The sequence below is a fragment of the Vogesella urethralis genome (assembly GCF_007644045.2).
GTDB lineage: Bacteria > Pseudomonadota > Gammaproteobacteria > Burkholderiales > Chromobacteriaceae > Vogesella > Vogesella urethralis.
Genome location: NZ_VMDW02000004.1, coordinates 1 through 57,039, shown reverse-complemented (window position 1 = coordinate 57,039; position 57,039 = coordinate 1). Strand labels below are relative to the sequence as shown.

49 protein-coding genes (1 of these 49 only partly in view) are annotated in these 57,039 nt (G+C 61.9%); 24 read left to right on the top strand and 25 right to left on the bottom strand.

Translation table 11 applies throughout. The annotated features are described in order from the left end of the window. From FLQ03_RS00255 to FLQ03_RS00240, 4 genes are all read left to right on the top strand, one after another. Window positions 1-26, top strand: part of the annotated coding region (locus tag FLQ03_RS00255) for a type I restriction endonuclease subunit R, EcoR124 family (protein WP_420855642.1) (this coding region is incomplete at its 5' end). Its footprint begins 473 nt before the window's first position; 26 of its 499 annotated nt are in view. A 501-nt stretch (window positions 27-527) separates the two neighbouring features. Next, window positions 528-935 carry a plasmid mobilization protein gene (locus FLQ03_RS00250; RefSeq protein WP_144373630.1) on the top strand — a complete coding sequence of 136 codons (408 nt, stop codon included), beginning with the start codon at window positions 528-530 and terminating at the stop codon, window positions 933-935. After that, window positions 932-2,323 (top strand): relaxase/mobilization nuclease domain-containing protein, encoded by a 1,392-nt coding sequence (locus FLQ03_RS00245; protein WP_144373629.1) that lies wholly within the window; start codon window positions 932-934, stop codon window positions 2,321-2,323. Before FLQ03_RS00250 ends, FLQ03_RS00245 begins: the two co-directional genes overlap by 4 nt. A 118-nt stretch (window positions 2,324-2,441) precedes the next feature. Next, entirely contained in the window at window positions 2,442-3,557 is a 1,116-nt protein-coding gene (locus FLQ03_RS00240) for a hypothetical protein (RefSeq protein WP_206210805.1), read from the top strand. A 477-nt stretch (window positions 3,558-4,034) separates the two neighbouring features. Here FLQ03_RS00240 and FLQ03_RS00235 read toward each other — a convergent pair whose 3' ends face one another. Next, complete coding sequence (locus tag FLQ03_RS00235) at window positions 4,035-4,898, bottom strand: MBL fold metallo-hydrolase (protein WP_144373628.1); 864 nt, start codon at window positions 4,896-4,898, stop codon at window positions 4,035-4,037. A gap of 196 nt (window positions 4,899-5,094) precedes the next feature. Between FLQ03_RS00235 and FLQ03_RS00230 the strand changes: the two genes are divergently transcribed. The 5 genes from FLQ03_RS00230 (at window position 5,095) to FLQ03_RS00210 (ending at window position 11,531) form a co-directional block, all read left to right on the top strand. Then, window positions 5,095-5,883: a sulfite exporter TauE/SafE family protein gene (locus tag FLQ03_RS00230; protein ID WP_144373627.1), complete on the top strand. Its 789-nt coding sequence runs from the start codon at window positions 5,095-5,097 to the stop codon at window positions 5,881-5,883. A gap of 110 nt (window positions 5,884-5,993) precedes the next feature. Continuing rightward, complete coding sequence (locus FLQ03_RS19220) at window positions 5,994-6,665, top strand: OmpA family protein (protein ID WP_206210804.1); 672 nt, start codon at window positions 5,994-5,996, stop codon at window positions 6,663-6,665. A 17-nt stretch (window positions 6,666-6,682) separates the two neighbouring features. Beyond that, a complete protein-coding gene (locus FLQ03_RS00220; RefSeq protein ID WP_144373626.1) occupies window positions 6,683-8,173 on the top strand; it encodes a caspase family protein in 1,491 nt (496 codons plus the stop codon). 11 nt (window positions 8,174-8,184) lie between these two features. Next, window positions 8,185-8,643 carry a hypothetical protein gene (locus tag FLQ03_RS00215; RefSeq protein ID WP_144373625.1) on the top strand — a complete coding sequence of 153 codons (459 nt, stop codon included), beginning with the start codon at window positions 8,185-8,187 and terminating at the stop codon, window positions 8,641-8,643. After that, window positions 8,643-11,531 carry a CHAT domain-containing protein gene (locus FLQ03_RS00210; protein WP_144373624.1) on the top strand — a complete coding sequence of 963 codons (2,889 nt, stop codon included), beginning with the start codon at window positions 8,643-8,645 and terminating at the stop codon, window positions 11,529-11,531. The genes FLQ03_RS00215 and FLQ03_RS00210 overlap by 1 nt, the downstream gene beginning before the upstream one ends. A 63-nt stretch (window positions 11,532-11,594) precedes the next feature. On the opposite strand, the gene FLQ03_RS19040 is transcribed toward FLQ03_RS00210, so the two are convergent. Together FLQ03_RS19040 and FLQ03_RS00200 are read right to left on the bottom strand one after the other, a co-directional pair. Further along, window positions 11,595-14,222 (bottom strand): response regulator, encoded by a 2,628-nt coding sequence (locus FLQ03_RS19040; RefSeq protein WP_170252265.1) that lies wholly within the window; start codon window positions 14,220-14,222, stop codon window positions 11,595-11,597. A gap of 17 nt (window positions 14,223-14,239) precedes the next feature. After that, window positions 14,240-14,743 carry a putative pterin-binding protein gene (locus tag FLQ03_RS00200; RefSeq protein ID WP_144373623.1) on the bottom strand — a complete coding sequence of 168 codons (504 nt, stop codon included), beginning with the start codon at window positions 14,741-14,743 and terminating at the stop codon, window positions 14,240-14,242. A gap of 274 nt (window positions 14,744-15,017) precedes the next feature. Here FLQ03_RS00200 and FLQ03_RS00195 point away from each other — a divergent pair, with 274 nt between their 5' ends. Next, window positions 15,018-15,998 carry an HD domain-containing phosphohydrolase gene (locus FLQ03_RS00195; RefSeq protein WP_144373622.1) on the top strand — a complete coding sequence of 327 codons (981 nt, stop codon included), beginning with the start codon at window positions 15,018-15,020 and terminating at the stop codon, window positions 15,996-15,998. A 21-nt stretch (window positions 15,999-16,019) separates the two neighbouring features. Here the strand turns inward: FLQ03_RS00195 and FLQ03_RS00190 are convergent, their stop codons facing one another. Beyond that, window positions 16,020-16,391: a hypothetical protein gene (locus FLQ03_RS00190; protein WP_144373621.1), complete on the bottom strand. Its 372-nt coding sequence runs from the start codon at window positions 16,389-16,391 to the stop codon at window positions 16,020-16,022. 179 nt (window positions 16,392-16,570) lie between these two features. On the opposite strand from FLQ03_RS00190, the gene FLQ03_RS00185 reads away from it, so the two are divergent. Beyond that, window positions 16,571-17,413 (top strand): flagellin N-terminal helical domain-containing protein, encoded by an 843-nt coding sequence (locus tag FLQ03_RS00185; RefSeq protein ID WP_144373620.1) that lies wholly within the window; start codon window positions 16,571-16,573, stop codon window positions 17,411-17,413. Between the two features lie 46 nt (window positions 17,414-17,459). Here FLQ03_RS00185 and FLQ03_RS00180 read toward each other — a convergent pair whose 3' ends face one another. Both FLQ03_RS00180 and FLQ03_RS00175 read right to left on the bottom strand, forming a co-directional pair. Further along, window positions 17,460-18,632, bottom strand: coding sequence for a GGDEF domain-containing protein (locus FLQ03_RS00180; RefSeq protein ID WP_144373619.1), 1,173 nt, complete (start codon window positions 18,630-18,632; stop codon window positions 17,460-17,462). Between the two features lie 79 nt (window positions 18,633-18,711). After that, entirely contained in the window at window positions 18,712-19,365 is a 654-nt protein-coding gene (locus FLQ03_RS00175; protein WP_144373618.1) for a GntR family transcriptional regulator, read from the bottom strand. 259 nt (window positions 19,366-19,624) lie between these two features. On the opposite strand from FLQ03_RS00175, the gene FLQ03_RS00170 reads away from it, so the two are divergent. The 3 genes from FLQ03_RS00170 to FLQ03_RS00160 all read left to right on the top strand — a co-directional run bounded on the left by FLQ03_RS00170 (window position 19,625) and on the right by FLQ03_RS00160 (window position 24,384). After that, on the top strand, window positions 19,625-20,962 hold the full coding sequence (locus tag FLQ03_RS00170) for a glutamine synthetase family protein (RefSeq protein WP_144373617.1): 1,338 nt from the start codon (window positions 19,625-19,627) through the stop codon (window positions 20,960-20,962). 77 nt (window positions 20,963-21,039) lie between these two features. Then, a complete protein-coding gene (locus FLQ03_RS00165) occupies window positions 21,040-22,407 on the top strand; it encodes an aspartate aminotransferase family protein (protein ID WP_144373616.1) in 1,368 nt (455 codons plus the stop codon). 72 nt (window positions 22,408-22,479) lie between these two features. Then, window positions 22,480-24,384 carry a TFIIB-type zinc ribbon-containing protein gene (locus tag FLQ03_RS00160; protein WP_144373615.1) on the top strand — a complete coding sequence of 635 codons (1,905 nt, stop codon included), beginning with the start codon at window positions 22,480-22,482 and terminating at the stop codon, window positions 24,382-24,384. Between the two features lie 69 nt (window positions 24,385-24,453). Here the strand turns inward: FLQ03_RS00160 and recN are convergent, their stop codons facing one another. The 8 genes from recN to FLQ03_RS00120 are packed head-to-tail and all read right to left on the bottom strand — an operon-like array spanning window position 24,454 to window position 32,233. After that, on the bottom strand, window positions 24,454-26,115 hold the full coding sequence (gene recN, locus FLQ03_RS00155; RefSeq protein WP_144373614.1) for a DNA repair protein RecN: 1,662 nt from the start codon (window positions 26,113-26,115) through the stop codon (window positions 24,454-24,456). 11 nt (window positions 26,116-26,126) lie between these two features. Beyond that, the gene (locus FLQ03_RS00150; RefSeq protein WP_144373613.1) at window positions 26,127-27,002 is read right to left on the bottom strand and encodes an NAD kinase; all 876 of its coding nucleotides are present in this window, start codon (window positions 27,000-27,002) and stop codon (window positions 26,127-26,129) included. Window positions 27,003-27,010: 8 nt separating this feature from the next. Then, complete coding sequence (locus FLQ03_RS00145; RefSeq protein WP_144373612.1) at window positions 27,011-27,646, bottom strand: response regulator transcription factor; 636 nt, start codon at window positions 27,644-27,646, stop codon at window positions 27,011-27,013. Continuing rightward, complete coding sequence (locus FLQ03_RS00140; RefSeq protein WP_144373611.1) at window positions 27,647-29,986, bottom strand: CHASE domain-containing protein; 2,340 nt, start codon at window positions 29,984-29,986, stop codon at window positions 27,647-27,649. A gap of 42 nt (window positions 29,987-30,028) precedes the next feature. After that, window positions 30,029-30,571: a peptide-methionine (S)-S-oxide reductase MsrA gene (gene msrA, locus FLQ03_RS00135; RefSeq protein ID WP_144373610.1), complete on the bottom strand. Its 543-nt coding sequence runs from the start codon at window positions 30,569-30,571 to the stop codon at window positions 30,029-30,031. After that, complete coding sequence (locus FLQ03_RS00130) at window positions 30,571-31,476, bottom strand: histone deacetylase family protein (protein ID WP_144373609.1); 906 nt, start codon at window positions 31,474-31,476, stop codon at window positions 30,571-30,573. The genes msrA and FLQ03_RS00130 overlap by 1 nt, the downstream gene beginning before the upstream one ends. Then, window positions 31,470-31,697, bottom strand: a complete 228-nt coding sequence (locus tag FLQ03_RS00125; RefSeq protein ID WP_144373608.1) for a DUF1653 domain-containing protein — start codon at window positions 31,695-31,697, stop codon at window positions 31,470-31,472. Before FLQ03_RS00125 ends, FLQ03_RS00130 begins: the two co-directional genes overlap by 7 nt. 50 nt (window positions 31,698-31,747) lie before the next feature. Then, window positions 31,748-32,233, bottom strand: coding sequence for a GNAT family N-acetyltransferase (locus tag FLQ03_RS00120; protein ID WP_170252264.1), 486 nt, complete (start codon window positions 32,231-32,233; stop codon window positions 31,748-31,750). Between the two features lie 28 nt (window positions 32,234-32,261). On the opposite strand from FLQ03_RS00120, the gene FLQ03_RS00115 reads away from it, so the two are divergent. Further along, window positions 32,262-33,224 carry a tRNA dihydrouridine synthase gene (locus FLQ03_RS00115; RefSeq protein ID WP_144373606.1) on the top strand — a complete coding sequence of 321 codons (963 nt, stop codon included), beginning with the start codon at window positions 32,262-32,264 and terminating at the stop codon, window positions 33,222-33,224. A gap of 227 nt (window positions 33,225-33,451) precedes the next feature. Next, window positions 33,452-34,375: a DUF4394 domain-containing protein gene (locus FLQ03_RS00110; protein ID WP_144373605.1), complete on the top strand. Its 924-nt coding sequence runs from the start codon at window positions 33,452-33,454 to the stop codon at window positions 34,373-34,375. Window positions 34,376-34,427: 52 nt separating this feature from the next. On the opposite strand, the gene FLQ03_RS00105 is transcribed toward FLQ03_RS00110, so the two are convergent. Together FLQ03_RS00105 and FLQ03_RS00100 are read right to left on the bottom strand one after the other, a co-directional pair. Further along, a complete protein-coding gene (locus FLQ03_RS00105) occupies window positions 34,428-35,006 on the bottom strand; it encodes an HD domain-containing protein (protein WP_144373604.1) in 579 nt (192 codons plus the stop codon). Window positions 35,007-35,059: 53 nt separating this feature from the next. Beyond that, complete coding sequence (locus tag FLQ03_RS00100) at window positions 35,060-35,698, bottom strand: hypothetical protein (RefSeq protein ID WP_144373603.1); 639 nt, start codon at window positions 35,696-35,698, stop codon at window positions 35,060-35,062. 294 nt (window positions 35,699-35,992) lie between these two features. Between FLQ03_RS00100 and FLQ03_RS00095 the strand changes: the two genes are divergently transcribed. Next, entirely contained in the window at window positions 35,993-37,066 is a 1,074-nt protein-coding gene (locus FLQ03_RS00095) for an ABC transporter substrate-binding protein (protein WP_144373602.1), read from the top strand. A 5-nt stretch (window positions 37,067-37,071) separates the two neighbouring features. Here FLQ03_RS00095 and FLQ03_RS00090 read toward each other — a convergent pair whose 3' ends face one another. Continuing rightward, window positions 37,072-37,347: a metal/formaldehyde-sensitive transcriptional repressor gene (locus FLQ03_RS00090; RefSeq protein ID WP_144373601.1), complete on the bottom strand. Its 276-nt coding sequence runs from the start codon at window positions 37,345-37,347 to the stop codon at window positions 37,072-37,074. An 84-nt stretch (window positions 37,348-37,431) separates the two neighbouring features. Here FLQ03_RS00090 and dmeF point away from each other — a divergent pair, with 84 nt between their 5' ends. Then, on the top strand, window positions 37,432-38,418 hold the full coding sequence (gene dmeF / locus FLQ03_RS00085; protein WP_144373600.1) for a CDF family Co(II)/Ni(II) efflux transporter DmeF: 987 nt from the start codon (window positions 37,432-37,434) through the stop codon (window positions 38,416-38,418). Here the strand turns inward: dmeF and FLQ03_RS00080 are convergent. After that, complete coding sequence (locus tag FLQ03_RS00080) at window positions 38,381-39,268, bottom strand: LysR family transcriptional regulator (RefSeq protein WP_144373599.1); 888 nt, start codon at window positions 39,266-39,268, stop codon at window positions 38,381-38,383. The two genes, dmeF and FLQ03_RS00080, sit on opposite strands and share 38 nt — an antisense overlap. Window positions 39,269-39,374: 106 nt before the next feature. On the opposite strand from FLQ03_RS00080, the gene FLQ03_RS00075 reads away from it, so the two are divergent. From FLQ03_RS00075 to asd, 4 genes are all read left to right on the top strand, one after another. Continuing rightward, window positions 39,375-39,659 carry a putative quinol monooxygenase gene (locus FLQ03_RS00075; RefSeq protein WP_144373598.1) on the top strand — a complete coding sequence of 95 codons (285 nt, stop codon included), beginning with the start codon at window positions 39,375-39,377 and terminating at the stop codon, window positions 39,657-39,659. 18 nt (window positions 39,660-39,677) lie between these two features. Continuing rightward, window positions 39,678-40,697, top strand: a complete 1,020-nt coding sequence (locus tag FLQ03_RS00070) for a zinc-binding alcohol dehydrogenase family protein (RefSeq protein WP_144373597.1) — start codon at window positions 39,678-39,680, stop codon at window positions 40,695-40,697. Between the two features lie 91 nt (window positions 40,698-40,788). Continuing rightward, the gene (locus FLQ03_RS00065) at window positions 40,789-42,699 is read left to right on the top strand and encodes a flavin monoamine oxidase family protein (RefSeq protein ID WP_170252263.1); all 1,911 of its coding nucleotides are present in this window, start codon (window positions 40,789-40,791) and stop codon (window positions 42,697-42,699) included. Window positions 42,700-42,751: 52 nt separating this feature from the next. Continuing rightward, window positions 42,752-43,618, top strand: coding sequence for an archaetidylserine decarboxylase (asd, locus tag FLQ03_RS00060; protein WP_240802167.1), 867 nt, complete (start codon window positions 42,752-42,754; stop codon window positions 43,616-43,618). A 65-nt stretch (window positions 43,619-43,683) separates the two neighbouring features. On the opposite strand, the gene FLQ03_RS00055 is transcribed toward asd, so the two are convergent. The 7 genes from FLQ03_RS00055 to FLQ03_RS00025 all read right to left on the bottom strand — a co-directional run bounded on the left by FLQ03_RS00055 (window position 43,684) and on the right by FLQ03_RS00025 (window position 53,890). After that, window positions 43,684-44,676: a BMP family lipoprotein gene (locus FLQ03_RS00055; RefSeq protein WP_240802166.1), complete on the bottom strand. Its 993-nt coding sequence runs from the start codon at window positions 44,674-44,676 to the stop codon at window positions 43,684-43,686. Window positions 44,677-44,855: 179 nt separating this feature from the next. Next, window positions 44,856-46,061 (bottom strand): branched-chain amino acid ABC transporter substrate-binding protein, encoded by a 1,206-nt coding sequence (locus FLQ03_RS00050; RefSeq protein ID WP_144373595.1) that lies wholly within the window; start codon window positions 46,059-46,061, stop codon window positions 44,856-44,858. Between the two features lie 271 nt (window positions 46,062-46,332). Beyond that, entirely contained in the window at window positions 46,333-47,559 is a 1,227-nt protein-coding gene (locus FLQ03_RS00045) for a branched-chain amino acid ABC transporter substrate-binding protein (RefSeq protein ID WP_144373594.1), read from the bottom strand. 262 nt (window positions 47,560-47,821) lie between these two features. Next, window positions 47,822-48,907 carry a ferrochelatase gene (gene hemH, locus FLQ03_RS00040; RefSeq protein WP_144373593.1) on the bottom strand — a complete coding sequence of 362 codons (1,086 nt, stop codon included), beginning with the start codon at window positions 48,905-48,907 and terminating at the stop codon, window positions 47,822-47,824. A 116-nt stretch (window positions 48,908-49,023) separates the two neighbouring features. Further along, on the bottom strand, window positions 49,024-51,324 hold the full coding sequence (locus FLQ03_RS00035) for a DNA translocase FtsK (RefSeq protein ID WP_144373592.1): 2,301 nt from the start codon (window positions 51,322-51,324) through the stop codon (window positions 49,024-49,026). A gap of 73 nt (window positions 51,325-51,397) precedes the next feature. Further along, window positions 51,398-52,507, bottom strand: coding sequence for an anhydro-N-acetylmuramic acid kinase (locus tag FLQ03_RS00030; protein ID WP_144373591.1), 1,110 nt, complete (start codon window positions 52,505-52,507; stop codon window positions 51,398-51,400). Between the two features lie 48 nt (window positions 52,508-52,555). Next, entirely contained in the window at window positions 52,556-53,890 is a 1,335-nt protein-coding gene (locus FLQ03_RS00025) for a M23 family metallopeptidase (protein ID WP_144373590.1), read from the bottom strand. 264 nt (window positions 53,891-54,154) lie between these two features. On the opposite strand from FLQ03_RS00025, the gene FLQ03_RS00020 reads away from it, so the two are divergent. Then, complete coding sequence (locus FLQ03_RS00020) at window positions 54,155-55,162, top strand: hypothetical protein (protein WP_144373589.1); 1,008 nt, start codon at window positions 54,155-54,157, stop codon at window positions 55,160-55,162. After that, the gene (gene recJ / locus FLQ03_RS00015) at window positions 55,159-56,847 is read left to right on the top strand and encodes a single-stranded-DNA-specific exonuclease RecJ (protein ID WP_144373588.1); all 1,689 of its coding nucleotides are present in this window, start codon (window positions 55,159-55,161) and stop codon (window positions 56,845-56,847) included. The genes FLQ03_RS00020 and recJ overlap by 4 nt, the downstream gene beginning before the upstream one ends. The last annotated feature ends 192 nt before the right edge of the window (window positions 56,848-57,039 follow it).

The window sequence follows — 57,039 nt, the reverse complement described above, 5'->3', positions numbered from 1 at the left end:
TCAAGGGTGTAGGCGGACAGATTTGACACACAGATGGGACGTTCGTGCGTATGTGTTTTTTCGGACCTCAGCATTTTTCTGGGGTTTTTTATTTTTAGAATTTGGGAAGTGCAGCCTCCCGCTCCAGCGGACTCCTGTAATGACCCAGCCCATTTTGCTCGCCAAACATTTTTAATAAAACCACCCGGACGGCTTGGACAGCCCGGACGCCTTCCGCCGTCTGAAGAGGGGTTCGGGTCTTCAGCCGAGTTCCTTGGTTAGTCCCGTCTGATTTTCTAGCGGTTAGATTTTTGGGCTGGGGTTCACCCGTCTTTTCCTTCCACCGTATCAAACCCCTTTATTTTTTGAACATGTGGCTTTCGACTTGATTTTCATTTTTGTTTTTGTAAAACAGTCACATAGACGAAAGGCAAGCAAGGTTAACCCATTGCCCGTATGAAGCTCGGCAATGGTTACTTTGGGGCGTTGCCCCAATCCCCTCTGTGTTTGACCCGTCTCCCATAACAACAATAACCATGGAGATGAAGATGGAAACCCGTATCAAATTCAAAGCCGGTCAGTCTGGTGAAGATGGCAACAGCTATCTGCGTAGCAAGCGCATTGAGATCAGAACCAGCCCGCAAGAGTATGCTCAGCTGGAGCAACGTGCCCAGCAGATGGGCTATCACAATCTGGCGCAGTATCTGAGAGAGGCCGGTTTAAGCCGTGAGTATCTGGTTTCACACACCACCCGTCAGAAGCAAAAATCCGAATGGTTGTTTGCCATCAACCGCATTGGCAACAACCTTAACCAGATTGCCCGTCAGGTGAATGCAGGTCATGAACCCGATGATGAAATCTTGCTGGTGCTTGCCCAGATTCAGGAAATGGTGAATCAGGTGTTGAAGCAGGCAATCAAGCCTGACGAACCGAATGATGAATGGGAGGGCGTATGATCGTCCGCCTGTTCCACTCCGGCATTTCCAATGGCGAATCCCCCGTGAGATATCTGTTGGGCGACAAGGATCATCAGGGGCAGCCTCGTGCGGTAAAACCAGAAGTGCTTGCCGGTGATCCGCAGACCACCATCGACATCATCAACAGCATTAACCGTAAATATAAATACACCTCGGGTTGTTTAAGTTTCCGCAACAGTGAACACCCCACCCGCGAGCAGATGCTGGCAGTGATTGCTGATTTCAAAGCCACGTTCTGTCCTGGGCTGGATGGCGATCATTTCAACAGCTTGTTCGTTTTGCATCAGGACAAGGGCAACACCGAGATCCACTTTGTGATCCCCGCTCAGGAACTCCGCAGTGGTCGCCGTCTGAATATTCACCCACCCGGTCAACGCAATCTGGCGTTCTTTGAAGCCTATACCCGTGTCACCAACCACAAGCTTGGGTATGCCCAGGTGGTAGCCGACCCGCTCAAAATGGCCTTCACCGATTTTGAAAGAAAAACCCCGTTCGGCAGGAAGGAACAATCGGATAAACGCTGGGTGCACAGGCATCTGGTGAATGCCGTTGCCAACGGGGAGGTTCAGACCCGTGATGACTTGTGTCGTTATCTGGATGAGGAACTTGGCATCACGATTACCCGACAGGGTGAGGATTACTTATCGGTGAAATTCCCCGGTGGCAATAAAGCCAAACGCTTGCGCGGGGCGTTATATGGTAAGGATGCCGATTATCGCTATCTGCTGGAACAATCCAAGCAAGCCAAACAGCCGAAATTTCTCACTCAGCAGGAGTTTGAAACTGAACAGGCTCGCCTGAACCAGTTCATTCAGGAGCGAGAGCAGCTTAATGTACAAACCTACCTTGCACCCCGAACCTTACGCAGACTGGCAAAGCCAAGTCGACCCGTTAGCACCCGCAACCCCGTGGCCAACACAACACCAACAACAAGGAGCCCAAGCATGAAAACCACGATCCGTTTACCAGTTATCAGAAGCATGATTCTGGAGGCATTGAAAATCGCCCGAGAGAAAATCAGGGAAGAACATCACCAACAGCCTGCCCACCCAGTCCAGGTCATCCAGGCAAAAGACAGAAAAAAATCCATACAGGCCATCAGCCAACTTCGTGATAAAGCCTTCGGGGGAGTTGCTCCCGAGATCACCACCGGCTTTGCCGAACTCACCATTGCCATCACTGAAGTGGAAACCAGCTTGAGCGAAGCTATCGGTCAACTCAGTCATGCCAAACCCGAGCAGGCGGAAAAGCTCAGACAGCGCATCTTCCAGCTTCAGCAGCAATTGGTGAAGCTCAAAGCCCAGAAAATGAAACTACCTGTGCAGGGTGAAGAACAGGTGGCGAAGGGAATCAAGTTCAAGAAGTAGCGAGTGGATACCGCTGGGGAGGGAGGCTGGGATTGAAACGAATTCCCTTGGCGGCTCTCCCAACCACCCAAGGATCAAGTGCCCAGAACAAGACCTTCTTGAGTTGGACGGCTATGCCGTGGAGCGCGTAAGATTTGAGCAAAATATTAGCACATCATGGGTAGGAGGCATTGTGAAGTTAAAGAGAGAAGCCAAGACACTAAAAGCTAAAGCTATCGCATCGCTGAAACGCGGACTAGAAGCGTTTAATAACCACGACGATGATGGAAGGCCGGAGACTGTCTTGCTCATGCTCCAGCATGCCTGTGAAATGCTGACCAAAGCATTACTGTTACAGAAAGGGCAGAACATCTTCGATAAAGAAAAAGGCACCTCCATCGGTCTCGAGAAGGCATTGAAAGTTGCCTGCTCAAAAGGTTGGATGAACGCCGCGCAAGCAGGTTCAATTCGCGTAATTGATGCCATGCGCGACCAAGCCCAGCATTGGATGATTGTGGTTCCCGAGGACACGCTCTACATAAATGCAAGGGCATTGATCACCACCTTGGACGAGATCTTGACTGAACATTTCGATGACGCACTTGCCGACAATCTTCCGGTGAGGGTTCTACCTCTATCTACCCAGCCTCTCCCTGATTTTTTAATGCTAGTGAATCGAGAATACGCTCAGATTCGGGACTTGCTTGCACCAGGGCGCAGAGCGAGAGACGAGGCCAGAGGGCGCATCACGGCACTACTAGCAATGGAAGCCCATGTCAGTGAAGAAGTGGCTGTTTCCAATAGAGATTTGGACAGAATTGAAGAGGCTATCAAGTCGGACACGCCGGTGGAGCAAGTGTTTCCTCGGTTGTTAACTCTGGCGACAAATATTGAAGGAGAAGGGCCGACGATTCGTGTCCGAATCACTAGAGATGCCGATGCTCCTGCGATTCGCTATGTGTCAGGGGACGATCCTGCGGGAGCGGCTGCCATCCGTGAAGTGGATCTTCAGAAAAAATATCATTGGAGTCCAAGAGCCTTGGCTGAAAAGCTGGAGCTGAACGTTAACAAAGCCAAGGCCGTACGCGACCTCCTGCGAATAGATGAAGACCCAGCCAACGTCATGGTGTTTGAGTTTGGGTCGCAGAAGCATCCCAGATACTCTGATAACGCGTACCGCGTTCTTCGGGACGCCATTACCCCTGAGCTGGTTGAACAAGCATGGCGTGAGCATAAGGAACGTCGACGAAGATAGTGTGTTAATTGGATGGGTGTCGTGGTAGCAAGAATGGGTTTGGCACTATGTTGAGGCAGTTGCTGGGGGGCAAGAAAACCTGATCACCAGGTACAGCTCCGGCTAGATGTCTTATGTGTACAGGGTATAATGATCCTACCGATAAACTACATCAGGTGGTTCACTTTGGGGTGTCACGACCTCTTCCATTTATGAAGAAATCGGCAAATAAATCAAATGGTTACAGCAGGTTGGTGCTGAGTCGGGCAGATCTCACCGCTTCCGCCAGAATTCAACCCCCGCAAACATCAAGCCAGTATTGGGAAATCAAGCACTGGCAAGGGTTTGCGGGGGTTTTTCAATGGTGGCTCAGAAACAGCCAATCTGTTTTGCACGCTTTGTTTTGCCCCAAATATGCCCCAAGCCGGCCCGCGTAGTTGCCGCCGTTTATCGGTCGACACACTGTGCCGTCGCGGTTGCCGGCGTTTCCGCACGGGTTTATAGCGTGTTCAGCGGAATCTTCAGGTAGCGCACGCCATTGTCTTCGGCGGCGGGCAGTTGGCCGCCGCGCATGTTCACCTGTACCGATGGCAACATCAGCGCCGGCATGGCCAGGGTGGCGTCGCGGGCGCGCCGCAGGCTGACGAAGGCCTGTTCGCTGATGCCGTCACGCACGTGCACATTGTGCTGCCGTTGCTCGCCCACGGTGGTCTGCCACGCGTAGTGATCCCGGCCGGGGGCCTTGTAGTCGTGGCACAGGAACAGCCGGGTGTCGTCTGGCAGGGCGAACAGTTTCTGGATCGAGCGGTACAGCGTGGCGGCGTCGCCGCCGGGGAAGTCGCAACGCGCCGTGCCATAGTCGGGCATGAACAAGGTATCGCCGACGAACACGGCGTCGCCGATGCGGTAGCTGATGCAGGCCGGGGTGTGGCCGGGGGTATGCAGGGCTTCTGCGCTCAGGGTACCTAACTGGAAGCGTTCGCCATCGTGGAACAGGTGGTCGAACTGGCTGCCGTCGGTGGCAAAGCCGCTGCCTGCGTTGAACAGCTGGCCGAAGGTTTCCTGCACCCGGGTGATGCCGGCGCCGATAGCGAGCCGCCCGCCCAGTTGCTGCTGCAAGTAGGGCGCGGCCGACAGGTGATCGGCATGGACATGGGTTTCCAGCAGCCACTCGGTCTGCAGCTGCTGTTGGCGCACGTAGGCCAGCATCTTGTCGGCATGCTGGTGCTGCGTACGGCCGGAGGCCGGGTCGTAGTCCAGTACCGGGTCGATGATGGCGCATTGCCGGCTGAGCGGGTCGCTGACGACATAGCTGCAGGTGAAGGTGGTCGGGTCAAAGAAGGGCTCGACATGCACGGTCATGCTGGCTCCAATCGTTGTGTCGCAATCGAATATGTATATAATAAACTTAAATATTAGAATTTTATATATTGTTCGGAGGCGCGATGCACATCCGTGTGATTTTACCGGCCGGTCTGTTGCAGGCATGGAAGAGCATGCCCGTACCAGGTCGGGGCGCAGGCCCGCAGGCGTCGGGTCTGCCGGCAAGGGGCTGCTGATGCTGGCCGCCTTGCTGGGTGCCGTCATCGGTACGGTACTGGCCCTGACCGGCGCGGGTGGCGGCATTCTTGCGGTGCCGATGCTGGTAATGGCGTTGCATTTGCCGATGCAGCAGGCGGCGCCGACGGCGCTGCTGGTGGTGGGGCTGGTTTCGGCAGTGGGTGCTTTGCTGGGCTTGCGTCAGGGCATCGTACGCTATCGCGCGGCGTTACTGATTGGCTGTGCCGGCACGCTAATGGCGCCGCTGGGTAGCCATGTTGCCGGGCTGCTGTCGCAAGCCTGGCTATTGGGCGGCTTTGCGGTACTGATGCTGATGCTGGCGTGGCGGCAATGGCGAAGCGATCCGCAGGCCGTTACCCGGGCCGATTTGCCCTGTGTCACCCAGCCGTGGTGCGGACGCCTGCAGTGGACGTCGGCCTGTGCGCGGGCGCTGGCGCTGACCGGCGCCGTTTCCGGCTTTTTCAGCGGTCTGGTCGGGGTAGGCGGCGGTTTTGTCATCGTGCCGTCGCTGGCGCGCTACAGCAACCTGCCTTGGGACAATATCCAGGCCACTTCACTGGCGGTGATTGCGCTAGTCTCGGCCAGCGCCACCGCCCACGCGGTGTGGAACGGGCAGATTGCGTGGGCGGTGGCGCTGCCGTTTGCCGGCGGGGCGCTGGCCAGCTATCTGCTGCTGCGCCGTCCGGCGCAGCGTCTGCCGCGTGCGTTGCTGCGCCGCCTGTTTGCCGTGCTGGTACTGCTGGTGGCGGTAATCATGCTGCTGAAACTGGGGCATGTGCTGGCCTGAGTGCGCGCTGTGGCACGCCGGGCAGTGAAAACGAGCCGCCTGCAAGGCGACACGGCAATGTCGGTGCTGTCTCTGCTACCATGCGGGTATTCGATAAGGTTCCCGCAAACATGAAAAAAACCGTCTGTCTGTTGCTGGCCATGCTGCTGCCCTCGCTGGCGTACGCCCAGGCCGAACCCGACGCCGAGGCGCTGATCCGGTTGCTGAAACCCGGCACGACCCGCGGCCTGCGTAACCTCACGGTGCAAGCCGTGCCGCCGGCCGCCCCCGCTGTGCCGGTGGCACCGCCTGCTGCTGTGCCTGAACCCACGCCACCTGCGACAGTTACGCCGCCAGCGGTGCAGGTAGCGCCGGTGTCGCCACCTGTTATCGCGCAGCCGGCACCGTCTGCGCCAGCCGTCTCGCCTTCGCCAGCCCCCGCTACCGAAGTTGCCGCCGACGCGCCGAGCGTCTCGCTGGCCATCCAGTTCGAATACAACTCCGCCCGCGTCAGCGCCGCCAGCCGCCAAACACTGCAGCAGCTGGCACAGGCGCTGCTGTCGCCGGAGTTGGCCGCGTACCGTTTCCGTATCGAAGGCCACACCGACGCCAAGGGGCAGGCTGGTTACAACCGCAAGCTGTCGCAAGCCCGCGCCGACGAAGTGCGTCAGCTGCTGGTTGCCCAGGGCGTGGCCGCCGCGCGGCTGAGCAGTATCGGCATGGGGGCCAGCCAGCTGGCGCTGCCGTCGCAGCCGTTTGCGGCAGAAAACCGCCGGGTACGCATTGTTAATCTGGCACCGTGACAGACAGGAGTAGGCGCATGAAGCATCGTATCATCACGCTGGCAGGCTCGCTGTTGGTAGCGGCGCTGCCGCTGTCGGCGCTGGGGCAGGATGCTGCGGCCAGCCGGCACGCATTGATCATCGGCATCGGGCAGTACAGCAATGCCGCCATCACTTCGCTGGCCGGCGTACAGCACGACATGGACAGCGCACGGCGCATGGCGCAAAGCATGGGCATTCCGCCGCAGAACATGCACTTTGTGCGCGATGCGGCGGCCACAGTGGACGAAATGACCGCCCAGATCAAGGCGCTAGACCAGCGGCTGCAGCCGGGTGATCGCGTCTTCGTGTACTACTCCGGTCATGGCACCCGCTGGCACGAGCCGGACGCGCCGGACGGCGTGTGCACCGAAGGCCTGGTGGCCACCGATGGCCAGGTGCTGAGCAACAAGATGATCAGCCAGCTGCTGGCGCCGGTCGCTGCCAAAGCCGACAAGATGATGGTGTTTTACGACGCCTGCTTTTCTGGCGGCGTGGCGGGCAAACCGTTCCTCACCCGTTCGCTGAAGCTGGGTGCGGCCAACCTCACGCCCAAGGTGGTGAGCAAAGGCAGCGCCGACGCCTGCTTCCAGCCCAGTAACTTCCGCACCCGCTCGCTGAGCACCGCCCTGCAACAGCAGGGCAGCGTGCCGCAAAACGTGGTGCATATTGCGGCCAGCCGGCCGGATGAAGTGTCGTTCGACAATAGCAAGGAAGGCGGGCTGGCCACCACCGCCTGGCGCGACTGTCTGCTGGGTGAAGCACAGGACCTGGATGGCAGCGGTGCCATCACCGTCGACGAGATCACCCGCTGCGCCCAAACCCGGCTGGACAGTAACCTGGCCAACGTGTCGGGTGTGCTGGGCCAGCACATGACGCTGGGGGGTAACCAGCAGTTTGTGCCCGCCTGGATCAAGGCGGCGTTTACCGCCCCGGCCACGCCGACGCCGGAGGCGGCCAAGCCCCTTGCGCCGGCAGCCCTGCTGGGCGAGGTCCACGCCCAGCGCGATGGCCGGCGCCAATTGACGGTGGTGCCGGACAAGAACGCGCTCAGCATCGGCAAGGATGCCTTACAGCTGCACATCACACCGGACCGCGATGGCTATCTTTACCTGGCGATGGCCGGGTCGGACGGCGAAAGCTTGTACCTGCTATACCCGAACCAGCTGGATGGCGACAACCGCGTGCAAGCGGGCAAGACGATCGATTTGCCCCGTGCCAGCTGGCGCATTACCGCCGGCGGCCCGGCCGGCGACAACACTTTGCTGGTGCTGCTTAGCGATACCCCGCGCGATACGGCCGCGCTGAAAGGCGATAGCGCCGGCCCGTTCATGCATACCTTGCTGGATGGCGAAGGGCGTTCGCTGCTGCAGCAAACGCTTGGCCGTGGCAAGTGCGTGCCAGACCAGACGCGGCGCAATCTGCAAGTTGGCCGCGGTTGCAGCGATAGTTTTGCTGCGGCCTTGCTGACTATCCGCGAACAACCCTGAGGCCCGATACCATGAAAACCCGCCTGTTTGTGGCCGGCTTGCTGCTGATGGCCGGCCTTGCTACTGCCCAGGAGTTGGCCGCGCCGGCACCGGAGGCGCGCCAGCTCACTTTTTTCGACTCGCGCCTGTTTGACGGCCAGCTGTACAACGAGCTGTCACGCAAGCCCGAGCGGCTGGAAATCGTGGTGCCGGGCACCATGACCCTGACCCAGTTCTCGCCACGGCTTGACCGCTGGATGAGCATCATCGGCGAAAGCGGCACCCTGGCCCTGCAGGAAACGCCCGAACCGCCGCGCCTGAGCCAGCGCAGCCTGTTTGCCTTGCTGCCGATGGTTTACAACATGGTCAGCGAGGCGCGCGAAGCGCTGATGAATGCCCAGGCGCGCCAGTACGATGCCACCGTCTACTACCACAAAGATAACCAGGGCAATGCGGTGATCGACCGCATCCTGCTCAAGCGCAAATCCTGATGTCCCACCCCATCCCTCGCTATCGCCGGCGGCCGTGGTTGCTGGCGCTGCTGTTGGCCGCGCTTGCCCATGGTGCTGTGGCCCAGACCAAACCGCCCAACCAGGGCGGCACGCTGACGGCGATTGGTGCGGCATTCAACCGCGCTTTGCTGGAAGAAGATTTCGACCGGGCAGAAAGCCTGGCCCGCGAGCGCTTGCGCCTCAGTCTGGAGACCGGCCGCAACCGCGCCATCGGCAACGCCTACCGTAATCTGGGCTCCGTTCTGACCAAGCAGGGCAAGCTGGTAGAGGCAGAGCTGGCCACCCGCCAGGCCTTGCCGATGGTGGAAAAAGCCCATGGCCGCATTTCGCGCCCGGTGGTGCACGCGCAGCAGAACCTGATCAGCCTGCTGGTAAGGCAAAACCGGTACGGCGAAGCCATGCGCCTGATCGACGACGCTTTGGTGCGCATGCAGCAATTGGGCCCCGACCGCGTGGGCATGCTGGATCTGTGGAACGTGCAGGCCAAGGTGCTGCGCCAGCTGGGGCAGCCGGCGCAGGCGCTGGCCATTCTGGACAAAGCGGCGGCTTATCCGGTGGTTGCCGCGCCGATCGACCCGGATGACAACCGCTCCGGCGAAGCCTGGGTAGCGCGAGCGCGGCGGGAAACCCAGTACCAGCGTGGTTTGTGCCTGCGCGGCCTGGGCCGGCTGGACGAGTCGCGCCAGGCCCTGTCGGCCACGCTGGCGGCCAACCTTGCTGCCCAGCCGCTGCGCCCCGGCGATATCATCAGTACCCAGACCGCGCTGGCCGACGTATGGCAGCGCCAGGGCAAGCCGGAACAGGCCTTGCCGCTGCTGCAAGCGGCCTACCAGCTGGGCAATCGCCACTTTGGTGCGGCCAACCCGATCACCGCCGATGCCGCCACCAATCTGGCGCGCGGCCTGTTGCTGGCCGGGCAGGCCCGCGCCGCCGAGCCGCTGTTGCAGCAGGCCTTGCCGCAGCACGAACGGCTGGGCAGCCTGGCGTCCTATATCGATACCGCCGATCTGCTACTGCAGCTGCAGCAACAGGGCGGCCGTCAGCAGCAAGCCTTGACGCAGGCCTACAAGGGGCTGGACGCCATCGACAAACTGTTCGTGCAAACGCGCGGGCTGGACGATGGACTGCGGGAAGGCTTCATCCAGCGTTACGGGCCGTTCTATATCCGTACGCTGAACCTGTTGGCCGCGCTGCACGCCAGCCAGCCGCAGCAGGGGTACGATCGCCAGATGCTAGCCGTGGTGTCGCGCACGCAAAGCCGTCTGTTCAGCGAGCTGATGCGCCAGGCCGATGCCGGCCGGCTGTCGGCCGAACCCGGCTACCAGGCCTTGTTGCAGCGCCAGGCCCAGGCACAGGGGCGCTTGCAGGCCTTGCGCCTGCAGCTGGCCAATACTGGCGGGCTGGACGAAGTGGACGCCGACGATGACGAAGCGGCGACAGCCCCGCCCGACACCACCGCGGCGCCGCCCAGCCGGGTGCAGGCCTTGCAGGCACTGTTGGCGGTACAGACCGAGCTCGACAGCGTGCAGCAGCAGCTGTGGGCCAGTTACCCCCGCATCATGGACCTGGCGCAGCCGCGGGCGGTGACTGTCGACGAATTGCAGCAGCGGGTACTGCGTGACAACGAGGCCTTGCTCAGCTACGCCTTGCTGCCGGATCGCACGCTAGCCTTTGTGGTTGGCCGCGACCGCTTCCAGCTGTTCAATCTGCCGCTGGGGCGTGACGCTGTCGGCAAGCTGGTCGGCGCCATCCGGCAGCCGGAAGAGGCGGGCGGTGATAGCCTGGCGGCGCTACGGCAACTGGACCCGGCGCTGTTGCACCAGGCCTACCGCCAACTGATACAGCCGCTGGAAAGCGCGCTGCCTGCCGGCGGTCGCGTTCTGGTGGTGGGCGATGGTGCCTTGCATACCTTGCCGCTGGAGATGCTGGTTACCCGCTGGGACGACGCCGACCGTCAGGCATTTGCCGTTGCCCGGACGCAAGGGCCGTTACTGGGCGAGTTTGGCACCTTGCCGTACCTGCAGGCCCGCTACCATTTTGCCTATCTGCCCAGCCTGTCGACGCTGGTATCCAAGCGGCTTTACCAGCCGGCACCGCCGGCGTACACCACCAGCCTGGTGACGTTTGCCGACCCGCAGTTCGAGCTGACGCAACCGGCGGGTGGCAGCTGGCTGGACACGGTGTTGTCACGCAGCTATCGCAAGGCCAAGCAAAACATCGAGATTCCGCGCCTGCCGGAAACCGCACAAGAGGCCCGCAGCATTGCCGCCTTGCTGGGCGGCCGCAGCCGGGTTTATCTGGCGCAGGACGCGCAGGAGTACACGCTGAAGCAGCTGGACCTGTCGCACACCCGCTATCTGCACTTTGCTACCCATGGTTTGTTGGGTGGGGAATTTGCAGCAGTGAAAACCGCGCTCGACGGCGCCGAAGCGGCGGCCGTGCAGCGGCCCCAGCCGGCATTGCTGTTGTCGCTTAGTGGCGAGTTGCGCGGCGAGGACGGCCTGCTGACCATGGGCGAGGTGGCCGAACACCTGCGGCTGTCTGCCCAGCTGGTGGTGCTGTCCGCCTGCAATACCGCCGGCGAGCAGCAGGCGGCCGGCAGTGGCGAGGGCTTTGCCGGCCTGGCGCGCGCGTTCATGTACGCCGGCGCCCACGGCTTGCTGGTGAGCCACTGGGCGGTAGAAAGCCAGGCCACGCAGGAACTGATGGTGTCAACCTTTGCCCAGTTGCAGCAGGGGCAGGAGAGTGCGCGCGCCATCGAAGCGGCGCGTGATGCATTGCGAGCCAGCCAGTGGCAGCAGCAAGGCGTGGCGATGAGCCGGGCGCACCCGTTTTTCTGGGCACCGTTCGTGTACGTCGGGGACTAAATCGGCGCGGAGGCCGGATGCTGCCCACGGGGCGCTTTGCCGTGATGGCGTGGCCGGCCCGGTTTACGCTTGGTCGAGTTGGGCCTGCAGCGTGGCCAGCAGGGTCGTACAACTGGCCGCCAGCGCCGGCAGGGCTTGCCGTGCATCCTCCAGGCGGCCTTCGCGGGCCGCCGTTTCCAGCATGCGGCAGTGCGAGGCCAGTTGCGGCGCGGCAATCGACAGGCTGGTGCCTTTCAGCGTATGCGCCGCCATGATGATGCCGTCTTGGTCAAGCTGGCTGATGGCGTCCTGCAGTGCGGCCAACTGTCGCGGGGCGTCATCGCAGAATGCCGCCAGCAGAATGGGCAGGAAGGCCTCGTCGCCGTCGCAGTTGTCCAGTGCTTTCTGACGGTTGAACACCGGGCTGTCGTCTTCTTCCACCGCAGGTAATACGCTCGCGACGTGCTGGTGCGACATGTCGCTGATGCCCAGCACCCGCGAGATTTCGGCAAAGGTGCGGCTGGCATCGATTGGTTTGCTGATGTAGCCATCCAGGCCTGCCGCCAGATAACGCTCACGGTCACCGCTCATGGCGTTGGCGGTCATGGCGATGATGGGAACGTGTGGCCACTTGCCTTCCTGTTGCATGGCACGGATGCGGCCGCTGGCTTCCAGCCCGTCCATGACCGGCATTTGCATGTCCATCAGGATCAGGTCGAAGCTGGAAGAGGCCAGCGCGTCCAGTGCTTCCTGGCCGTTGCCGACCACCGTTACGTGGTAGCCACGCCGCTCCAGCACGGTGACGGCCAGCTTCTGGTTCACCGGATTGTCTTCCGCCAGCAGCACCGACAGGCTTTGCCCCAGCTCGCGCACGGTGTGACGGGTCACCAGCGAGGGTTGTTCGGCCAGCTGGCCATCCTGGCCCAGCAGCAGGCGAAGCGTGGTCAGCAATTCGTCCTGGCTCACCGGCTTGGTCAGGTAGCCGCGTATGCCCAGCGCCTGGCAACGCTTGGCGTCGCCGCGTTCACCGGAGGACGTCAGCATGATGACGGTGGCGCTGCGCTGTTCCTGCTGGATTTGCTGTGCGACGTCAAAGCCGGACATGCCCGGCATGTGACCGTCCAGCAGGATCAGCGGATAACTATGTTGTTGCAGGCGGGACAAGGCCTCGAAGCCGTCTGCGGCCAACGTGGGTTTCATCTGCCAGTTGCGCAGCAGCGAGGCCAGCCAGCTGCGATTGGTGGGGTTGTCGTCCACCACCAGCACCGGCATGCCGGCCAGCTCGGTGGGCTGCGGGCGCGCCGGCTGGTCGTCGGACAGGGTGACCGGCACGGTAAAACAGAACTCGGCGCCTTTGTCCGGTTCGCTATTGACGGTGATCTCGCCACCCAGCAAGCGCACCAACCGCTGGGTGATGGACAGGCCAAGGCCGGTGCCACCGTAACGGCGGGTGGTGCTGTTGTCGGCCTGGGCGAACGCATCGAAGATCAGCTGCTGCTTTTCTGCCGGAATGCCGATGCCGGTGTCGCGTACCGAACAGGACAGCTCGAAGCGGCCATCCGGCCGCTGGTTACCCTGTACGTTGAGCACGATTTCGCCGCGATGGGTGAATTTCACCGCGTTGCCCAACAGGTTGTTCAGAATCTGGCGCAGGCGTGACGGGTCGGAGACGATGCGGTCGGGCAGGGACGGAGCGATCTGGCACACCAGCTCCACGTGCTGCTTGCCGGCACGCAAGGCAAACGGGTACACGGTTTGCGCCACCAGGCTGCGTAGCGAAAACGGCACCGCCTCGAGCGCCATCTTGCCGGCTTCGATCTTGGAGAAATCCAGGATGTCGTTGATGATGATCAGCAGCGAATCGGCAGACGATTTGACCAGCTCCAGGTACTCGCGCTGCTCGTGGTTCAACTCGGTGTCCAGCGTCAGCTCGGTCATGCCGATGATGCCGTTCATCGGGGTGCGGATTTCGTGGCTCATATTGGCCAGGAAGGCGCTCTTGGCCTCGTTGGCCGCCTCGGCCTGGGCCAGCGCCTGGTCTAGCTCGCGGCTGAGCGTTTCGGCCTCTTCGCGCCGGCGCTCGCTATTGGACAGGTTGCGGTAAGCGACCGCGGCAATAAAACTGGTCAGCAGCATCAGGATGGCGGCAGTGGCCGCCACCGTGGTGTTGATGGTTTGCAGGCTGCGGTTGCTTTCGTTTGCCTGCTCGGTCAGCCGGCTGTTGGCGCCAATGGTGAGCTCGCGAACGTTCTCCACCACGCCTTCCAGGTCACTGGCCAGCTGCGCAGCACTGCGCTGATCGAAATAGCCGCCTTCAGCTTCCAGCTTCTTGTCGGTACGGCTAATCAGTTGCCGTAATGGGGTCATCTGCCGGCTGTACCAGCGGCTGTCCTTGAACAGCAGCGTAAACCGGTATTCGGCCAGCAGGTTGATACGCGACACCAGAATGTCGTAACGCAGCTGCAGCTCATCCAGGTCGCGGATTTTGCCGGTGGTGACGGCCACTTTGGCCGCCCCCAGTGCCCGGTAATAGTCGATACCCAGCTGCGAATACACCCAAACCACGTTGTCTTCGCCTTGCTCGGCAAAGTGCTGCATCTCGGTTTGCTGCTTCTGGTACAGCAAACCCACCACCAGCAGGGCGGCGGCCATCAGTAAGGCCAGCAGCGTCAGCTGGTTGCGGATGCGGTGGTTGGCGGGGTGTCGGCTCACGTGGGTTCCGGTCTGTGTTATTCAACGCGGATGCGGTTTACCTGCCATACGCAGCGGGAGTAAATCTCCTTGGTGCGCAGTTCGGGCTTCTTGTCGAACGGGTAGATGATGAACAGCGGGCCCTTGTCGCGCACGTTAAGTACCTTGCCGTTGATCTTGCGTGCCAGCACCACATCGTATTTTTCCAGGTCGGACAGCGGAATTTCGGCCGCATAGTCATTCAGCGCCACGACGTACAGTTTTTTGCCCTTGATGCCGACTTGCTTGATCACATCGCGGAACAGCGGGCCTTCGAATGTCTGGGCTTCCTTGTACCAGGGCGTTTCCACTGTCAGTTTCTGCTGCGGCAGCTTGTCCAGCATGGCGGCGTCAAACTGGGCGTCATTGCCGGCATTCTTGTTGGCGATTTGTCCGGAAACGGTCAGGATCGGGCGCCCGGTGGCGGCGTCCAGTGCCAGTGCAGGGCTGGCCGCGCCCAGTATCAGGGTTGCAGCGACGATATGGCGGACAAGTTTCAGCATGCTCATACTCCTTTGGTTTCAAATCATCACTTCATTATGAACTGAAATATTCGGTAGCAAGGTGTGCTGACGGTGATAAAGACGGAATCTGCTGCCGGCAGGGTGCTACTGTTGACAGAATGGCATATAAGCTTCTTTTGTCATCATTTTCTTGCACAGTATAGTCAGACGGAAAACGCCGGATGAGCAGTGGCTGGATTGACATGCGAGCGCATCGGTATATCTTGGCAAGTATGGTGATTTCGATAATTTTGGCTGCGGTGAAGCTATGAAAATGAGTGTTTTGATTGTCGATGACAATCCGACCAACCTGATGGTGCTGCGGCATCTGGTTGGCCGCATGGATAACTGCGAGCCGTTGACAATGAATAGCGCTGAGGATGCGCTGCTCTGGTGCCAGCACAACACGCCGGACCTGATCCTGACCGATTACATGATGCCGGGCATGGACGGCCTGAGTATGGTCAAAGCGCTGCGCGAGCTGCCGCACATCCAGGATATTCCGGTGATCATGGTCACGACCAGCGACATGAAAGAAGTGCGGCAGAATGCGCTGGAAGGCGGCGCCACCGACTTTCTGGCCAAGCCGGTAGACCCGGCAGAAACCCGTGCCCGCATCCAGAACCTGTTGAAACTGCGCCGCGCGCAGCGTCAGCTGCGCGAGGTGGCAGCCCAGGACTTGGTAATCCGGCTGTCTCACATCGCCGAATCGCGCGACCCGGAAACCGGCAAGCACATCGAACGCATGGCGTTCTATGCGCAGATCATTGCCACCAAGCTCGGCCTGGGCCCGGAAATCGAGGAGCGCATTTTCCTGGCGGCGCCGATGCACGACATTGGCAAGGTTGCCATCCCCGACCACATCCTGCTCAAACCGGGCAAGCTGACGCCGGAAGAGTTCGACATCATGAAAACCCACGCTGCCCGTGGCGCCGATTTTCTGCAAGGCAGCGAGCTACCCTTGCTGCAAATGGCGCACGATATTGCGCTGGGGCACCACGAAAAGTACGACGGCAGTGGTTATCCGGCGGGCCTGGCGGGCGATGCCATTCCGATGGCGGCGCGCATTGTAGCGGTGGCCGACGTGTTTGATGCGCTGACGTCGTCGCGGCCGTACAAGCCGGCGTGGGAAATCGATCGGGCGCTGGATTTCATGCGCGCCCAGCGCGGCATGCACTTTGACCCGCAGGTGCTGGACGCCTTCCTGGACAGTCTGGAGCAGGTGCTGGACATCCAGCGCCGGTTGCGCGACTAGCCTGCGTGACCCGGCGCCGGGTCAGCGGCTGGCTAGCCGCAGCTGACATTGCTGCAAAGCGCTGCGAGTCAGTAGCAGCAGCAAACGCTGCTGGCGCTGGTGCTGACTGCGCTGCCAGTACCACCATTCCGGATGCCGATTGCCACTCAGGTCTTGCCACGCCGTTTCGTAACATTGCAACAGGTCGAGGGCGTCATAACCCAGTGCGGCATGATCGGCCATCATTCTCAGCAGCAAGCGCCGGTAGAGACCGCTCTGGCTGGCATCTTCGCGCAAATACAGGCCGACAAGTCGCAGCGGCTGCTGCACCATGGCGCTCAGCCAGATGCGGTGGGTGTGCCAGGCATGTTCCAGCGCCGGGCGGGTGCCGTGGTTCAGCGGAGGCGAATCCATAACCAGCTCCTTATTGTGCACTGCACAATGCCTTTATAGCGCCGATTGGCTGTCGCAAGCAAGCAGGCACTGTGGCTATCTGCATGATGTACAAAGAAAAATGCCGGCTTTCTCTGTTGTTCTATTGAATGGGATGGCGATTGGGCTAAACTGAATTGTCAGTTTCGGGAGTAGGCATCATGGCCCTGACCATCAACAGCAACCTGAATGCGCTGAACAACCAAGCGCAGCTTAGACAGACCGACCAAGCCAAACGCCAGGTGTTGGCGCAGCTGGCCTCCGGCAAAGCCGTCAACAGCGCCGCAGACAATGCTGCGGGGCTGGCAGTGGCGGAATCGTTACGCAGCCAGGTCAGCGGTGACAACCAGGCAATCCGCAACGCGGTGGATGGGGTGTCGCTGACCCAGACCGCAGACGGGGCGCTGTCGCAGCTTACCCAGAACAGCCAGCGTATCGAGGAGCTGGCGGTGCAGGCAGGCAACGGCACGTTGAGTGCCAGCGACCGCGAGGCGCTGCAGAAAGAAGTGGATCAGCTGACGCAGGCCAATTCGCAGATCATCCAGAGTACCAACTACAACGGCACTGCCTTGTTCAACGGCGGCAGCAATACCACCTTCCAGGTGGGGGCCAATGGCAGTAGCGAGGCCCAGGTCAGCGTTACCGCGCCCAACCTGACGTCGGGCAGTACCGCGCTGAATGGCTACAACGCCAACGCCAATGCAACCGGTACCATCGACCTGTCCAATCCGTCGGCCGCTTTGTCGCAGATTCAGGCCGACCTGAAGCAACTGGGCAATAGCCGTGCCGACCTGGGCGCCGCCAGCAACCGCTTCGGCACCGCCATCGATAATCTGACCACGTCGTCGATCAATGCCGAGGCGTCGCGTAGCCGCATCCAGGACGCCGATTACGCCGCCGCTTCGGCCGAGCTGGCCCGCCAGCAGATCCTGAGCAACAGCAGTGTCGCGGTGCAGGCGCAAGCCAACCTGACGCCGCAATATGCGGCCAGCCTGTTGCGTTAGCCGGCATTATTTCTTTGGCCCCTGCCGTACAGTTACGGCAGGGGTGTCAGTTTGCCGTATTGAGTGGCATGTCCTGACCGGCGGCGCAAACCCGGTTGCGCCCTTGCTCCTTGGCCTGATACAGCGCCATATCGGCTTCCATCATCAATTGCCGCAGGTCGCAGTCGCCGCTGGTGCCGTGGCTGACGCCGATGCTGCATGTTTGCTGCAAACGCTGGCCGTCACTGCTCTGGATGGGCTGGCTTGCCAGGGCCAGGCGCAGGTTCTCTGCAATCAGCGTGGCGTGGTTGGCCGCATGGCCACTGAGCAACACCACAAACTCTTCACCACCACTACGTGCGTACAAGGCATCGAACGGGGCCAGCTGATTACGCAGCAGGCGGCCAAGATGGGCCAGTACGTCATCGCCAGCCAGGTGGCCGTACACATCGTTGACGCGTTTGAAGTGATCCAGATCCATGACCAACAGCGCCAGTGGTATGTCAGGGTTGGCGGCAAGCTGCGCTCTGGCGCGGTCATGAAACGCGCGCCGGTTATACAGCCCGGTCAGCGGGTCACGCATGGCCAGCTGGTAGAGCCGGATTTCCAGCGATTCGAAGCAGACGAAAATGAAAGCCAGAATCTTGGCAAACTCCAGCATGATCAGCCCGAAATTGGCCATCGCAAAGTGTGGCGAGCTGGCCAGCGCGCCCTGGCTGTCATGCATGGCCAGCGTGATGCGTGCCACCTGACCCAGCAGCAGCAGCAGGATGAGACTGCACAGCAGCCGGTAGCCCAGGCGCTGACGATGGGCACTATTGGCGAACACCTGCAGCGTGAGCAGGTTGAACAGGATGTAGGTAGTGCTGTACAAGGCGGCGCGCAGCTCGAAGTAAGCCGGCGCGGAAGAGATGGCCAGCAGCACGCCGCTGGCGAGGGCTACCAACCCGCCCAGCAGGCGCCACGGTACCTGGCGTTGCTCCAGTGCCAGTGCGCCACTCCAGGTCAGGCCTAGCGCGACAAAAAGAATGATATTGGCGACGTCAACCGACAGCCAGGCTGGCAGTACCGGGCGCAGGGCGATCAGCAACATGCTGACACTGGCCAGGATGCCGCCCGCACCCCAATGACGTAGCGCCCGCTCTTGCGGATAGCGCAGACCCATCAGCAGCACGGCCAGTGTCAGCAATGAAAACGTGGTGAGTTGAACGACGTACAGCGTGCCAAGATGCAGGGACATGTGCTATCTGCTTTAAGCCGGATTTGGCAATGATAAGCTAACGCTATGCAATCGTCGATGACACGCTGCCCGACAACCGCTAGCTAGCGCGACATAGCTGCCTCAGGTAACTACCTGCTGTGCGCAGGTCTTGCTCGATGGCGGCACGTACCCCGTCGGCATCGCCGGCTTGCAATGCCTGCAGCAGGGCGGTGTGAGCATCATTCATGGTTTTCCAGACGGCCAGGTCCTGGTGCAACTGGTTGGAAATGGGGCCGACGTATAGCCACACCGTTTCGATCAGCGACAACAGCACCGGCGAGCCACTGGCCTGGTACAGCTGCAAGTGGAACTGTTCGTTGGCATCCAGATAGGCTTTGACGTCATCGGCGACGATGGCGGCGTCCATGGCCTGGCACAAGGCCGCCAAACCGGCGCGGCCACCGGCGTCCAGGTGGCGGGCACCCAGCCAGGCCGCCTGGCCTTCCAGCAGGATACGGTTGAGCAGGATGTCGTCAAACTGGCTGATGGTCAGTTGTGGCACCGCCACGCCGCAGTTGGGAATGTTCACCAGCGCCTTTTCGGCGGCCAACCTTTGCAGCGCCGCCCGAACCGGCATCTGGCTGACGCCCATTTCGTCGGCCAGGTGCTTGATCTTCAGCCGTTCGCCGGGCAGCCAGCGGCCCAGCATCAGCCAGTGGCGCAGGGTGTCGTAGGTTTCATCTTGCAGGGTAGAGGCGGTAGCGGTCTTCATCGTACAAAGGCAGGTATGGGGCGCCCGCCAGCATAGCAGAAACACAACATGCTGCGCGCCATGCATTTGATCAAATGTTGACATTAATATTTGATCAAATTTACAGTGCGCCTTATCCGGCCTGCGTCATGGCGAGTGTTGTCCGGGATGGGGGGCTGCCTGTCAGCTTGGCCACCCGCCCATGCAGCGGCGAATCACCCGGCAGTGCCGTGTTGCCGCTACGCTCCACCTGCAGGCGCCGAATACGAGGAGAACCACCATGAACGACCGATTGGCTGCATTTATCCGCCAGCACCAGATCCACGAAATCGAATGCGTGATTCCGGACATGACCGGCGTGGCGCGCGGCAAGATCGTGCCCAAAAACCTGTTTCTGGCCGAAGACAGCATGAAGATGTCCAAGGCGGTGCTCACCATCACCGTCAACGGCGAATTTGCCGAGTTCGAGCGCTTTGCCGGCGCCAACGACCCGGACATGGTGTGCCGGCCGGACCCGGCCACCATCCGCCTGGTGCCGTGGGCCATCGAGCCGGTGGCGGTGGTGATTCACGATTGCGAGGATTTCGACGGCAAGCCGGTAGGCATCTCGCCGCGGGCCGTGCTGCGCAAGGTGCTGAAGCTGTACGAGGACAAGGGCTGGCGCCCGGTAGTGGCGCCAGAGATGGAGTTCTACCTGATCCGCCAGAACAACAACCCGCACGAGCCACTGCGCCCGCCGTCAGGCCGGGCAGGGCGCTCCGAGGTGGGGCGGCAGTCGTTTTCCATCGATGCGGTCAACGACTTCGACCCCTTCTTCCAGGAGCTGTCCGCCTTCTGCCAGGCGGCCGAGCTCAACGTGGAAACGCTGATCCATGAAGTAGGCGCCGCGCAGATGGAGATCAACTTCACCCACGGCGACGCCATGTCGCTGGCCGATCAGGTGTTCCTGTTCAAGCGCGCGGTGCGTGAAACCGCTTACCGTCACAACATTTTCGCCACTTTCATGGCCAAGCCGATGGAAGGCGAGCCGGGCAGCGCCATGCACATTCACCAGAGCATCGTGAGTACCCGCACCGGCGACAACATCTTCTCGCTGCCGGACGGCGGCCCCAGCCCGCTGTTCTTCCACCACATCGGCGGCATGCAGCGCTACCTGCCGCAGGCCATGCCGATGTTTGCCCCGTACGTTAACAGCTACCGCCGCCTCAGCCGCCACACTGCCGCGCCGATCAATGTGCGCTGGGGCTACGACAACCGCACCTGCGGCATCCGTATTCCGCCGTCCGGCCCGGCGGCGCGCCGGCTGGAAAACCGCGTGCCCGGCGTGGACGTTAACCCTTACCTGGCGATGGCAGCCACGCTGGCCTGTGGCTACCTCGGCATGGTCAACGCCATCGAGCCGTCGGCGCCAATGGACGACAGCGCCTACGACATGGACTACGAGTTGCCGCGCAGCCTGGAAGACGCGGTCGAGCTGATGCAGGCCTGCCCTGAGCTGGCCGACATTCTGGGCGAGGAGTTCGTGCAGGCCTTCTGTGCGGTAAAAGAGAAGGAGTTTGAAACTTTCAACCGCGCCATCACCGCCTGGGAGCGCGAGCACCTGCAGCTGCACGTTTGACACTTTACGATATCGATAAAAGAGCCCGCGCTGCCTGCCAGGGTTGGCCGCAGCCGTGCCATACAAAGGAGCACACCATGACCACCGCACGCCACGGCATAGACTGGGACAAGGCCCAGGCCCTGATGGCCGCCGAACGCGACACCTTCATCAGCCGCATGCCGCGCTCGCGCGCGCTGTCGGCCGATGCGGCCAACCATCTGCTGTTCGGGGTGCCGCTGCACTGGATGAACGACTGGTCGACGCCGTTTTCGCTGTATGTGGACCAAGCGCGCGGCGCTCGTTTCCGCGACGTGGACGGCCACGAGTACGTGGATTTCTGCCTGGGCGATACCGGCGCCATGTTCGGCCACAGCCCGCAGCCGGTGGCCGACGCAATCGCCCGCCAGGCGCAGCGCGGCTACACCGCCATGTTGCCCAGCGCCGACGGCGTATGGGTGGCAGAAGAGTTGGCGCGGCGCTTCGGCATGCCGTACTGGCAGTTTGCGTTGTCGGCGTCCGACGCCAACCGCTTTGCCATTCGCTGGGCGCGCGCCATCACCGGGCGCAGCAAAGTGCTGATCTTTAACGGCTGTTACCACGGCACGGTGGACGACGTGTTCGTCGATCTGGTGGATGGCCAGCCGCAAACCCGTGACAGCCTGCTGGGGCAGGTGTACGACATTACCCGGCATACGCGCAGTATCGAATTCAACGATCTGGCAGCGCTGGAAGCCGCGCTGCAGGACGGGCAGGTGGCCTGCCTGCTGGCCGAGCCGGCGATGACCAATATCGGCATGGTGCTGCCCGAGCCCGGTTTCTGGCAGCAGGCGCAGGCACTGTGCCGCCAATACGGTACGCTGCTGCTGATCGATGAAACCCACACCATCAGCAGCGGGCCCGGTGGCTATACCGCCGCCCACGGCCTGCAGCCGGACTTGTTCGTGGTGGGCAAGCCGGTGGCGGGCGGTGTGCCGTGCGCCGTGTACGGCTTTACCGAAGAGGTGGCACGCCGCGCCGAAGATGCCAAGCGCCACGCACCGCCGGGGCATAGCGGCATTGGCACCACACTCACGGCCAACCTGCTGGCCATGGCCGCCATGCGCGCCAACCTGGCCGAGGTGATGACCGACGCCGCTTATCAGCACATGTTCGGCCTGGCCGAAAGGTTGGCCGCCGGCCTGCGCGAGGTCATTGCCCGCCACCGCCTGCCGTGGTGCGTGACGCAGGTGGGGGCGCGTACCGAGTTCCAGTTCACGTCAGTGCCGCCGCGTAACGGCAGTGAGGCCGACCGCATCCTGGACGGCGAGCTGGAGCATATCGTGCACCTGTTCCTGTTGAATCGCGGCCTGCTGATTACGCCCTTCCACAACATGATCCTGGTCTGCCCGGATACCCGTGCCACGGATGTCGACAGGCTGGTACAAGCAGTGAGTGACTTTGCCGCTGCGGTAGCGCTGAGCTGACGATGCAGGCCGCATGTACGGGCTGGTGCGACATTCGTTACAATGCTGGCAAACAACCGCCATGCCTACGCCATGACTGACCAGCCCGACAAGCTTTCCGCCACCCCCGATAGCCGTTACGACCTGATTGTGCGCCTGCCAGAAGGGGTGGACCCCGCCACCTTGCGCCAGCCCCTGCTGCAGTCACTGGGTTTGAACCCGGTAAAGGCCGAACAGTTGCTGCAGCACCTTATCAATCACGGTGCCAGCCGTGTACGACGCGAGGTCAGCAAGGACGAGGCCGACATGGCCGCTGCTAGCTTTCAGGCTGCCGGCCTTGAAGTGGAAATCAAGGCTGTGTTGGCCCTGCTGGCCAAAGATGCCGTCGTTGCTGATAGCGAATGTCCGGGCTGCAAGCGCATGATGCGGCCCACGCCGCAGCGGCAGTGTCCGCACTGCGGCATTTTTCTGGACAAGATCGACCGCGACAAACTGCGCCAGAAACAGATACGCGACGAGGAGCTGCGCAAACTCAACGCTCGCCTGCAGCGCGAAGGCGAGCTGGCCAGTCAGCAGCAGCAAGAAGACAGTGAGCGCGCGTTGCGCAACCGCATCCGCGCCGAACTGGAGCGCGAGCTGGGCTTGCATCAGCCGTGGCGGGCCTTTTTTCGTGGTACCCGCGGCGCGGTTCGTGTCGGCGTGGTGGTGAGCATGCTGGGGCTGGCTTTCTGGGGCGGGCACCACCTGGGGTCGCTGCCGGGCAGTCTGAACCCTGCGCAGCAGGCGCTGCTGGCGCAGGGGACGCTGGGCGCAGTGATGGCTGGTGGCCTGCAAGGGCAGGCCATGGACCCGGAAGCCTTCGCCCAGTCGCCGGCCGGCGCTGCGCTGGCGGCTGGCAGTGCCGACTCCTTGCTACAGCCCGGCGCCACACCTGCCGGTGCCGAATGGCAGTCGGTAGCAGCCAGCTTGCAGAAGGAACGCAGCAGCCAAGGTGCCGGACTGGGAGAAAAACAACGGCTGACGCTCGCGCTGGTGGTGGCGCTGGCAGAAGCCGGCCAGGCGCAGCGGGCAAGCGAGTTGCTGCAACGGCTGCAGGCAACGCCTGGCTACCAGGCAGAGCTGGCGCTGCCGGACGAGATGCTGGCAGCCACTTGGCTGCTGGTGCAGCGGCCAGGCGGCCTGGGGAAGCCGGCACTGGACGAGCAAGCCGCGCTGCTGGCCAAGCTGCCGCCGGCGCAGGCAGTGCCGGTAGCAGCGCGCATGGCGGCCGTACTGGCCGGCAGTGCGGCCCTGCCGCCAGCGCAATGGCAAGCGTGGCTTGAAAGTGCCGGCAAGCTGTGGCAACAGCTGCCTGCCGGCGTGATGCGCGACTACGCTGGCAGCCAGTTGCAACGCTGGTATGGTCAGACACTGCTCAACGCCCTGCAGGTAAACGCAGCCAAGGGGCGCTGGCAGGCCGCGCGCGAGCAGGGGAGTGACTTGCAAAAGTGGGCGGCGGCCAACCCTGGCCTGGTAGCGAGCGCGCTGCGTTTGCAAGCGGCCACGGCGCTGGGTGATGCGGCCACGGCAGAGCCACTGCGCCAACAGCTGGCCAGCCAGGCCTTGCAGGCGGTGCGTAGTGGTGACCCTTCCTTGCAGTTGCAGCAACTGGCCGACCATGTTGGCGATATCGACATCACTACCTTGCTGCCGCAACTGGCGGCGCTGGTGCCGGCGCAAGCGGCCAACCTGCAGCCCTTGTTGTACAGTAGCCTGGCCTTGCTGGCGGCCGCGAGTGGTCAACCGGCATCGGCTGCCGAGTACCAGCAGCGGGTGGCTGCGGGCCTGACCGCCAGCGACGGGCGCGATGCGCAGATTCTGGCGCTGAGTGTCAGCTGCACCACCCGTCTGGCACGCTTCTACCAGCTAAGCCGGCAGCCGGCGCTGGCCGAGCAACAGTTGCGCAAGGCCGCCGCCGTGGTGGTGCCCTTGCTGCCGGCCGCGCAACCTGCCGCCTGATTGGCCATGATCTGAAAAGCACAAGGGCCTGTCGCTGGCGACAGGCCCTTGTCTATGGCGTTAGTGGCCTCAGGCGTTATTGGACAGCATCTCGCTGGCGTGCTGGCGCGTGGTGGCGGTGATGTCTTCGCCGCCTAGCATGCGGGCAATTTCCAGCACCCGGCCTTCGGCGTTCAGCGGCGCAATGCGGCTGACGGTGCGGCCATCGTTGCTGGACTTGCTGACCCGCCAATGCTGGTCGCCGCAGGACGCCACCTGCGGCAGGTGCGTCACGCACAGCACCTGGTAGCGTTCGCCCAGCTGTTTCAGCAGCTTGCCCACCACTTCGGCTACGCGCCCGCCAATGCCGACGTCCACTTCGTCAAAAATCAGCGTCGGCACGCTGGCCACCTGGCTGATCACCACCTGCATGGCCAGGCTGATGCGCGACAGCTCGCCGCCGGACGCCACTTTGGCCAGCGGGCGCAGCGTGCTGCCCTGGTTGGCCGCCACCAGGTACTCGATGGTTTCCAGACCGTGCGCCGTCGGCTCGCTGGCGGCAGACAGCTCGATGGCAAAGCGGGCGCCTTCCATCGCCAGGCGTTGCATTTCGGTGCTGATGCGTGCCGACAGCTCGCTGGCCGCCTGGCGGCGCTTGCCGGACAGGCTTTCCGCCTGCGCCCGGTAGCGGGCCAATGCGGCGGATTCGGCCACGGCCAGTGCGTCCTGATCGGTAGCGGCTTCCAGTGCGGCCAACTGTGCTTGCCAGTCTTGCAGCTTTTTCGGCAGGTCTTCCGGCTGGCAGCGGTATTTGCGCGCCATGCCCATCAGCGCATCGATACGGGCCTCTACCTCCACCAGTTGCTGCGGGTCGTCATCGAAACTGCTGCCGTAGTCGCGCAGGCTGTACACCACCTCGCGCAGCTCGGCGTCGACCGAATCCAGCAGTGCCAGCGACTCGGCCAGACGCGTATCAAAGCCGGACAGCTTGCCCAGCCGGTTTTGTACCTGTGACAGCAGCGACAGGCAGTTGCCGTCCATGTCGGACAGTACATCCACCGCCGCTTGTGCCGACTGTGCCAGCTCGGCCGCGTTGGCCAGCCGCGAATGCTGCTGGTTCAGTTGCGGCCATTCGTCTGCTTGCAGGTTGAGTTCGCTCAGTTCGCCGATCTGCCAGGTCAAGCGTTCGCGCTCCACCTCGGATTCGCGCAGGCGTTTCTCGGCATCCTCGCGCGCCTTACGCGCCTGTTGCCAGTCTTGCCAGGCAGCACGCACGTCCCGCGCCAGCTGGGTGGCGCCGGCGTAAGCGTCCAGCAGGCCGCGCTGGGTGTCGGGGCGCACCAGCGACTGGTGCGCGTGCTGGCCATGGATGTCGACCAGATATTCGCCCAGCGTTTTCAGCTGCGCCTGGGTGGCTTGCTGGCCGTTGATGAAACTGCGCGAGCGGCCGCTGCGGTCGATCAGGCGGCGGATCAGCAGCTCGCCGTCGTCGCCGGACAGCGCGTTGTCACTAAGCCAGGCCTTGAGGTCGGGTAGGCGCTGGATATCCAGGCTGGCGCTGATCTCGGCGCGGTCGGCGCCTTCGCGGATCTGCGCGATCTCGGCGCGGTCGCCCAGCAGCAGGCCCAGAGCGTCCAGAATGATGGATTTACCGGCGCCGGTTTCGCCGGTGAGCACGGTAAAGCCCGGGGAAAATTCCAGCTGTAGCTGGTCAACGATGACAAAGTCTTTGACGTGTAGCGTCAGCAGCATGGCTAGATGCCTCAGAGCAGGCGCTCGCCCCAGTGGAGCTTGTGGCGCAGCATGTCGTAGTAGTTGTAACCCACCGGGTGCAGCAGCTTCAGCGTATTGCGGTAGCTGCGGATGATGACCCGGTCCATTTCCATCAGGTCGCAGTGCGACTGGCCGTCAAAGTGCACGCGCGCGTCCAGGCCGCGCGTCAGCATGAACTCCACCTCGCAGCTGTTGCTGACCGCGATCGGGCGGTTGTTCAGCGACTGCGGGCAGATCGGCACCAGCGCCACCGCTTGCAGGGTGGGGTGCAGGATGGGGCCGCCGGAGGCCAACGAGTAGGCGGTAGAGCCGGTGGGCGTGCTGATGATCAGGCCATCCGAGCGCTGGCTGTAGACGAACTGGTTGTCGATGAAGACCTCGAACTCGATCATAGCGCCCAGCGCACCGCGGCTGATCACCACGTCGTTGAACGCCAGTGCGCTGGCGATTTCGGCGTCTTCGCGGATAACCGAAGCCTGTAGCAGGATGCGCTCTTCGGGGACGAACTGGCCGTCCAGAATGCGATCGATGGCGTCCAGCATCTCGTGCAGCGGGATGTCGGTCATGAAACCGAGACGCCCTTGGTTGATCCCCACCAGCGGGACGCGGTACGGGGCCAGCATGCGCGCCACCGACAGCATTGTGCCGTCACCGCCCAGGACGATGACCAGGTCGGCCAGCTTGCCCAGGTCGACGCGCTCGACCACCGGGTACTGGCCACCGGGCAGGTCGGCGCAGCTGTCGGCGTCTACCACGATGTGAAAGCCGCGGCCGGTCAGGTGGGCGGCCAGGCTCATCAGCGATTCGATGATCTGCGGTTTGCTGTGGCGGGCCACCAGGCCGATCTTGTTGAATAAGCGTGTCATGGCGTCGCTCAGTTGGGCTGGGCCGGCGGGGCCGCGTCCAGCGCTTTAAGGTAAAAACGGACCAGCTCGGCCAGCGAGTTGATTTCCAGCTTCTCGAACAGCTTGGCGCGGTGTGCCTCCACCGTGCGCGGCGACAAGTCCAGCTCGCGGGCGATTTCCTTGCTGGAACGGCCTTCGGCCACGTAGCGCAGGATCATGCGTTCACGCTCGGTAATGCGTTCCAGTTTCTGGCGCACTTCCTGGGTTTCCGCTTCCTGCTTCTGCTGCTGGATGCTGATGCGGATGGCCTTCTTCAGGCTTTCCAGTAACTGAACCGAATTCACCGGCTTGGTCAGAAAGTCGACGGCGCCACCACGGAAGGCGCGACGGCATTCTTCCAGGTCGCCGTGGCCGGTAACGAAGATGATGGGCATCTGGATGTTCTGCAGGTTCAGCATGTCCTGCAGTGCCAGGCCCGATGTTTGCGGCATGCGGATGTCCAGCACCAGGCAGCCGATTTCGTCGGGGCGGAAGTGCTGCAGGAAGGCCTCGGCGTGCTCGAAGGTCTGCACGCGCAGCCCCTGGGTGCCGATCAGCAAGGCTAGCGAGTCGCGTACTGCCGGGTCGTCATCGATGACAAATATCGTCGGGGTCATGGATGCCATTTATGCACTCACTCCTTCGCTTTCATAGCTACTGTTCATGACCGGCAGTTCGAAGTAAAACTCTGCGCCGCCGGTGGGCAGGTTGCTCGCACTGAGCACCCCGTCCATGTTTTCGATAATGGTGTGACTGATGGTCAGGCCCAGCCCCATGCCCTGGGCCTTGGAGCTGAAAAAGGGCTGGAAGATACGGCCCAGTACTTCTTCGCTCATGCCGGGGCCGTTGTCACGCACGCCTACCCGTACCCGACTGCCGCGCAGCTCGCTGTACAGGAAAAGTCGGTGTTCGCCTGGCTGGTCCATCATGGCTTCCATGGCGTTCTTGCACAGGTTCAGGATCACTTGCTCTACCTGGATGGTATCGGCAAAAACCAGCGGCAGGCTGGCGGCCAGATCGGTTTTGACCTGCACCTGGTGGTCGCGCAACTCGGGCTCGATCAGCGTCACCACGTTCAGCACCGCCTGGTTCAGGTCCACCGGTACCAGGTCGGCTTGTTTGCTGGCCACGAATTCTCTTAGTTTTTTGACGATATGCCCAGCCCGTTGCGCTTGCTTGACCGACGAGCGCAGCGCGCTGATCAGCAGGATGCGGTCCGGCTCTTCGTCTTCCAGCAAGCCGAGGCAGGCCTCGTTGTAACTGACAATCGCCGATAGTGGCTGGTTGATCTCGTGGGCAATGCCGGAGGTCATCTCGCCCAATGTGTTGATACGTGCCACCCGTGCCAGCTCAGCCTGGTGCTGTTTGAGCCTGGCCTCGCTGCGTTCCAGCGCTTCGGCCATGCGCTGCCGCAGTGGCGCCATGTCACGGAAGGTAATGACCAGCCCGCGCAACGCACCGCCCTGGTCCGGTAGCGGCGAAATCGTGCCTTCCACGTAAAACACCTTGCCGCCTTGTTCGATGTAGGCGTTCTCCGGCAGCGTCACCTGTTGGCCGCTACGCAGGCAGGTTTGCAACGGGTCCAGCACCGCTTCGCGCGCCAGGTCAAAGCGCAGTTGCCACAGTTCGCTCAGCTGGCAGCCGACGGCGCTGGGGCCATGGGTGTTCAGTAGCAACGCCGCCTTGGGGTTCAGGTATTCCACCTGCAGCTCACGGTTGGTCACCAGTACGGCGTCGTCGATGCTTTCCAGGGTAATCATTGCCTGTTGCCGCTCGCGGTTCAGCGCGTCGTGATAACGGTCGCGTTGCATGCGTTCATTGTGTTGCGAGGCCGCAATCAGCAGCAGCAGCGCATTGATCAGTGCCGAGGCGCCGGCAGCCAGGCCATACAGGTACCAGGGAATGTGGCCGGGGGAACTGGGGCGCGACACCGACAATTTGTACGGGAAGTAGTCGCGCTCGATCGATAGCTCGCTTTGCCGCGGTGGAAACAGCCGCCGGGCAATGGCGCCGGCCGGTTCGCTATCGGCCGCCGATTGCTGCAGCACGATGGCGGGTACCTGGCTGCCGGGTGTGGCGGGCAGCAAACGAATACCATAAGGTTGCATCGAGCTGTCTTGCATGGCCAGCAAGGCTTCTGCACGAACGCCGACGGTGATGATGCCGATGGCTGCGGCCATGCGTTCTTCTGGCGAGGTTGGCGGAATGCCTTCCGCATAGATGGCCTTGACAAAGCCAAAGCCGTGACCGCCGTCCCGCATGCGGTAGGGGCGGGTGATTTCGATGTCGGTGCTGCGCATGGCACGCTGTACGGCCGGCCCCAGCAGACGATCCTGCAGGATATCCAGGCCCTGCATGAAGGCGTAGCGGTTGGCAGCGGCAGGCTCGGCGTTGATCAGGGGGACATAAAAAGGCCGGGCAGTGGCGGGGCGCCACAACTGGTTGTCCAGCCAGCCGTTATCGCTATCGCTTTGATAATCCTTGATGAAGAAGGGCTGGTAGCGCTGAAAGCTGATCGAGGCTTCGAAATTTTCGCGCTCCGCCAGGCTTACCTTGGGCTGAAAGCCCATCAGGTAGATATAGGGGTAGCGCGACCCGATACCTTGGGCATACTGCCGGAAACGCTGCCTGTCCATGCCGTAGTTGGCCGCAGAGAGCTCGGAAAAGCCGTAGACAGCGGTTTCGCAGATCAGCAAACGCTCTTCCAGCGTTTTCTTGATGTGCAGCGTGGTGGCATCAAATTGCTGCTGACGGCTTTCTTCGGTGAGCAGGATAGCGGCCACCAGAATGGCAATCGACAACAAGGCCCACAGCAGCAGAAAGCTGACCCGGACACGCCATGGCAGCTCACGGACCATCTGGGGCCATTGGCGGAAGCGGAACAGGCCGGTACTGGCAGGAAGGGAGTCGCGGGCGCGCATGGTGGCCGTGGCGGCAGGTGTCAGGGGACGGCAATTGTAACGCATCCGGGCGGCATGACTGTAGTGGCCATGCCGCCTGGTGGCACGTTAGGCCCGGTTTTTCAGTAAAGCGGGCAGGTGACGATACAGTTTATGCAGCTTGGGCGCGATCACGGCCTGGCAGTAACCGGCGTTCTGGTTGCGGGCATAGTAGTCGTGATGATAGTGCTCGGCCGGATAAAACCGGCTGGCCGGTTTTACTTCGGTCACGATGGCGCTGTCGTAGACGGCGGCCGCCTCCAGCTCGCGCAGGCAGGCGAGGGCGGCAGCATGCTGTTCGTCACCATGGGTGTAAATGCCGGAACGGTACTGACTGCCGACATCGTGACCCTGACGGTTCAGCGTGGTGGGGTCGTGAGTCAGGAAAAAAACCTGCAGCAGGGTGGTGTAGCTGACGCGTTCCGGCTGGTAGGTGATTTCGATTGCCTCGGCGTGGCCACTGTCGCCACGGCAAACGCTTTCGTAATCCGGGTCCGGCAGGTGGCCGTCGATATAGCCCGGTACGATATCCAGCACACCGTCCAGCTGGCGGAACACCGCTTCGGTGCACCAGAAACACCCTCCGGCCAGGGTGGCTTTGGCAGTATCCATCAGAATGCTCCTTTCAGGTGATGGCGCGCCAGCAAGGCGCGCACGGTCTGGCAATGGATGGCGACGGTGTCGTCAATCGGCACGGCGTAGCCACCGGCCATGGTGACCACCAGTGGCCATTGCCGTTGTTCGCACAGCGCGAAAACCTGCTCGTCTCGCTGTGCCAGGCCCTGCATGCTCAGTTGCAGGCGGCCCAGCCGGTCGCCGCTATAGGGGTCGGCACCGGCCAGATAGAACACCATGTCGGGCTGGAAGCGTTGTTGCAGGGTATCCAGCGCGTTGGCCAACGCCGCAAGATAGGCGTGATCGCCGGTGTCGTCCGGCAGGTCTACATCCAGCGTAGAAGCCACGCGACGGAAGGGGAAGTTCTTTTCGCCGTGTAGCGATAACGTGAACACGCTGCTATCACCGGCAAACAGCTCGGCGGTGCCGTTGCCCTGGTGTACGTCCAGGTCGATGACGGCGGCGCGCCGGATCAGGCCCTCCTGTTGCAACACGCGAATGCTGACAGCCACGTCGTTGAACACACAGAAGCCCCCGCCCTTGGCGTGGGCGGCATGATGGGTGCCGCCAGCAAGGTTGATGCCGCAGCCGTAGTGCAGTGCACTGCGTGCCGCGGCCAGCGTGGCGCCCACCGAGCGGCGGCTGCGCTCCACCAGCGCCGCACTCCACGGCAGGCCGATCTCACGCATGATGGCGGGGCTGATGCTGCCATCCAGCATGCGGCCAACGTAGTCGGGGTGATGCGCCAGCACCAGCTCTGCCGGGGTGGCAGCTGGCGCTTCAGCCAGGCGATCAGGCGCCATTGCCGCCACGGCCTGGCCGAGCATGCCGTACTTTTCGGCGGGAAAGCGGTGGCCGGCAGGCAAGGGCAGGGCGAACTGGTCGGTGCGGAAGATCAGCACGCGGCCTCCAGCAGAGCAAAGCGCGGCTGGGCGATGCCATCAATGATGACCGTTTCGCAGAACATGGCGAGCGGGCGCACCCACAGCCCCTGTTCGCCGTACAACGGGCGGTACAGCGCCATCCACTCGCCGCTTTCGCTGTGACGCGCCACGTCGATCAGTTGGTATTCATTGCCCTTGTAGTGCCGGTAACGGCCGGGGGTGATACTGGGCGGTGTCATGCCGGTTCTCCTGATGAAAGGCTGCGCATTGTGCCGTGTGGCCGTCGGCTTCACAAATCTGCTGGCCGCTGCCAGGCCATGGTGAGGAAGACTTCGTCGCGGACAAACCCCAGCCGGCGATACAAAGCCTGCGCCGGCAGGTTGTCGTGGGCGGTTTCCAGCCATAGCGTGGCACCTGGTGGCAGCGCGTACTGGATGCTTTGCAGCAGCCGGGCAGCCACGCCATGGCGACGCCATGCCGGCGCAACGTACAGATCGTGCAGCAGGTCGTTACGCTGCAGCGTCAACGTGGAGTGGCCGTGATAGCACAGCGCAAAGGCAATCACGTCGCCATGGTGCAGTGCCAGCCACAAGCTGGCTTCCGACTGCTGCAGGCGCGCGTGCAGGTAAGGTTGCAGCGTGGCCGTGTCGCTTTCCAGGCCGTAAAAGCGGCGATAGGCCACCAGCAGTGGCAGCATGGCGTCGATGTCGGCCACGCCGCCCTGGCGCAGCAAGATTTCGTGGGGCGTGGTGCCGTCTGGCGGGCTTGTATACAATGCGCTGCTCCCTTGTTGTGGTGAAATCATGAAAATTGTACTGGCCCCGATGGAAGGCCTGGTCGATGACGTCATGCGTGACGTCTTGACGCGTGTCGGCGGTATCGATCTGTGCGTGACCGAGTTTGTCCGCGTCACCAATTCGCTGCTGCCGGTGCGCACCTTCGAGCGGCTGGCACCCGAGCTGGCCCATGCTTCGGCTACCCGCTGCGGCGTGCCGGTACGGGTGCAGCTACTGGGTTCGGAACCTGGCTGGTTGGCCGAGAACGCCATACGCGCTGCCGAACTGGGTGCTGCCGGGGTGGATCTGAATTTCGGCTGCCCGGCGCCGACTGTCAATCGCCACCGTGGCGGCGCTGTGTTGCTGAAGGAGCCTGAAGTACTTTATAGCATTGTGCAGGCGGTACGCGCGGCGGTACCCGACAACGTGCCTGTGACGGCCAAAATGCGCCTGGGCTACGAAGATACCAGCCTGACGCTGGCGTGCGCCGATGCTATTCAGCGTGGTGGTGCGCAAGAGTTGTGCGTGCACGCCCGCACCAAGGTGGAAGGGTATCGCCCCCCGGCGCACTGGGAATGGCTGGCGCGTATCCGCGAGGCAGTGACCATTCCGGTGGTCGCCAACGGCGAAGTGTGGACACTGGAAGACTACCGCACCATTCGCGACATCAGCGGCTGTGACACGGTGATGATCGGCCGCGGTCTGGTGTCGTGCCCCGATCTTGGCGCGCGCATCCGGCATTGGCAGCAAACCGGTGAGGTACAACAGCAGGCGCCATGGCAGGTGGTGCTGGGCTGGGTGCATGACCTGGCGCAACAATGTCAGTTGCGTGCTGAGGGCGGCAACTATGCGGTAAGCCGCACCAAGCAGTGGGTGAAAATGCTGCAGCGCAGCTATGGCGAGGCGGAAATTTTCTTTAGTGAAATCAGGCAGTTGAATGACTTTACATCGCTGGACGCACTCTTTTTGCAGCGCAGGAACGCCTTGTAGGTATTTTTACGCATAGCCGCAGCACGTTGCAGGCTATATCATTGAATCATCTTCTGAATGCCCTGCTTTCCTCGCAGACAGTTCTGAAGCGGGCCGCAGGCCCGACCTTACAAAACCTCCTGATTTGTGACGATTCAGGAGGTTATTTTTTTGCCTGCTGTCTTTCCGTGTGCGCCGGTCATTATTGGCTGTTTATACTGAACACCAATCTTCAGTAAGGAAACGCCATGTCCCGTCATCCCTTCGCCACCGTTGCCGTGCTGTGCGGCACGCTTGCTGCCTGTAGTACTTTGCCACCCGAGCCTCCCGGCCAGTTGCGTAGCGAGCAACTGCTGGCGCTGGACGCCGGTATGACCTTGCTGCATATCACGGCACGGCAGCCGTCACAGCCACGGGCACGGGTGCCGGTGCGTGGCTTGGCGGCGGGCGAGCAGCTGCTCAGTATCGACTATCGCGTTGCGCGGGGCGTGTTGTACGGGCTTGGCAGCCAGGGGCGGCTATATACCATCGACCCCGACAGCGGTCAGGCGCGTGCGGTTGCCGAGCAGGGTGCCACGCTGGTGGCGGGCAAGCGCTACGATATCGATTTCAATCCGACAGTGGATCGCATCCGCGTCGTCAGTGACCTGGGCGGCAATATGCGCCTGCACCCGGATACCGGCAAGGCAATCGATGGCAACGCGGCCGTTGACGGCGTTCAAAGCGACAGCCCTTTGCAGTACGTGGCAGGTGACGTCGCCGCCGGCAAGCAGGCTGCCGTGGTAGCGGTGGCCTACACCTACAATGCCCGCAATGACAAAATCACCACGCTATACGGCATTGATGCCGAAGGTGGCACGCTGGTAATGCAAGGATCGCACGAGAATGAAACCCCTTTTGTGTCGCCAGACAAGGGCAGCCTGCGCACGGTGGGTAGCCTGTTGCTGCCGGGGTGGGACCTGGTAGGTCTGCAGCGGGGCGGGCAGGGGTATGGCGCCATCCAGCAGGCGGCATTTGACATTTCCGACGTGAAGAACGTCGCCATGCTGGCGGCAAGACAAAAGCTGGGCGGTAGCCAGCTGTATGAAGTCAATTTGCAAACTGGCAGGGCGACCCGGCTGGGGCGTATCGATCAGGGGCAAGCGCTGGTGGGGTTGGCGATTGTGCCTTGATGACCATCACCTGAAAAAAAGCCGCCCGGGTTGGGCGGCTTTTTTGTGGCGCTTAGGCTCCAAACCAGTGTTGCGTCCGCGCGAAGGCGAGGCGCTCTTGCAGATAGGCCCAGAGTGCCGGACAGCCGGCTTCGATCGGTTCCCGGATGCGGTCAACCACGCGCTCGTAACTGATGCCGTTTTCCCGCCAGCTCTGCCCGTTATTGGCCAGGTTCAGCAGCACCGGCATGGCGCGATCGGCGGCGTTGGCGAAACGGGCCTCGGCGGTTTCGGCGGCTTCGAATTCCTGCCACAGCGCGAGGAAAGCATCGCCTTGTTGGGCTGGTAGCAAGCCGAATATGCGCTTCACGGCAACCAGCTCGGCGGCTTTGCGTTCTTCCCAGCCTTCGGTGGCGTACACAATAGTGTCGCCGGTATCGATCTCGCCGATGTCATGCACCAGCAGCATGGCGATGACGCGCTGGATATCCACCGCTTGCGGCGCGTAAGGCGCCAGCGAGGCAGCCAGCATGGCGATTTGCCAGCTGTGTTCAGCGGAGTTTTCCTGGCGATCCAGCCCCAGTGGGCGCGTTTTGCGGGTAACGCCCTTGAGCTTGTCCAGCTCCAGAATGAAATCGATGATCTGCTGCATGATGCGTCCAGAAAGTTGGCTGGCCGCGATTTTAGCGCAGGCACCCGATAGTGTCAGGCACTGTCGTGCAGCAAGTGCCCCAGCTGCGCCGTGGCAGACAGCGTGGCCGCGGCCTGTTGCATCTGCGGGCTGCCCGCCAGGCTGCCGTGCTGCTGCAGCAGTCGTAAAGTCAGCTGCAGGTTGTTGTGAACCTGCAGCGCCAGATCCAGGCTGACGCCGTCCAGCCGGTTTTGTCTGCCGGGCTGTTGGCGGCGCTCTCCCGGCAGGCGGCCGCCTTGGCTGCTGTTGACGGGAGGTTCGTACAAGCGGCTTGGCAGCGGCCATTCGTCTTCTGCCGTAGCGGCTCTGCCGGTCAGCTCGCCGATCAGTTGCTCGAACTCTTTTATCAAGCTGCCCGCTTCGCCCAGTTGGGCGTGATGGCGGATGCCCAGCATGGTGTTATCGCGTAGCAGCAGGCTGCGACGCAGCAAGAATCGCAGCTTGCCATGTGCCAGTGCCCGCAAATGCGCCATCTCGCCGCCGGCTGCCGCCTGGCGCAGACCGTCCAGCCAGCGTGCCCAGTCTTGGTACTCACTGGCCAGCGATTGTCGGTCATCGCTATTGCTTGCAGGCGGAGTGTCACGCCGGGAAGGCGCTTGCGGCCAACCATATGCGTTGGCGGGGGTGATCAGTTTGCGTCGAATACGATCCATGATGTTTTCCTTGCAAGACCTGATGGCATCATTATCAGATACTGACAGTGAAAACTTTAATGCCATAAGCAATGCTGCACATAGGCAGTGCCACTTCAATAAGCCTGCATTGATTCTTGTAGGATGGCAACGAATGTTTGGATGGCAAAAATACTACGCATTCGACATTTATCACATCGCTTGAATCAACTTTTTCTGTAGGTTTTCATGACTAGTGCATGGCATCTGTTGTGGCCACTCGCGGCCACTGCCCATACTGCCCCTTGCTAACCAACTGGTAGCGGGGAGGGAAACATGAAGCTGGCAATCGTAATTGGCTGTCTGTGGATGGCGCCTGTCATGGCCATGAACGTCGCATTCCTGAACTACGGCAAGAAGGAGGAAGCCTACTGGCACAGTGCCAGTCGCGCCATGCAGGCGGCGGCTGCAGATCTTGGCATCAAACTGGAGGTGAGTTATGCCGAGCGCAAGCAGCAGCGCATGCTGGCGGCGGCGCAGGCTTTGGCAGCCAGGCCTGCCAGCAAACGGCCCGATTACGTGATTTTTTCCAACGACTTCGCCTTGGGGGCCGAGCTGCTGCCGATTCTTGACGGTGCGGGAATCAAGACTTTCATGGCTTTCAGCGGACGCGGCAGCGACCAGAATATTGGCTCGCCGCGGCAGCGTTATCGGCACTGGCTAGGTTCGCTGGACCCGGATGCAGAGCAGGCTGGCTACCTCACGACAAAAGCGCTGATCCAGCAGGCCCGGGCGCGCCGACCCGATGCGGGCCGGTATGAGCTGCTGGCTATCGGTGGTGACCCGCTCACGCCATCCTCGGTACGGCGTAGCGACGGCATGCGCCGTGCTGCGAGTGAGGCCGCGGATGTCGAACTCGTCACCGAAGTCTACGCTGTCTGGGATCAGGCTCGTGCGCAGCAGCAGGCGAGCTGGCTGTTTCAGCGGCATCCGGCACCAGACATGCTATGGGCTGGCAATGACCTGATGGCCTTTGGTGCCATGCAGGCATGGGCGGAGTGTTGTCTGGCACGCGGCCAGCCGCCGTTATTCGGCGCCATCAATACTTCTGATCAAGCCTTGCAGGCGCTGGCGGATGGCAAGTTGGCCGCATTGGCTGGCGGCCACTTCATGACCGGCGCCATTGCGCTTGTCATGCTGCATGACCATTGGCGCGGCAAGGATTTTGCCGACCTGGGGCTGGAACAGACGTTGCCGGTAATCATGCTGTTCGATGCTCGCACTGCCAGGCGCTTCATGCAGCGTTTCAAGGGCGCCGATTTTTCCAGTATCGATTTCCGCCTTTACAGCCGGGTGCTGAACCCGGCGCTAAAGCAGTATGGCTTTTCGTTCGCTCCCTTGTTGCGCTAAGGGTTTTACTTGAGGTAGGAGCGCAAAATGGTCAGCAACTGCGCCACCTCGGCCTCTCGCTGCGCCTGGGGCAAGTCTGGCGCGCCAACGTGCTCGCGGATGTGGCCTTCCAGTACCTGGGTCATCAGGCCGTTGACGGCGCCGCGGATGGCGGCAATCTGCTGCAATACGGCCATGCAGTCCTGACCTTCCTGTAAGGCTTTTTCCAGCGCTTCGGCTTGCCCCTTGATGCGGCGTACGCGGGTAAGTAGCGGCTTTTGTTGGGCAGTCGTGTGGGCCATCGGGCACTCCATATACTGGGGGGTAGTATAAAAACAGGGGCATGCGTATACTGCCACCCAGTATAACACCGCAAGGAAACCGCCATGTCTGCCTGGGTACACCATCACCATTTTGATCAGGGCAACCCGATGGCCGAGCGGCGTACCCGCTGGGCGGTCGCCTTGACCGTCGCCATGATGGTGGCTGAAATCAGCGGTGGCTGGTGGTACAACTCGATGGCGTTGCTGGCAGATGGCTGGCACATGAGCTCGCACGCCCTGGCCCTGGGGTTGGCGCTGTTCAGCTACGCCGCTGCCCGCCGCTATGCGGCAGATGGCCGTTTTGCTTTTGGCACCTGGAAGATGGAAACGCTGGGCGGCTACAGCAGCGCGTTACTGCTACTGGGAGTGGCTGGCCTGATGCTGGTGCAGTCGCTGGCGCGCCTGTTACAGCCGGGCCCCATTCACTACGACCAGGCCATCGCGCTCGCGGTGGTGGGTCTGCTGGTGAACCTGCTGTGTGCGTGGCTGCTGCACGATGGCCACGATCACCACCACCATCACGGGCATGATCATGGCCACCATCATCACGATCATCATGACCACCACGACCTGAACCAGCGCGCGGCCTTCCTGCATGTGCTGGCCGATGCGGCCACCTCGGCCTTGGCCATTGTGGCCTTGCTGGCTGGCAAATGGTGGGGGGCGGACTGGATGGACCCGCTGATGGGCATGGTTGGTGCGGTGTTGGTCGCCAGCTGGGCCAAGGGTCTGCTGCAGGATAGCGGCCGGGTGCTGTTAGACGCCGAGATGGATGGCCCGCTGACCGCGCAAGTGCGTGAGGCGCTAGCCGGCTTGCCGCAACCGGCCGCGGTCGCAGACCTGCACCTGTGGCGGGTTGGCCGCAACAGTCACGCCTGTATCGTGGTGCTGGAGCACGACGGCCAGCTTAGCGTGGAGGCGGTGCATCGCCAGTTGGCGCCGCTGGCCGGTGTGCAGCACCTCAGCGTAGAGCTGCGTCGCCGCCTGCGGCCAACCGTTAGGGCGGCGCGCATCACGCCAGTTGCGTCGCCAGCCCGTACTCGTCGATGAAATCCAGCAACGCCGTCAGTGCCGCCGGGCGGTGGCTGCGGCTGGGGTAGACTGCGTAATAATGATTGTCCGGCGGCGGGTGGTCCGGCAGCAGGCGCTGCAGGCTGCCGTCGGCCAGCGCGTCACGCACCATGAAGCGTGGCAGCAGGGCAATGCCGGCACCGGCGACGGCCAACTGGCGCAAGGTGTTCAGATTGTTGGCGCGCAGCCTGGCGTGGCTGGCGTCTACCCGTATTACATCCCCCGCTTGTTGCAGCGGCCACTGTGGCAGTACCCCGTGCATCAGTAGCCGGTGGCCTGCCAGTTCGTCAGGGGTCTGCGGCCAACCTTCCCGTGCCAGATACGCTGGCGACGCCACCAGCACGCGGCCTACCGGCCCGATGCGGCGTGACACGAAACAGGAATCGGCCAGCTGGCCGGTGCGTAACGCCAGGTCAATACGCTCGGCGATCAGGTCCAGTTGCGCATCGCTGATCACGCATTCCACCGTTACCGCCGGATGGCGCTGCTGAAACGCCGCCAGCAAACCCGGCAATAGCAGCGTGCCGGAGGCTTCCGGCGCGGTAATGCGCAAGGTGCCGGCTGGCGCATCGCGCAGCCGCGATAATGCTGCGTCGGCCGCGCTGGCGGCATCCAGCATTACCTGACAATGCTGCAGATAGACCTGGCCGGCCTCGCTGAGGGTGAGGCGGCGGGTGCTGCGGTGCAGCAGCCGCACCCCCAGCAGATTCTCCAGCTCGGCCACCCGCTGGCTCACCGTCGATTTGGGCAGCCCGCTAACGCGTGCCGCGGCGGTAAAGCTGCCTTCGCGGGCAACCAGCGCAAACAGCGCCATGGCGTCCAGTTTCATGCTTATTGTCCGTAATGACGGATAGTCTTTCCGGATTATAGCGGCTAATCAATTTAATCCAATGGCGGCACACTGGCTGGCATAGACAAGTCACCAAGGAAACCGCATGTCCATTACCGTGATTGCCACCCTGGGTTGCCAACCCGGCCAGCGCGCCGCCTTGCTGCCGCTGCTGGATGCCTTGCGCCGGGCCACCTTGCATGAGCCGGGCTGCCTGCAATACGTGCCCAATCTCGACCCATCCGCACCCGACTGCGTGGTGATGGTCGAGGCCTGGCAAGACCAGGCTGCGCTGGACGCGCACACCGCCAGCCCCCATTTTCAGCAGTTTCGCGAGCAGGCCGCACCGTTGCTGGCCAGTCTCGACATCCGCTTGCTGCAACCGCTCTAATCCTTGAAAGGAATACCGATGAAAGCCATCGCCGCCTTTGCTGGCCTGCCAGCCGACCACCCACAGTCGCTGCAGGACATTACCTTGCCCACCCCGGTCGCCCATGGCCATGACCTGCTGGTGCGCGTTCACGCCATTTCGGTCAACCCGGTGGATACCAAGATTCGCCGCAGCTTGCCCGCCACCCCGCAGGAAACGCCCCGTGTGCTGGGCTGGGACGCTGCTGGCGTGGTAGAGGCGGTGGGAGAGCAGGTGACACTGTTCCAGCCTGGCGATCGCGTCTGGTACGCCGGGGCCATTCAACGTGATGGCAGCAATTGTGAATACCAGCTGGTGGACGAGCGTCTGGTTGGCCGCATGCCGGCAACGCTGGACTTTGCTGCGGCTGCCGCCTTGCCGCTGACGGCCATTACCGCGTGGGAGCTGCTGTTTGACCGGCTGGGCCTGCACCAGGGCGGCCATCACGGCGAGCGCTTGCTGATTGTGGGTGCTGCCGGCGGGGTGGGCTCCATCCTGATCCAGCTGGCGCGTGCGCTAACCGGTCTGCAGGTGATTGCCACCGCGTCGCGCCCGGAAAGCCAGGCATGGGTGCGCGAGTTGGGGGCGCAGCAGGTTATCAACCATCAGCAGCCGCTGTCGGCAGGGCTGGACGCGCTGGGTGTGGCGGAGGTGGATTACGTGATCAGCCTGAACCAGACCGACCGCCACTTCGAAGAGATCGTCAAGGTACTGAAGCCGCAAGGCAAGCTGGCGCTGATCGACGACCCGGAGCCGATCGACGTGCGCCTGTTGAAGCGCAAAAGCCTGTCGCTGCACTGGGAACTGATGTTTACCCGTTCGCTGTACGCCACCGGCGACATGGTGGCGCAGCATCAGCTGCTGCAGAAGGTGGCCGACATGGTCGACGCCGGGCGCATTCGCAGCACGCTGGCGGCACAGCTGGGCAGCATTAATGCGGCCAACCTGTGTCGTGCTCACGCGCTGCTGGAAAGCAATGCCGTGACCGGTAAGGTGGTGCTGGCCGGTTTTGACGACTAAGCCACACATCGGCGGTGCCAAACTTATCGCAAGCGGCGGTGTGCGGGTGGCTTTGCTAAGGTGACTGCAGTCCATGAGCCTTGGAGTCATCATGCCCGACATCAGCCGCCGCGATTTTCTGAATGGCCTGGCCTTTACCGGCGCTGCCGCCACGCTACCTGCCAGCGTGGTGCTGGCCGCATCACCGGGGGTGTATCCGCCAGCGCTCACCGGCTTGCGCGGTAGCCACCCTGGCGCCTACGAGCAGGCGCACCAGTTGGCATGGGGTGGCCAGCGGCCAGCCGGCAAGCCGGTTGCGCCGGCAGAACAGTACGATCTGGTGGTGATTGGCGCCGGCATCAGCGGCTTGGCGTCAGCGTATTTTTACCGCCAGCAATACCCGGCTGCCAAGGTGTTGCTGCTGGACAATCACGACGACTTTGGCGGCCATGCGCGCCGCAACGAGTTCAGCGTTGGCGGCAAAACGCTGATCAGCTACGGCGGGACGCAGTCGTTCGATCACCCTGGGTCTTACAGCAAGGTGGCTAGCAAGCTATTGCGCGAGCTCGGTATCGACCTGCCCGCGCTGGCGCAAGCCTACGACCTGCAACACTTTCAACGTCACGGCATGAGCAGCGGCGTGTTTTACGATGCCGCACATTTTGGTCGCAACGTACTGCTGCGCAGTGCGCAGCCCACCACCGATGCCCCTTCCGCGCAGGCAGCTGCCTGGCTACCTGGGATGCTGGATGCGCCGCGTTTTGCCGATACGCTGGCGCGGGCGCCACTCAATGCCGCGCAGCGCCGGCAACTGCAGGCCGTGCTGGCTGGCGGGGCGCAGCCGGCTTTGGCCGCCTGGCTGCGCGACGGCAAACGGGCGCCGCGCTTCGAGCAGTTGCGCTACACCGATTTGCTGCGCGAGGTGTACGGTATCCGCGATACGGCCTTGCTACTGCTGTTGAGCATGCCGCTGGCAGAAGATGCCGCCTTGGGCGGCAATGCCATCACGTTGCCGCTGGCGCTGGAGGGCGGCTTGCTGGGCTTGCCATCAGCAGCCCGCCTGGCGGACTGGCTGGATGACGACAGCTTGTTGCCAACGGAGGATGAGACAGAAGACGATGCAGAAGGTGACGCGCTTTACGTTCATCATTTTCCGGATGGCAACGCCACGCTGGCTCGCCTGTTGGTACAGCGCCTGATCCCCACAGTGGCCAAGGTGACGAACCCGGTGCAGTCGGTGGCCGCCGCATTCGACTACCGCAAGCTGGACCAGGCTGACAGCCCGGTGCGGCTGCGGCTGCGCAGTCTGGCGGTGGAGGCGGTCAACCAAGGGCAGGGCGTGCGAGTGCGCTACCTGCGCGACGGCAAGTTGTACGAGGCCACTGCACGGCACAGCGTGATGGCGGGTTGGCACATGTTGGCCGCACACATCTTGCCCGAGCTGCCCGCCAGCCAGAAAGCGGCCATGCGCGCCAACTTGAAGTTGCCGCTGGTTTACGTGCAGGTGGCACTGCGCCGCTGGCCTGCCCTTCAGCGTGCCGGCGTCGCCGCCGCGTATTGCCCGGGCAGTTTCTTTCAGTTTGTGCAGCTGGATTTCCCGGTGCGCATGGCGGCGGTGGCGCCGCCAGCAAACACTGATCAGCCAGTGGTGCTGCTGATGATCCGCATGCCCTGCCCACCGTTGGGCGAGGGCGAGGCGCCCGACTTGCTGCGTCAAGGCCGGGCCGAGCTGCTGGGCGCTGACTTTGCCAGCTACGAAAACCAGGTGCGGCAGCAGCTGCAGGCCATGTACGGCGCCCATGGCTTTGACGCCAAGCGCGACATTGCGGCCATCACCGTCAACCGCTGGGCGCATGGTTACACCTGGGAAGATGCCCAGTACCAGGGTGAACCGGCACACACACTGGCGGCGCGGCCGCTGGGTCGCATCGTGATGGCCGGCACCGATAGTACTGGCAGAGCATACACGGACGCCGCCATCGATGCGGCCTGGCAAGCGCTACGGCAGTTGCCCCGCCCCTGATGCCAGGCTGCCGCGGCAGCGGGTGCGCTGGTATAATGCCCGGTTTGCCAATATGGAAGGTGCAACCGTGCGCTATCGTCTTGCTGTGCTGCCGCAATACCTGCTACCCAAACAGGCACTGACCGAACTGGCTGGCCGCATTGCCAACAAGGCCGGCGGTGAAGCCACCACGCGCCTGATCGAGCGTTTCATCCGACGCTACAAGGTAAACATGGCGGAGGCGGCCAACCCGGACCCGGCCAGCTACCCCACCTTCAACAGTTTTTTTACCCGTGAGCTCAAGCCCGGTGCACGCCCGCTGGCGAATGCCGACTATGTGTGCCCGGTGGATGGCGCCATCAGCCAGTTTGGCGCCATCGAGCAAGACCAGATCTTCCAGGCCAAAGGCCATAGCTACAGCACCACCGCGCTGGTGGGTGGTGACCGCCAGTTGGCCGCACAGTTTGAAAACGGCCACTTTGCTACCATTTACCTCAGCCCGCGTGACTATCACCGCATCCACATGCCGGCCGACGGCCGACTGCTGCGCATGATCCACGTACCGGGTGAGTTGTTTTCGGTCAACCCCACCACTGCCCGCGGCGTGCCTGGTCTGTTTGCGCGCAACGAGCGCGTGGTGTGCGAATTTGCTACCGATAACGGCCCGTTCGTTCTGGTGCTGGTAGGCGCCACCATAGTGGGCAGCATGGCAACCGTGTGGCACGGCGTGGTGAACCCGCCGCGCAGTGGCGAGGTGCGCGAATGGCGTTACGACGATCAACACATCGTGCTGAAAAAAGGCGACGAGATGGGGCGCTTCCTGCTGGGCTCTACCGTGGTCTTGCTCTACCCCAAAGACAGCGTGCGCTTCAATAGCGATTGGGCGCCGGCCAAACCGGTACGCCTGGGCGAAGCGATGGCGCAGCAGCTCCCGCGCTGATCGCTTGCCTGAAGCACACAAGGCCGCCCCGCATGGGGCGGCCTTGTTGCTGCTTGCCTACTGCCTTACTTCACCGGGCAGCTGTTGGCCACGCGGTAGTCAGAGACCTTGACCTTGCCTGCAATGATGGCCTGCTTTGCCTGGTTGATCTGCTTTTCCATGGCGGGCGTAATCAGTGCGCGATTGTGCTGGTCCAGCGTCCAGTCCATGCCGCCTTCCTTCAGCCCCATCGACACCACGCCAGGCTGCCATTTGCCTTGCTTGGCATCCATCATTACCTGATACACCACATTGTCGACGCGCTTCACCACCGAGGTCAGCACCCGGCCCGGGAACAGGTGGTTCTGGTTGCTGTCGACCCCGATGGCAAGTTTGTTGCGATCTTTTGCAGCCTGCAGCACGCCCAAACCTGTGCCTGCTGCCGCATGGAAAATCACGTCTGCGCCACGATCAAACTGGCTAAGTGCCAACTCGCCGCCGCGTGCCGGGTCGTTGAAGGCTGCGGAGGTGGTGCCGGTCATATTGCTGTATACCACGGTAGCCGCTTTGGCGGCTTTGGCCCCCTGGGCAAAGCCGCAACCAAAGTTGCGGATTAGCGGCGCATCCATGCCGCCGATAAAGCCAACCTTGCCAGTCTTGGATGCCAGGGCTGCAGCCATCCCGCCCAGGTAGGCACCTTCGTGCTCGCGGAAGGCGATGGACTGAATGTTGCCACCCTTGGCGACGTCATCGACGATCACGAACTTGACCTTGGGAAATTCCGGCGCCACGGCTTGTACCGGCTGGGTAAAGGCAAAGCCTACGGCCACCACCAGATCGACATTGCGGCGTGCCAGATTACGCAGCACTTGCTCGCGCTGGGCGTCGTTATTGACCTGGCCCTCGCGGTAGCTGATGCCGGTAGCTTTCTTGAAACGCTCGGCGCCCTGAAAGGCCGCCTCATTGAAGCTCTTGTCGAATTTGCCAGACGAACCGTAAATGACCGCAGGGGTAAAAGCGTGTGCCGTCGTGGCGAGTGTCAGGGTGAAGGCGAGGGCGGTCAGTTGGCGTGGCATCATGCGGGCTCCGAAAAAAATCTTAATGTTGCTTCCTTGGATGTTACTTCCAAGGAAGATAAATAGCCGGCATTCTACGTAACTTGCCTGATGGCGACAAGGCCGGCCCATCAGTAGGCAGCCAATCCTGGGCATGAAAAAAGCGCCCCGAAAGGCGCTTTTGATGGCTGGTTCAGCTTTGCTTACTGGGCGGCAGAGGCTTGCGCCGGTGCGGCCGCGGTTAGGCCCTTCCAGGCACCAGCCTGCAGCTGGTACAAGCTGACAGCGCCGTTCTTGATGTCGCCGTTCGGTTCAAAAGCGATAGCGCCGGTCACGCCTTGCAACTGGGTTTTGCCGATTTCCGGCAGGAATTTCTTCGGATCGGCCGAGTCTGCACGCTTCATGGCGTCAATCAGCACCCGTGCTGCATCGTAGGTGTACGGTGCGTAGGCCTGGATGTCGGTCTTGAAGCGGGCCTTGAATTTATCGTTGAAGCTGGCAAAACCCGGCATTGCTTCCTTGGGGGCGCCAGCGCTGGACGCGTACGCGCCTTCAGCATCTTTGCCACCCAGTTTGGCAAACTCCGGCGTATTGACGCCATCGGCGCCCATGAACGCGGCCTTGATACCCAGTTTACGCAGCTGTTTCACCATCGGACCCGCCTGCGCATCCATGCCGCCGTAGAAAACCAGGTCCGGATTCTGGCCTTTCAGCGAGGTCAGGATGGCCATGAAGTCGGTAGCGCTATTGGTGGTGTACTCGCGCTTGACCACCTTGCCGCCTGCCACCTCAACCGACTTGGCAAAGTCATCGGCCAGGCCCTGGCCGTAGGTGGTGCGGTCGTCGATGACGGCAATGCGCTGTGCCTTCAGTTGCCCCACGGCAAACTTGGCCAGTGCCTGACCCTGTTGCAGATCGTTGGCAATGATGCGGAAGGTATTGTTGTAGCCCTGCTGGGTAAATTTGGGGCTGGTAACCGAGCCGGCAACCATAGGCACGCCGGCGTCGCTGTAAATGCGGGAGGCCGGGATGGCTGCGCCGGAGGTCAGGTGGCCTACAACGGCAACGACACCGCTATCGATGAAGCGTTGTGCCACTTGGGTGGCGGTTTTCGGATCGGCCTGGTCGTCTTCCGATACGACTTCGAACTTCACTTTCTGGCCGCCCAGTGTTACGCCACTGGCGTTGGCTTCTTCCACTGCCAACTGCACGCCATTGTCGGCATCGCGGCCCCAGTGGGCAAACGGGCCGGTCAGCGGGTTGGCGGAGCCGATCTTGACGGTAAGGTCACCACTGGCGGCGGTGGCGGCAGCAGCACTGCTTTCTGCAGCAGGTTGGTCATGGCCGCCGCAGGCAACCAGCGAGGCAGCAGCGGCTGCAATCAGCGAAGCATTGATGATTTTGTTCATGGTAAAGCTTGTCCCTGCCCCTGCGCGGGGGCATTTTTTTGATAAAAGCAGGTGGTTTTTTGGCGTGATTACCCAGCCCGGGGTGCGGGAGAGCAAAACTGCAGATGTTCTGGGCTGCACCAAGGGTGGCGGTGCATTGGCAGAACAGAGTGAAGTGGCGAAAGGATACAATCGTCACTGCGAGCCAGCCATCTTAGCCAGCGCAGTCTTATTGTGCAAGTGCAATAAAAAACGGCACCCGAGGGTGCCGTTTGGTAGCGATAACTACAGCTTACTGGGCAGCGCTGGCTGCCGGAGCTGCAGCAGCTGCCGGGCCGCCAACAGTGGAGACCACTTCCCACTTACCACCTTTAACCTGGTAAACGGTTACCGCGCCGTCTTTGATGTCACCTTTTTCATCAAAGGCGATCGGGCCGGTTACGCCGGTGTAGTTGGTTTTGCCAACTTCAGCCAGGTAGGTTTTCGGGTCGGTAGAGCCAGCACGTTTCATGGCTTCAACCAGAACGCGAACTGCATCGTACTCGTACGGTGCGTAGATCTGTACTTCGGTGTTGTACTTGGCTTTGAACTTGTCGTTGAAAGCAGCGAAGCCAGGCATCTTGTCACGCGGCATACCGCAGCTGGAGGAGTACTGACCTTCGGAAGCTTCGCCAGCCAGTTTGATGAACTCCGGGGTCTGCCAGCCATCGCCACCCATCAGTTTGGCCTTGATGCCCAGACGCTGCATCTGCTTGGCCAGCGGGCCGGCTTGTGCATCCATGCCGCCGTAGAAGATCACGTCCGGAGCCGAACCTTTGATCGAGGTCAGGATGGCGTTGAAGTCGGTAGCGGTGTTGGTGGTGAATTCGCGCTTAACGATGGTGCCACCTTTGGCTTTGATCGCTTTTTCGAATTCGTCAGCCAGACCTTGGCCGTAAGCGGTACGGTCGTCGATGATGGCGACTTTCTTGGCTTTCAGGCCGTCAACCGCAAACTCACCCAGCGCCTTGCCTTGTTGAACATCGTTGGCGATCACGCGGAAGGTAGTCTTGTAGCCTTGCTTGGTGTAGTCGGGGTTGGTAGCAGACGGGGAGATCTGCGGGATGCCGGCGTCGGAGTAGATCTTGGAAGCCGGGATAGTGGTGCCAGAGTTCAGGTGACCGACAACGCCAACAACACCGGCGTCAACCAGACGCTGGGCAACCTGGGTACCGATTTTCGGGTCGGCCTGGTCATCCTCGGATACCAGCTCGAACTTCACTTTCTTGCCACCGATCTCAACGCCTTCGGCATTCAGGTCTTCAATGGCCAGTTTGGCGCCCAGTTCGTTGTCCTTGCCCAGGTGGGCGATCGGGCCGGTCAGCGGCGATACCTGGCCGATCTTGACAACCACTTCACCGCCAGCGCTATCAGCCGCTGCAGCGGATGCTTCGCCAGCCGGTTTTTCTTCCTTGTTGCCGCAAGCAGTGAGTGCAATGGCAGCAGCCGCGAAAAGGCTCAGACGAGCAAATTTATTCATCTTGTGTTTCCCCTGATCTTAAGTCTGTGACTTTGGTAAACCTGCCTTACATCTTTTGGATGAGCAGATGGCGAGGATTATGCGGAGCCGTTTCTTGCAGTGTCAACGCGGGTCGCCAACAATGTCCTGAATATTGTCTGACACGATTTTGAGCCCTGCCTCGTTATGGTGTGTTGCAGCATGGCTTTATTGAATGGTTTTTTCACAAATGAACAAAGGCGCACCATTCAGGTGCGCCTTTGGAAAAAAATTTAGGGTTTTTCTAGCTTTTTGCGCCACAGTTCAGGGCGCGTTGCTGTCGCATTTCTGCATCATCTACTGTTGTTATCCAGCCACCAAGGTTGGCCGCAACCAGCTCGGACAGGGCTGAAATCCATGCTGGGTGTTCGTTCAGGCAAGGGATGTAGCGGTACTCCTTGCCACCGTGGGTCAGGAAATCCTCTTTTCCTTCCATGGCAATCTCTTCCAGCGTTTCCAGGCAGTCGCTGACAAAACCCGGACACAGGATGTCCACTTTCGCTACACCGGCGTTGGCCAGTCCGGTCAGCACTTCGGTCGTGTAGGGCTTGATCCACTCAGCCTTGCCGAAGCGGCTCTGGAAGCTGACGACGTACTCGTCTTTGCCAAGGCCGAGTGCCTCGGCCAGCAAGCGACCGGTCTTCAGGCATTCGCAGTGGTACGGGTCGCCTTTGTCCAGCGTAAAGCGCGGCACGCCGTGAAAGCTCATCACCAGCTTGTCGCCACGGCCATTGACGCGCCAGAACTCACGCACATTCTGCGCCAGTGCCTGGATGTAGCCGGGATGATCGTGAAAATGGCGGACCGTGCGCACCTCGGGCATGTTCCGCATCCTCATCAGCGTCCGGAAGACATCGTCCAGTGCGGTGGCGCTGGACGAGCCGGCGTACTGCGGATACAGCGGCACCACCAGCAGGCGTTCGACGCCGGCTTCGCGCATTTTTACCAAGGTTTGCTCAACCGACGGCTGGCCATAGCGCATGGCGTACTCCACCACCAGGTTGCGGTGGCCTTGCTCGCCCAGCAGGCCTTTCAACAGCGAAGCCTGTTTACGGGTGTGATCCAGCAATGGGGAGCCGTCTTTGGTCCAGATCGACGCGTACTTGGCCGCGCTTTTGCGCGGGCGCACATTCAGGATGATGCCGTTCAGAATGAACCACCAGACCGCTTTCGGAATCTCGATAACGCGGCTGTCGGACAGAAACTGTTTGAGGTAAGGCCGCAGCGCCTTGGCGGTGGGGGCAGCGGGCGTACCCAGATTGATCAGCAGGACGCCGGTTTTCGGGGTGTAGTCGTGGCGGAACGCGGGTTCTTGCAGTAGGGCAGGCATGATTTGTCCAGTACAAAACAGGTGGCGCAAGCTTAACCGGCTTACGGCAAAAAGCAATGGCTGCCGTGGCAGCCATTGCTTTGGAACAGGAACATATAAGGTTGGCCGCAGCAGCGTCAGTCTTCGCGAGCCGGCGCTAGCACCGTCCGGTTGCCATTGGTTTCCATGGCTGATACCACACCGGCAGCTTCCATTTGCTCGATCAGGCGGGCCGCACGGTTGTAGCCGATGCGTAAGTGGCGCTGTACCGACGAGATGGACGCCTTGCGCGTTTTCAGCACGATGGCGACCGCTTCATCGTACAGCGGGTCGGCCTCGGCATCGCTGCTGCCGCTGGCGGTGAAGTCGCCGCTAGCGCTGTCTTCGCCTTCGGCCGCGCCGGTGAGGATGCCTTCGATATAGTCCGGCTCGCCGGTTGTCTTGAGGAACTCCACCACCTGATGCACTTCGTCATCCGCCACAAAGGCGCCATGTACCCGCAGTGGGTAATTGGTGCCTGGGGGCTGGTACAGCATGTCACCCTGGCCCAGCAGCGTTTCCGCGCCCATCTGGTCCAGAATGGTACGACTGTCGATCTTGCTGGACACCTGAAAGGCGATGCGCGTCGGGATGTTGGCCTTGATCAGGCCGGTAATCACATCCACCGAGGGGCGCTGGGTAGCCAGGATCAAGTGAATGCCGGCAGCGCGGGCTTTTTGCGCCAGCCGCGCGATCAGTTCTTCGATTTTCTTGCCCGCCACCATCATCAGGTCGGCCAGTTCGTCGATGACCACCACAATCAGCGGCAGTGCTTCCAGCGGCTCTGGGGTTTCCGGTGTCAGGCTGAACGGGTTGGGGATCTTCTCGCCGGCTTTTTCGGCCTCGCGGATCTTCTGATTGAAGCCTGCCAGGTTGCGCACGCCCAGCTTGGACATCAGCCGGTAACGGCGTTCCATTTCACCAACACACCAGTTCAGCGCATTGGCCGCCTGCTTCATGTCGGTCACTACCGGCGCCAGCAGGTGCGGAATGCCTTCGTAGACCGATAGTTCCAGCATTTTCGGGTCTACCATGATCAGACGGGCTTCCTGTGGCGTGGCCTTGTACAGCACCGACAGGATCATCGCGTTGATGGCAACCGATTTGCCGGAGCCAGTGGTGCCTGCTACCAGCACGTGCGGCATCTTGGCCAGGTCGGCGGAAACCGGCTGGCCGGCGATGTCTTTGCCCAGCGCCATGGTGAGACGGGACGACATGTTCTGGTAGCCTTCGGAGCCGATGATCTCCGATAGCCGCACGATCTGGCGCTTCGGGTTGGGCAGCTCCAGGCCCATATAGGTCTTGCCGGGAATGGTCTCAACCACGCGAATGGAGACCAGGCTCAAGGCGCGCGCCAGATCCTTCATCAGGTTGACGATTTGCGCGCCCTTGACACCTACCGCGGGTTCGATCTCGTAGCGGGTAATCACCGGGCCGGGGTAGGCGGCAATCACTTTCACATCCACGCCAAAGTCGGCCAGCTTGCGTTCGATCAGGCGCGAAGTGTATTCCACCGTCTCTGCCGAAACGGGCTCGCCTTGTTCTTTTGGGGGTGCCAGTAACGGCAAGCCGGGCAGGGCATCATCACCCGGTGCGGCAAACAGCGATTGTTGCACCGGCTTCACTGCCTTGGGCGATAGCGGCACTTCCAGTACTGGCGCTTCAATGCGTACCGGCGGTTTCTCTTCGATCTTTTTCTTTTCCTGGACCACTTTCTCTTCGCGCTGCTTGGCAACTTCGCGACCGATCTCGCGGTCGCGGCTGGCTTGCCACGCTTGCCAGGCCCCCACGGTAGCGTCTTCGATTTTGCCGCCCAGGTTTTCCATCAGACTCAGCCAGGACAGGCCGGTAAACAGTGAAATGCCAATCGCCGCCAGCACCAGCAGCAACAGGCCGGCGCCGGTGCCGCCAAATGCGTGCGCGCATAAGGTTCCCAGCGATTTGCCCAGCATGCCGCCTGCGCCGGCTGGCAGTAACAGCGCTTTGCTGCCCAGGATCAATGCCTCCAGGCTGGCAGTACAAATCAGCGTCAGCAGAAAGCCCAGCAACGCCACCCAGGTCATCGGGCCGGTCTGGAAATCGGTCTGCTCGATCTTGCGGTAACCCCAGGCAATGGCAAACAGGCAGAAGCCCACCATCAGCCAGGCCGAGTAGCCGAACAGGTACAGCAGGATATCGGACAGCCAGGCGCCAAAGGCGCCGCCGTAGTTGCGTACCTGGGTATCGGCAGAACTGTGCGACCAACTGGGGTCGGACGGGTGAAAGCTGGCCAGCGTGATGACCAGGTAGACGGCCGTGACGGCCATGAGCAGCCACCACGCTTCCCGCAACAAGGCGGCCAGCTTGGGTGGCATGGGTTGGGTATTACGGACAGCAGCTTTACGCTTGAACAGGCGCATTGTTATGTAATGTATGAGGTCAGCCGGGCATTATATCGGCAATTCTGCTGATATTTTATCGACATGACGCAAATTAGCATGGATACAAAGCACCCAGCAGGCGGAAACCGCGGGCACCGGTTACCTCGGGCAGGTTGGCCGCACGCCGCTGACTGAAGCACCAACCCAGCCAGGCAAACGCGGCCGCTTCTACTTGCTGTGGCGGCAGGCCCAGGCTGGCGGTGGTATCGATGCGCGTGGACGGCAATTGCTGCGCCAGTGCCTGCATCAGCGCGGGGTTGCGAGCGCCACCACCACAGACGTAGATTTCGCGGCATTCTGCGGCACAGCTACGGATGGCGTCGGCGATGCTGCAGGCGGTCAGCATCAGCAGCGTGGCTTGTACATCTGCTGCCGCTATGGCGCCATGCTGGCGGCTGTGCGCGTCCAGGTGGGCTTCCAGCCACGGCAGATCGAACAGGTCGCGGCCGGTGCTCTTGGGTAAGCTGGCGGCAAAATAGGGCTCCTCCAGCAGCCGTGCCAGCAGGGCCGGCTGGCAATGGCCGCTGGCCGCCCAGGTACCACCATCATCGTAGTCCAGGCCTTGATGGCGACGAATCCAGGCATCCAGCAGCATGTTGCCGGGGCCGGTATCGAAGCCGATTACCGGCAGGCCCGGGCTGAGCCGGGTCAGGTTGGCAATGCCGCCGATATTGAGGATGACGCGTGGCAGCTCGGCGCTGGCAAACAGCGCCTGGTGGAAAGCCGGCACCAGTGGTGCGCCCTGGCCACCGGCAGCCACGTCGCGGCTACGCACGTCGCCAATGACGTCGATGCCGCACAGCTCGGCCAGCAAGGCGAGGTTGCCGATCTGCAGTGTGTAACCATCCTGTGGCGCATGCCGGATGGTCTGGCCATGGCACACCACGGCGCGCACTGCGGTAGCACTCAGCTGGCAGGCCTGCAAGGCGGCGGCCACGGCATCGGCGTAGCAATGCGCCAGGCGATTGGCCAGCATGGCGCTGCGCGCCAGCTCGTTGTGCCCCACCGCCTGCAGCGACAGTACTTGCGCGCGAATATCGGCATCGTATGGCACGAAGGCCTCGCCGATGATTCGCATCGGGTGGGTGGCAAAATCCACCGCCACCGCATCGACACCGTCCAGGCTGGTGCCGGACATCAAACCGATAAAAATTTCAGACATGAAAAAGCCCTGGCGAATGCTGCCAGGGCGGTTAGCCGGAATCGTGGCTCAGTCCAGCTGGGCCACGCTGACCGGGATATCCCTGAGCAGCTTGAGGTTGGCCGCCAGCTTAACGCTCCCCTCGCGGAAGGCCAAGCGCTGGTTGGCCGACAGGCCCGGCACCGGCAGGGCGGTGGTAGCCGGGTCTACCGGCTGACCATCGACGAGCACTTCCATATGCAGGTGTGGCCCGGTAGAGCGCCCAGTGCTACCGACAAAGCCGATGATGTCACCCGCCTTCACCCGGCTGCCCGCCGCCAAGCCAGGCTGGAAACGGCTCATGTGCGCGGACAGCGTGGACAGCTTGCCGCTGTGCTTCAGCACCACGACATTACCGTAACCGGTCTGTTGCGACACGCTACTCACCGTGGCGTCGGACGGCGCCACGATGGGTGTGCCTTCTGCGGCGGCGTAATCCACCCCTTCGTGCATGCGCAGCGAGCGCAGAATAGGATGAAAGCGCATGCCGAAGCCCGAGCTGATACGGGCATTTACCGGCTGCATGACGAAGCCTTTTTTCAGCGGCTTGCCGGCGGCGTCGTAGTAGGCACCGGCTTCAGCATCGTGGGCAAAGTAAAACGCCTGGTAGGTTTTGCCATCGTGCAGGACTTCAGCGGCCAAGATGTTGCCCGTGGCCAGCGGCGCACCTTTGTAGAGCAGCGTTTCGTATACCAGATTGATCTTGTCGCCCGGGCGCAGCTTGTTCAGCGGTAGCTGGTCGGCAAAAATCTCGCTAAGGCCGGCACGCACCTCCACCGGCACTTGTGCCTGGGCCAGTGCGCCGCTGACGCTGGTACGAATGACGACCGAGCGTACTGTCTGCATGGTGTCGGTTTGCGGCGCATCAGCGCTGGCCTGCCATTCACCGTTACGCTTTTCCAGCATCACCAGCACTTTTTCGCCGTTCTCGTCGTCGTTGAGAAAGCGCAGGCCAAACAGCTCGCCCTGGTCGTTTACTTCTACCGACAGGGTGGCGCCGGTTTTCAGCTTGAGCAGGTCACGTGACAACGGGCTGGAATGAATGAAGCGGGTCGCCTCGCCGTCCCCCACGCCCAGCCGGTTCAGCAAGCGGGCGATGGTGTCGCCGCGTTGCACGGCTTCGTCGCGCCAGTAGCGCACACCGCTGGCCTGGGCGAGCGATAGCGGCGGTAAGCTTAACGCCTCGGTAACCTGCTGGCTCAGCGGTGGCTTTTCCGGCAGTGCCGTTTGCTGGGTAATGGCCACCGCCGTCAGGGCGCCGGTGAACGGCAGGCTGGCCGCCAGACCTAGCCAGGTCATCGGGTTGTTGATCAGGCGCGCCACCCACTTTTGCGGGAAGGCCAGCAGTTTGCGATAATTCTTCATTCCGTTGACTCGTGCAGCATCTATCGCCCTGAATGGCGAATCAGCTTGGGTACCACCACAATGCAGCGTGTTGCTTTGTGGCAGAAAATATCGAAGCAGGCGATGCTAGCAAAAAACATCGGCGCCCGCCAACCTAAAATCCGTGCCAAATCAAACCATTAGTCATGCTTGGCGCGAAAACCTGCACCAACAGACAGTGCGGCAGTGGGGAAGGTTCTGGCGCCAAGAAAACTTTTGTCCGAAATTGACCGGACCGGTACCCGCATGAACCTCACTTTGCATTTACCCGGCCTGTGCTGGTACGACCCGTACGACGGGCCCGACCTTTGCCGCGAGCTGCCCATGCCGTCACTGTCGCTGATGCTGGCGCGCGGCCAACGTCAAGCCACGCCCAGCCGCCCCAGCCAGCACCTGCTGCACACTTTCCGGCTGCCCGCCGCCAGCATTGCTGCCACCCTTGCTGCGCAAGCCGGCCTGGCCACTGCCGGCCGCCACTGGCTGATTGCCGACCCGGTCAATCTGCGCGTGGACCGTGACCGGGCGCTGCTGGGCGACATCGGCATCATGAACCTGTCGCAGGACGAAGCTGATCAACTGGTAGCCAGCCTGAACCAGCTGTTTGCCGATGACGGTTTTGCCTTCCATGCACCAACGCCAGACCGCTGGTTCCTGTCGCTGCCGGCAGCCAGTCAGGCATACTTCACGCCGCTACCGGACGTGATTGGCGAAGACATCAACCATCACCTGCCTACCGGCCCGCAAAGCATGCTCTGGAGCCGCTATCTGAACGAAATGCAGATGCTGCTGTACACCCACGCCACCAACGACGCACGGGAGCTGCGCGGCGACACCCCGGTCAACAGCCTGTGGCTGTGGGGGGAGCAGGGGGCGGATAGCCCGGCACCCCAGCCGCCACAGTTGCCGCTGTACGCTGACAGCCCGCTGTATCAGGCGCTCGCCCGGGCCAGCAATAGCCAAGCCGAAGCCGTGCCGTACCTGTTTCGTGACTGTCCGCCGCAGGATGCGCTGATCGTACTGGACGCACTGGAAGCACCGGCACAGTTTCGCGACGCCTGGGGCTGGCGCGAAACCATGCAGCGCATCGAGCAAGACTGGTTTGCCCCGCTGTTGGCAGCCATGAAAGCAGGGCAGTTGCAAACGCTTACCCTTAGTTGCGATGGCGAGGCTGGCTTTACGCTGCAGCTGCAGCGTCGCCAGCTATGGAAGTTCTGGCAAGCCGGCAAACCCTTATCCGAGCTCTACCCGCAATGACCCAGATACTGACCCGCACCTCACCGCCGGAAACGCTGCAAGCCTTGTGTACCCAGGGTATCCATCCCTTGATGGCCAGACTGTACGCCGCACGCGGCATCGCCAGCGCCGACGAAGTGGACTACGCCCTGAAAGGCTTGCTGCCTTATCAGAGCATGAAAAACATTACGGCCATGGCCAGCCGCCTGGCCGACGCCATTGCGGCACGCCAACGCATGCTGGTGGTGGCCGATTACGATGCCGACGGCGCTACCGCCTGTACCGTCGCGGTGAGGGGGTTGGCCGCGCTTGGTGCCGTCATCGATTTCATCGTGCCCAACCGCTTCGAGTACGGTTACGGCCTGACGCCGGAAATCGTCGAGTTGGCCGCACAAAGCCAGCCCGACATCATCATTACGGTCGATAACGGCATTGCCAGCGTAGATGGCGTCAAGGCGGCCAAGGCGCGCGGTATTGAAGTGCTGATTACCGACCACCACTTGCCAGGCGACGTACTGCCGGACGCCCTGATCGTTAACCCCAACCAGCCGGGTTGTACCTTCCCATCCAAAAACCTGGCCGGTGTTGGTGTGATGTTCTACGTGCTGATGGCGCTGCGGGCAGAAATGCGGCAACGCGGTTGCTTCGCCAGTCAGCCCGAGCCCAACCTGGGCGAACTGCTGGACATCGTGGCGCTGGGCACCGTAGCCGATGTGGTGCGACTGGACCGCAACAATCGCATCTTGGTGGATAACGGCTTGAAAAGAATGCGGGCAGGGCGCATGGCCCCCGGCATTGCCGCCTTGTTCCGGGTGGCCGGCCGGGCTGCACACAAGGCCAACACCTTTGACCTTGGCTTTACGCTAGGCCCCAGATTGAACGCAGCAGGGCGCCTGGACGATATGAGCCTGGGTATTGCCTGCCTGCTGGCGGGCAGCGAATCCGAAGCCTTGTCGCTGGCGCAAGAACTGGACCGCCTTAACCGGGAACGGCGCCAGATCGAGCACGGCATCCAGGACGAAGCGATGGCTTTTCTGTCCAGTTTCGACCCGGCGCAACGCTACACGCTGGCCTTGTACCGCGATGACTGGCACCAGGGCGTGGTCGGCATCGTGGCATCGCGCCTGAAAGAACGTTTTCATCGACCCACCATCGTGTTTGCGCCGGGCGACGAAGGCGAAATCAAGGGGTCAGGGCGCTCGATACCGGGCTTCCACCTGCGCGACGCGCTGGACCTGGTGTACAAGCGCCACCCGGGCATGATCCTCAAATTCGGCGGCCACGCGATGGCAGCAGGGCTCACTATCGCCGAGCCTAGTCTGGCGGCATTCCAGCAGGCATTCGAGCAGGTGGCACAAGGACTGCTGGATCAACACGCGCTAACGCGCACGCTGGAAACCGATGGCAGCCTCAGCGCACGGGAGTTGAATCTGCAAATGGCGGAAACCCTGGCCGCCGAGGTCTGGGGCCAGGGTTTCGCACCGCCAACGTTTCGCGACCGGTTCCAGGTGCTGAGTCAGCGCCTGGTTGGTGACAAGCACCTTAAGCTGCGCCTCGCCAAAGACGGCGTGCAATGTGATGGCATGATCTTTAATCGCGTGGATTGGCTGCCAGAAGAAGTGGATGCGGTGTACCAGTTGGCCGCCAACGAGTGGCAGGGCAAAAAGGAACTGCAGATTTATTTGCAGCACATCGCTAACGGCTGAAGAAAGCGGCTGCCATTATTTAGTGGCAGCCGTTCGAACTCATTACTGGCAACTGCAATAGCAGTTGAAGAGGGGTCAATAGTGCATATTTAACTGCCTAAATTTGACATAATAAACATTATACGACGTAAATACTAAACCCCTTGGGGGGCTTTGGAGCCTTCAACTGGGCTCATTAGCGTCGTCAGAACC

Excerpts from the sequence above, each read along its gene's own strand:
- FLQ03_RS00250 (WP_144373630.1), top strand. The coding sequence starts at position 528 with ATGGAAACCCGTATCAAATTCAAAGCCGGTCAGTCTGGTGAAGATGGC.
- FLQ03_RS00245 (WP_144373629.1), top strand. The coding sequence starts at position 932 with ATGATCGTCCGCCTGTTCCACTCCGGCATTTCCAATGGCGAATCCCCC.
- FLQ03_RS00235 (WP_144373628.1), bottom strand. The coding sequence starts at position 4,898 with ATGACCGTGCATGTCGAGCCCTTCTTTGACCCGACCACCTTCACCTGC.
- FLQ03_RS00230 (WP_144373627.1), top strand. The coding sequence starts at position 5,095 with ATGCTGGCCGCCTTGCTGGGTGCCGTCATCGGTACGGTACTGGCCCTG.
- FLQ03_RS19220 (WP_206210804.1), top strand. The coding sequence starts at position 5,994 with ATGAAAAAAACCGTCTGTCTGTTGCTGGCCATGCTGCTGCCCTCGCTG.
- FLQ03_RS00220 (WP_144373626.1), top strand. The coding sequence starts at position 6,683 with ATGAAGCATCGTATCATCACGCTGGCAGGCTCGCTGTTGGTAGCGGCG.
- FLQ03_RS00215 (WP_144373625.1), top strand. The coding sequence starts at position 8,185 with ATGAAAACCCGCCTGTTTGTGGCCGGCTTGCTGCTGATGGCCGGCCTT.
- FLQ03_RS00210 (WP_144373624.1), top strand. The coding sequence starts at position 8,643 with ATGTCCCACCCCATCCCTCGCTATCGCCGGCGGCCGTGGTTGCTGGCG.
- FLQ03_RS00200 (WP_144373623.1), bottom strand. The coding sequence starts at position 14,743 with ATGCTGAAACTTGTCCGCCATATCGTCGCTGCAACCCTGATACTGGGC.
- FLQ03_RS00195 (WP_144373622.1), top strand. The coding sequence starts at position 15,018 with ATGAGTGTTTTGATTGTCGATGACAATCCGACCAACCTGATGGTGCTG.
- FLQ03_RS00190 (WP_144373621.1), bottom strand. The coding sequence starts at position 16,391 with ATGGATTCGCCTCCGCTGAACCACGGCACCCGCCCGGCGCTGGAACAT.
- FLQ03_RS00185 (WP_144373620.1), top strand. The coding sequence starts at position 16,571 with ATGGCCCTGACCATCAACAGCAACCTGAATGCGCTGAACAACCAAGCG.
- FLQ03_RS00180 (WP_144373619.1), bottom strand. The coding sequence starts at position 18,632 with ATGTCCCTGCATCTTGGCACGCTGTACGTCGTTCAACTCACCACGTTT.
- FLQ03_RS00175 (WP_144373618.1), bottom strand. The coding sequence starts at position 19,365 with ATGAAGACCGCTACCGCCTCTACCCTGCAAGATGAAACCTACGACACC.
- FLQ03_RS00170 (WP_144373617.1), top strand. The coding sequence starts at position 19,625 with ATGAACGACCGATTGGCTGCATTTATCCGCCAGCACCAGATCCACGAA.
- FLQ03_RS00165 (WP_144373616.1), top strand. The coding sequence starts at position 21,040 with ATGACCACCGCACGCCACGGCATAGACTGGGACAAGGCCCAGGCCCTG.
- FLQ03_RS00160 (WP_144373615.1), top strand. The coding sequence starts at position 22,480 with ATGACTGACCAGCCCGACAAGCTTTCCGCCACCCCCGATAGCCGTTAC.
- recN (WP_144373614.1), bottom strand. The coding sequence starts at position 26,115 with ATGCTGCTGACGCTACACGTCAAAGACTTTGTCATCGTTGACCAGCTA.
- FLQ03_RS00150 (WP_144373613.1), bottom strand. The coding sequence starts at position 27,002 with ATGACACGCTTATTCAACAAGATCGGCCTGGTGGCCCGCCACAGCAAA.
- FLQ03_RS00145 (WP_144373612.1), bottom strand. The coding sequence starts at position 27,646 with ATGGCATCCATGACCCCGACGATATTTGTCATCGATGACGACCCGGCA.
- FLQ03_RS00140 (WP_144373611.1), bottom strand. The coding sequence starts at position 29,986 with ATGCGTTACAATTGCCGTCCCCTGACACCTGCCGCCACGGCCACCATG.
- msrA (WP_144373610.1), bottom strand. The coding sequence starts at position 30,571 with ATGGATACTGCCAAAGCCACCCTGGCCGGAGGGTGTTTCTGGTGCACC.
- FLQ03_RS00125 (WP_144373608.1), bottom strand. The coding sequence starts at position 31,697 with ATGACACCGCCCAGTATCACCCCCGGCCGTTACCGGCACTACAAGGGC.
- FLQ03_RS00115 (WP_144373606.1), top strand. The coding sequence starts at position 32,262 with ATGAAAATTGTACTGGCCCCGATGGAAGGCCTGGTCGATGACGTCATG.
- FLQ03_RS00110 (WP_144373605.1), top strand. The coding sequence starts at position 33,452 with ATGTCCCGTCATCCCTTCGCCACCGTTGCCGTGCTGTGCGGCACGCTT.
- FLQ03_RS00105 (WP_144373604.1), bottom strand. The coding sequence starts at position 35,006 with ATGCAGCAGATCATCGATTTCATTCTGGAGCTGGACAAGCTCAAGGGC.
- FLQ03_RS00100 (WP_144373603.1), bottom strand. The coding sequence starts at position 35,698 with ATGGATCGTATTCGACGCAAACTGATCACCCCCGCCAACGCATATGGT.
- FLQ03_RS00095 (WP_144373602.1), top strand. The coding sequence starts at position 35,993 with ATGAAGCTGGCAATCGTAATTGGCTGTCTGTGGATGGCGCCTGTCATG.
- FLQ03_RS00090 (WP_144373601.1), bottom strand. The coding sequence starts at position 37,347 with ATGGCCCACACGACTGCCCAACAAAAGCCGCTACTTACCCGCGTACGC.
- dmeF (WP_144373600.1), top strand. The coding sequence starts at position 37,432 with ATGTCTGCCTGGGTACACCATCACCATTTTGATCAGGGCAACCCGATG.
- FLQ03_RS00080 (WP_144373599.1), bottom strand. The coding sequence starts at position 39,268 with ATGAAACTGGACGCCATGGCGCTGTTTGCGCTGGTTGCCCGCGAAGGC.
- FLQ03_RS00075 (WP_144373598.1), top strand. The coding sequence starts at position 39,375 with ATGTCCATTACCGTGATTGCCACCCTGGGTTGCCAACCCGGCCAGCGC.
- FLQ03_RS00070 (WP_144373597.1), top strand. The coding sequence starts at position 39,678 with ATGAAAGCCATCGCCGCCTTTGCTGGCCTGCCAGCCGACCACCCACAG.
- FLQ03_RS00065 (WP_170252263.1), top strand. The coding sequence starts at position 40,789 with ATGCCCGACATCAGCCGCCGCGATTTTCTGAATGGCCTGGCCTTTACC.
- asd (WP_240802167.1), top strand. The coding sequence starts at position 42,752 with ATGGAAGGTGCAACCGTGCGCTATCGTCTTGCTGTGCTGCCGCAATAC.
- FLQ03_RS00055 (WP_240802166.1), bottom strand. The coding sequence starts at position 44,676 with ATGATGCCACGCCAACTGACCGCCCTCGCCTTCACCCTGACACTCGCC.
- FLQ03_RS00050 (WP_144373595.1), bottom strand. The coding sequence starts at position 46,061 with ATGAACAAAATCATCAATGCTTCGCTGATTGCAGCCGCTGCTGCCTCG.
- FLQ03_RS00045 (WP_144373594.1), bottom strand. The coding sequence starts at position 47,559 with ATGAATAAATTTGCTCGTCTGAGCCTTTTCGCGGCTGCTGCCATTGCA.
- hemH (WP_144373593.1), bottom strand. The coding sequence starts at position 48,907 with ATGCCTGCCCTACTGCAAGAACCCGCGTTCCGCCACGACTACACCCCG.
- FLQ03_RS00035 (WP_144373592.1), bottom strand. The coding sequence starts at position 51,324 with ATGCGCCTGTTCAAGCGTAAAGCTGCTGTCCGTAATACCCAACCCATG.
- FLQ03_RS00030 (WP_144373591.1), bottom strand. The coding sequence starts at position 52,507 with ATGTCTGAAATTTTTATCGGTTTGATGTCCGGCACCAGCCTGGACGGT.
- FLQ03_RS00025 (WP_144373590.1), bottom strand. The coding sequence starts at position 53,890 with ATGAAGAATTATCGCAAACTGCTGGCCTTCCCGCAAAAGTGGGTGGCG.
- FLQ03_RS00020 (WP_144373589.1), top strand. The coding sequence starts at position 54,155 with ATGAACCTCACTTTGCATTTACCCGGCCTGTGCTGGTACGACCCGTAC.
- recJ (WP_144373588.1), top strand. The coding sequence starts at position 55,159 with ATGACCCAGATACTGACCCGCACCTCACCGCCGGAAACGCTGCAAGCC.